The 56,677-nt window shown below is 62.0% G+C and carries 50 protein-coding genes, 1 tRNA gene, 9 pseudogenes and 1 other annotated feature (1 of these 61 cut by a window edge); of the genes and pseudogenes, 22 read left to right on the top strand and 38 right to left on the bottom strand.

Annotation, left to right across the window (positions count from 1 at the left end):
* Both GGD62_RS30720 and GGD62_RS30715 read left to right on the top strand, forming a co-directional pair.
* Positions 1–523: the end of a methyl-accepting chemotaxis protein gene (locus tag GGD62_RS30720; protein WP_183711894.1), read on the top strand. Its footprint begins 1,448 nt before the window's first position; only the last 523 of its 1,971 coding nucleotides appear in the window; its start codon lies off the left edge, out of view; its stop codon occupies positions 521–523.
* A 279-nt stretch (positions 524–802) separates the two neighbouring features.
* A complete protein-coding gene (locus GGD62_RS30715; protein WP_183711892.1) occupies positions 803–2,491 on the top strand; it encodes a methyl-accepting chemotaxis protein in 1,689 nt (562 codons plus the stop codon).
* A 3-nt stretch (positions 2,492–2,494) separates the two neighbouring features.
* On the opposite strand, the gene GGD62_RS30710 is transcribed toward GGD62_RS30715, so the two are convergent.
* From GGD62_RS30710 to GGD62_RS30685, 6 genes are all read right to left on the bottom strand, one after another.
* Entirely contained in the window at positions 2,495–5,197 is a 2,703-nt protein-coding gene (locus tag GGD62_RS30710; protein ID WP_183711891.1) for a DUF2339 domain-containing protein, read from the bottom strand.
* A gap of 50 nt (positions 5,198–5,247) precedes the next feature.
* Positions 5,248–6,216 carry an NrtR DNA-binding winged helix domain-containing protein gene (locus GGD62_RS30705; RefSeq protein WP_177237510.1) on the bottom strand — a complete coding sequence of 323 codons (969 nt, stop codon included), beginning with the start codon at positions 6,214–6,216 and terminating at the stop codon, positions 5,248–5,250.
* Between the two features lie 226 nt (positions 6,217–6,442).
* The gene (locus GGD62_RS30700) at positions 6,443–6,949 is read right to left on the bottom strand and encodes a tyrosine phosphatase family protein (protein ID WP_018323373.1); all 507 of its coding nucleotides are present in this window, start codon (positions 6,947–6,949) and stop codon (positions 6,443–6,445) included.
* 131 nt (positions 6,950–7,080) lie between these two features.
* Entirely contained in the window at positions 7,081–7,695 is a 615-nt protein-coding gene (locus GGD62_RS30695) for a YfbR-like 5'-deoxynucleotidase (protein ID WP_018323374.1), read from the bottom strand.
* On the bottom strand, positions 7,692–8,318 hold the full coding sequence (locus GGD62_RS30690; RefSeq protein ID WP_183711890.1) for a DNA-3-methyladenine glycosylase I: 627 nt from the start codon (positions 8,316–8,318) through the stop codon (positions 7,692–7,694). The genes GGD62_RS30695 and GGD62_RS30690 overlap by 4 nt, the downstream gene beginning before the upstream one ends.
* Positions 8,315–9,190, bottom strand: a complete 876-nt coding sequence (locus tag GGD62_RS30685) for a folate-binding protein YgfZ (RefSeq protein WP_018323376.1) — start codon at positions 9,188–9,190, stop codon at positions 8,315–8,317. Before GGD62_RS30685 ends, GGD62_RS30690 begins: the two co-directional genes overlap by 4 nt.
* 101 nt (positions 9,191–9,291) lie before the next feature.
* On the opposite strand from GGD62_RS30685, the gene GGD62_RS30680 reads away from it, so the two are divergent.
* The 5 genes from GGD62_RS30680 (at position 9,292) to GGD62_RS30660 (ending at position 13,557) form a co-directional block, all read left to right on the top strand.
* Positions 9,292–10,626 (top strand): dihydroorotase, encoded by a 1,335-nt coding sequence (locus tag GGD62_RS30680; RefSeq protein ID WP_183711889.1) that lies wholly within the window; start codon positions 9,292–9,294, stop codon positions 10,624–10,626.
* A 178-nt stretch (positions 10,627–10,804) separates the two neighbouring features.
* On the top strand, positions 10,805–11,671 hold the full coding sequence (locus tag GGD62_RS30675) for a sulfurtransferase (protein WP_183711888.1): 867 nt from the start codon (positions 10,805–10,807) through the stop codon (positions 11,669–11,671).
* A gap of 240 nt (positions 11,672–11,911) precedes the next feature.
* A complete protein-coding gene (locus tag GGD62_RS30670; protein ID WP_179735245.1) occupies positions 11,912–12,604 on the top strand; it encodes an RNA polymerase sigma factor in 693 nt (230 codons plus the stop codon).
* An 88-nt stretch (positions 12,605–12,692) separates the two neighbouring features.
* Complete coding sequence (locus GGD62_RS30665) at positions 12,693–13,226, top strand: DUF4142 domain-containing protein (RefSeq protein ID WP_183711887.1); 534 nt, start codon at positions 12,693–12,695, stop codon at positions 13,224–13,226.
* Positions 13,227–13,236: 10 nt separating this feature from the next.
* Positions 13,237–13,557 carry a cupredoxin family copper-binding protein gene (locus tag GGD62_RS30660; RefSeq protein WP_183711886.1) on the top strand — a complete coding sequence of 107 codons (321 nt, stop codon included), beginning with the start codon at positions 13,237–13,239 and terminating at the stop codon, positions 13,555–13,557.
* 192 nt (positions 13,558–13,749) lie between these two features.
* Here the strand turns inward: GGD62_RS30660 and GGD62_RS30655 are convergent, their stop codons facing one another.
* The 4 genes from GGD62_RS30655 to GGD62_RS30640 all read right to left on the bottom strand — a co-directional run bounded on the left by GGD62_RS30655 (position 13,750) and on the right by GGD62_RS30640 (position 15,884).
* Positions 13,750–14,016 (bottom strand): hypothetical protein, encoded by a 267-nt coding sequence (locus GGD62_RS30655; RefSeq protein WP_018323382.1) that lies wholly within the window; start codon positions 14,014–14,016, stop codon positions 13,750–13,752.
* 289 nt (positions 14,017–14,305) lie between these two features.
* On the bottom strand, positions 14,306–14,683 hold the full coding sequence (locus GGD62_RS30650; RefSeq protein ID WP_018323383.1) for a TIGR02301 family protein: 378 nt from the start codon (positions 14,681–14,683) through the stop codon (positions 14,306–14,308).
* 217 nt (positions 14,684–14,900) lie between these two features.
* A complete protein-coding gene (locus GGD62_RS30645; protein ID WP_179735251.1) occupies positions 14,901–15,335 on the bottom strand; it encodes an NUDIX hydrolase in 435 nt (144 codons plus the stop codon).
* Between the two features lie 48 nt (positions 15,336–15,383).
* Positions 15,384–15,884: a hypothetical protein gene (locus tag GGD62_RS30640; protein ID WP_018323385.1), complete on the bottom strand. Its 501-nt coding sequence runs from the start codon at positions 15,882–15,884 to the stop codon at positions 15,384–15,386.
* A gap of 63 nt (positions 15,885–15,947) precedes the next feature.
* Between GGD62_RS30640 and GGD62_RS30635 the strand changes: the two genes are divergently transcribed.
* Positions 15,948–16,712, top strand: a complete 765-nt coding sequence (locus tag GGD62_RS30635; RefSeq protein ID WP_183238650.1) for an SOS response-associated peptidase — start codon at positions 15,948–15,950, stop codon at positions 16,710–16,712.
* Positions 16,713–16,828: 116 nt separating this feature from the next.
* Here GGD62_RS30635 and GGD62_RS30630 read toward each other — a convergent pair whose 3' ends face one another.
* The 6 genes from GGD62_RS30630 to GGD62_RS30605 all read right to left on the bottom strand — a co-directional run bounded on the left by GGD62_RS30630 (position 16,829) and on the right by GGD62_RS30605 (position 22,836).
* Positions 16,829–18,022: a CaiB/BaiF CoA-transferase family protein gene (locus GGD62_RS30630; RefSeq protein WP_183711884.1), complete on the bottom strand. Its 1,194-nt coding sequence runs from the start codon at positions 18,020–18,022 to the stop codon at positions 16,829–16,831.
* 37 nt (positions 18,023–18,059) lie between these two features.
* Positions 18,060–18,989, bottom strand: a complete 930-nt coding sequence (locus tag GGD62_RS30625; protein WP_092262485.1) for a glycine reductase — start codon at positions 18,987–18,989, stop codon at positions 18,060–18,062.
* A gap of 284 nt (positions 18,990–19,273) precedes the next feature.
* Entirely contained in the window at positions 19,274–19,855 is a 582-nt protein-coding gene (locus GGD62_RS30620; RefSeq protein ID WP_018323389.1) for an NUDIX domain-containing protein, read from the bottom strand.
* Positions 19,856–19,926: 71 nt separating this feature from the next.
* A complete protein-coding gene (locus GGD62_RS30615) occupies positions 19,927–20,382 on the bottom strand; it encodes a GNAT family acetyltransferase (protein WP_183238653.1) in 456 nt (151 codons plus the stop codon).
* Positions 20,379–21,806, bottom strand: a complete 1,428-nt coding sequence (locus tag GGD62_RS30610) for an FAD-binding oxidoreductase (protein WP_183711882.1) — start codon at positions 21,804–21,806, stop codon at positions 20,379–20,381. Before GGD62_RS30610 ends, GGD62_RS30615 begins: the two co-directional genes overlap by 4 nt.
* Before the next feature lie 22 nt (positions 21,807–21,828).
* Positions 21,829–22,836 carry an L-threonylcarbamoyladenylate synthase gene (locus tag GGD62_RS30605; protein WP_183711880.1) on the bottom strand — a complete coding sequence of 336 codons (1,008 nt, stop codon included), beginning with the start codon at positions 22,834–22,836 and terminating at the stop codon, positions 21,829–21,831.
* 50 nt (positions 22,837–22,886) lie between these two features.
* On the opposite strand from GGD62_RS30605, the gene GGD62_RS30600 reads away from it, so the two are divergent.
* Positions 22,887–22,963, top strand: a tRNA-Pro gene (locus tag GGD62_RS30600).
* Between the two features lie 171 nt (positions 22,964–23,134).
* Here the strand turns inward: GGD62_RS30600 and GGD62_RS41750 are convergent.
* Positions 23,135–23,692 (bottom strand): annotated as a pseudogene (locus GGD62_RS41750) (site-specific integrase); the annotation flags it as partial.
* Positions 23,693–23,707: 15 nt separating this feature from the next.
* Here GGD62_RS41750 and GGD62_RS41745 point away from each other — a divergent pair.
* Positions 23,708–23,926 (top strand): hypothetical protein, encoded by a 219-nt coding sequence (locus GGD62_RS41745; protein WP_312014313.1) that lies wholly within the window; start codon positions 23,708–23,710, stop codon positions 23,924–23,926.
* A 485-nt stretch (positions 23,927–24,411) separates the two neighbouring features.
* On the opposite strand, the gene GGD62_RS30590 is transcribed toward GGD62_RS41745, so the two are convergent.
* The 3 genes and pseudogenes from GGD62_RS30590 to GGD62_RS30580 all read right to left on the bottom strand — a co-directional run bounded on the left by GGD62_RS30590 (position 24,412) and on the right by GGD62_RS30580 (position 29,084).
* Complete coding sequence (locus tag GGD62_RS30590) at positions 24,412–26,034, bottom strand: DUF927 domain-containing protein (protein ID WP_183711878.1); 1,623 nt, start codon at positions 26,032–26,034, stop codon at positions 24,412–24,414.
* A gap of 1,276 nt (positions 26,035–27,310) precedes the next feature.
* A pseudogene (locus GGD62_RS30585) lies at positions 27,311–28,183 on the bottom strand (IS110 family transposase); the annotation flags it as partial.
* A gap of 121 nt (positions 28,184–28,304) precedes the next feature.
* Positions 28,305–29,084: a hypothetical protein gene (locus tag GGD62_RS30580; protein WP_183711876.1), complete on the bottom strand. Its 780-nt coding sequence runs from the start codon at positions 29,082–29,084 to the stop codon at positions 28,305–28,307.
* Between the two features lie 113 nt (positions 29,085–29,197).
* On the opposite strand from GGD62_RS30580, the gene GGD62_RS30575 reads away from it, so the two are divergent.
* Positions 29,198–29,452, top strand: coding sequence for a PC4/YdbC family ssDNA-binding protein (locus GGD62_RS30575; RefSeq protein WP_183711874.1), 255 nt, complete (start codon positions 29,198–29,200; stop codon positions 29,450–29,452).
* Positions 29,453–29,641: 189 nt separating this feature from the next.
* Positions 29,642–30,641 (top strand): annotated as a pseudogene (locus tag GGD62_RS30570) (IS256 family transposase); the annotation flags it as partial.
* A gap of 311 nt (positions 30,642–30,952) precedes the next feature.
* Here GGD62_RS30570 and GGD62_RS30565 read toward each other — a convergent pair.
* A complete protein-coding gene (locus GGD62_RS30565; protein WP_183711982.1) occupies positions 30,953–32,170 on the bottom strand; it encodes an IS110 family transposase in 1,218 nt (405 codons plus the stop codon).
* Between the two features lie 268 nt (positions 32,171–32,438).
* Between GGD62_RS30565 and GGD62_RS30560 the strand changes: the two are divergent.
* Positions 32,439–32,678, top strand: a pseudogene (locus GGD62_RS30560) (transposase); the annotation flags it as partial.
* A gap of 576 nt (positions 32,679–33,254) precedes the next feature.
* Here the strand turns inward: GGD62_RS30560 and GGD62_RS30555 are convergent.
* The 8 genes from GGD62_RS30555 to GGD62_RS30525 form a co-directional block, all read right to left on the bottom strand.
* Positions 33,255–33,683 (bottom strand): hypothetical protein, encoded by a 429-nt coding sequence (locus tag GGD62_RS30555; RefSeq protein ID WP_183711872.1) that lies wholly within the window; start codon positions 33,681–33,683, stop codon positions 33,255–33,257.
* 422 nt (positions 33,684–34,105) lie between these two features.
* Positions 34,106–34,435 (bottom strand): DUF3768 domain-containing protein, encoded by a 330-nt coding sequence (locus GGD62_RS30550; protein ID WP_183232256.1) that lies wholly within the window; start codon positions 34,433–34,435, stop codon positions 34,106–34,108.
* A 95-nt stretch (positions 34,436–34,530) separates the two neighbouring features.
* Positions 34,531–35,397: a hypothetical protein gene (locus GGD62_RS30545; protein WP_183711870.1), complete on the bottom strand. Its 867-nt coding sequence runs from the start codon at positions 35,395–35,397 to the stop codon at positions 34,531–34,533.
* Between the two features lie 233 nt (positions 35,398–35,630).
* Positions 35,631–36,527, bottom strand: coding sequence for a hypothetical protein (locus GGD62_RS41130; protein WP_246800362.1), 897 nt, complete (start codon positions 36,525–36,527; stop codon positions 35,631–35,633).
* A gap of 128 nt (positions 36,528–36,655) precedes the next feature.
* A complete protein-coding gene (locus tag GGD62_RS30535; protein ID WP_183232268.1) occupies positions 36,656–37,231 on the bottom strand; it encodes a site-specific integrase in 576 nt (191 codons plus the stop codon).
* 601 nt (positions 37,232–37,832) lie between these two features.
* Positions 37,833–38,447, bottom strand: a complete 615-nt coding sequence (locus tag GGD62_RS41125; RefSeq protein ID WP_246800361.1) for a sensor histidine kinase — start codon at positions 38,445–38,447, stop codon at positions 37,833–37,835.
* Between the two features lie 10 nt (positions 38,448–38,457).
* Positions 38,458–39,003 (bottom strand): GAF domain-containing protein, encoded by a 546-nt coding sequence (locus GGD62_RS41120; RefSeq protein WP_246800360.1) that lies wholly within the window; start codon positions 39,001–39,003, stop codon positions 38,458–38,460.
* A 312-nt stretch (positions 39,004–39,315) separates the two neighbouring features.
* The gene (locus tag GGD62_RS30525) at positions 39,316–40,308 is read right to left on the bottom strand and encodes an AraC family transcriptional regulator (RefSeq protein WP_183711868.1); all 993 of its coding nucleotides are present in this window, start codon (positions 40,306–40,308) and stop codon (positions 39,316–39,318) included.
* A 757-nt stretch (positions 40,309–41,065) separates the two neighbouring features.
* Here GGD62_RS30525 and GGD62_RS30520 point away from each other — a divergent pair.
* The 4 genes and pseudogenes from GGD62_RS30520 to GGD62_RS30505 form a co-directional block, all read left to right on the top strand.
* Positions 41,066–42,241 carry an OpgC family protein gene (locus GGD62_RS30520; protein WP_183711867.1) on the top strand — a complete coding sequence of 392 codons (1,176 nt, stop codon included), beginning with the start codon at positions 41,066–41,068 and terminating at the stop codon, positions 42,239–42,241.
* 247 nt (positions 42,242–42,488) lie between these two features.
* Entirely contained in the window at positions 42,489–42,998 is a 510-nt protein-coding gene (locus GGD62_RS30515; RefSeq protein WP_183711866.1) for a hypothetical protein, read from the top strand.
* 301 nt (positions 42,999–43,299) lie between these two features.
* Positions 43,300–43,503, top strand: a complete 204-nt coding sequence (locus tag GGD62_RS30510; RefSeq protein WP_061877633.1) for a cold-shock protein — start codon at positions 43,300–43,302, stop codon at positions 43,501–43,503.
* Positions 43,504–43,742: 239 nt separating this feature from the next.
* Positions 43,743–44,024 (top strand): annotated as a pseudogene (locus tag GGD62_RS30505) (transposase); the annotation flags it as partial.
* A gap of 47 nt (positions 44,025–44,071) precedes the next feature.
* Here GGD62_RS30505 and GGD62_RS30500 read toward each other — a convergent pair.
* The 8 genes and pseudogenes from GGD62_RS30500 to GGD62_RS30460 all read right to left on the bottom strand — a co-directional run.
* Positions 44,072–44,411: pseudogene (locus GGD62_RS30500) on the bottom strand (transposase); the annotation flags it as partial.
* A 64-nt stretch (positions 44,412–44,475) separates the two neighbouring features.
* Positions 44,476–45,967: pseudogene (locus tag GGD62_RS41920) on the bottom strand (reverse transcriptase domain-containing protein).
* Between the two features lie 656 nt (positions 45,968–46,623).
* Positions 46,624–47,369, bottom strand: a pseudogene (locus GGD62_RS30485) (IS3 family transposase); the annotation flags it as partial.
* Positions 46,969–47,085 (bottom strand) — a sequence feature (AL1L pseudoknot). It overlaps the preceding pseudogene by 117 nt.
* A 376-nt stretch (positions 47,370–47,745) precedes the next feature.
* The gene (locus GGD62_RS30480) at positions 47,746–48,231 is read right to left on the bottom strand and encodes a hypothetical protein (RefSeq protein ID WP_183711865.1); all 486 of its coding nucleotides are present in this window, start codon (positions 48,229–48,231) and stop codon (positions 47,746–47,748) included.
* 28 nt (positions 48,232–48,259) lie between these two features.
* The gene (locus tag GGD62_RS41740; RefSeq protein ID WP_312014312.1) at positions 48,260–48,661 is read right to left on the bottom strand and encodes a hypothetical protein; all 402 of its coding nucleotides are present in this window, start codon (positions 48,659–48,661) and stop codon (positions 48,260–48,262) included.
* A gap of 893 nt (positions 48,662–49,554) precedes the next feature.
* Positions 49,555–50,008, bottom strand: a pseudogene (locus GGD62_RS30470) (IS5/IS1182 family transposase); the annotation flags it as partial.
* 65 nt (positions 50,009–50,073) lie between these two features.
* Positions 50,074–50,655, bottom strand: coding sequence for a VCBS repeat-containing protein (locus tag GGD62_RS40640; RefSeq protein WP_210317991.1), 582 nt, complete (start codon positions 50,653–50,655; stop codon positions 50,074–50,076).
* A gap of 648 nt (positions 50,656–51,303) precedes the next feature.
* Positions 51,304–51,735 (bottom strand): hypothetical protein, encoded by a 432-nt coding sequence (locus GGD62_RS30460; RefSeq protein ID WP_183711864.1) that lies wholly within the window; start codon positions 51,733–51,735, stop codon positions 51,304–51,306.
* Between the two features lie 28 nt (positions 51,736–51,763).
* Here GGD62_RS30460 and GGD62_RS30455 point away from each other — a divergent pair, with 28 nt between their 5' ends.
* A complete protein-coding gene (locus tag GGD62_RS30455) occupies positions 51,764–52,855 on the top strand; it encodes an IS5 family transposase (RefSeq protein WP_183711863.1) in 1,092 nt (363 codons plus the stop codon).
* A complete protein-coding gene (locus GGD62_RS30450; protein ID WP_183711861.1) occupies positions 52,855–53,199 on the top strand; it encodes a hypothetical protein in 345 nt (114 codons plus the stop codon). The genes GGD62_RS30455 and GGD62_RS30450 overlap by 1 nt, the downstream gene beginning before the upstream one ends.
* Before the next feature lie 674 nt (positions 53,200–53,873).
* On the opposite strand, the gene GGD62_RS30445 is transcribed toward GGD62_RS30450, so the two are convergent.
* Complete coding sequence (locus tag GGD62_RS30445) at positions 53,874–54,290, bottom strand: RICIN domain-containing protein (protein ID WP_183711858.1); 417 nt, start codon at positions 54,288–54,290, stop codon at positions 53,874–53,876.
* Positions 54,291–54,364: 74 nt separating this feature from the next.
* Between GGD62_RS30445 and tnpA the strand changes: the two genes are divergently transcribed.
* The 3 genes from tnpA to tnpC all read left to right on the top strand — a co-directional run.
* Positions 54,365–54,826, top strand: a complete 462-nt coding sequence (gene tnpA / locus GGD62_RS30440; protein ID WP_183711857.1) for an IS66-like element accessory protein TnpA — start codon at positions 54,365–54,367, stop codon at positions 54,824–54,826.
* Positions 54,823–55,176 carry an IS66 family insertion sequence element accessory protein TnpB gene (gene tnpB, locus GGD62_RS30435; protein WP_091956633.1) on the top strand — a complete coding sequence of 118 codons (354 nt, stop codon included), beginning with the start codon at positions 54,823–54,825 and terminating at the stop codon, positions 55,174–55,176. Before tnpA ends, tnpB begins: the two co-directional genes overlap by 4 nt.
* Before the next feature lie 50 nt (positions 55,177–55,226).
* Positions 55,227–56,677, top strand: a 1,451-nt coding sequence (gene tnpC, locus GGD62_RS30430; protein WP_246800357.1) for an IS66 family transposase, incomplete at its 3' end; no start/stop codon positions are given.

The following is a 56,677-nucleotide window of genomic DNA, read 5'->3' as shown; positions in this document are numbered from 1 at the left end:
GGCCGCTTCCCGCATCGGCGACGTGGTCGAGCTGATCAACACCATCGCCGCGCAGACCAACCTCCTGGCACTCAACGCGACGATCGAAGCGGCGCGGGCGGGCGAAGCCGGCAAGGGTTTTGCGGTGGTCGCGACCGAAGTGAAGGCGCTTGCCGAGCAGACCGCGAAAGCCACCGGCGAGATCGGTCAGCACATCGGTGCGATCCAGACTGCGACAGACGAATCCGTCGGCGCGATCAAGGAGATCGGTGACACCATCGCGAAGATGTCGGAGATCTCGTCGACCATTGCCGCTGCGGTGGAGGAACAGGGTGCCGCCACGCAGGAGATCTCCCGCAACATCCAGCACGCCGCGCAAGGCACTTCCTCAGTGTCGTCGAACATCGCCGACGTCCAGCGCGGCTCCGGCGAGACCGGGGCTGCCTCGGCGCAGGTGCATTCGGCCGCGCAGTCGCTGTCGCAGGAGAGCAACCGGCTGAAGAGCGAGGTCGCGCGCTTTCTGGACTCGGTACGGGCGGCCTGAGGCGGTCGTCCGGTGCATGTGGTGGTGCGTCGTGTTTCGCGTCGCAGCACGAGGTGTCCGTGCAGCAGCACGAGACGGTTGCGGAGAAAATAACGCCCGACGAGACCGACCCGTAGTTTTACGTAGGCTCCTGTTAACGCCTGCTTGCAATTATGGGGCGCAATCTTACGGGATAAGAACCAGCCAGCATTGTTGAACTGACCTTCGCCCGGCCGTCCGTCGTGACGCCTGTGGCGCGGGTGACGTGCGCGCTGCCAGGGTATCATCGGGATTTGTGTGATGTCGAAGTTGTCGATCGTTTTCAAGCTTCTGACCGTGCTGTCGGTCCTCGTTCTGTCGCTCGCCGGTGTCGGCGTGACGGCGATCGGCACCATGCAGAATATCAACGCTCACACGGTCGAGATTGCACAGAGCTGGCTGCCGAGCGTGCGAGCGCTCGGGTCCATGCGCGCCGACATCAACGAGCTGCGCGTCGCGCTCCGTTTGCACCTGATGCAGGACACCGCCGAAGGCAAGGAAGCCGCCGAGAAGCGGCTGGCCGGCTTGCGTGAGCGCATCGAGAAGACACGCAAGGTCTACGAGCCGCTGATCACGGTCGCCGAAGAGCGCGCGCTCTATGAGCAATGGAGCAAGGCGTGGGGCGAATATCTGAACGGCGTGCAGGAGACGATGGCGCTGTCGCGCAAGAGCGTCGGCCGCTTCCCGACCGACGCCAACGAGATGTTGCAGACCAAGGTCGCCAAGATGGCCCAGGCCGCCGATCCCCTGCTTCAGAAGGGGATCGAGCTCAATAACCAGGGCGCCGAGCTGGAGACCAAGCAGGCGGCCGACAGCTACGCCACGATCTTCCGCGTCCTGGTCGGCATCATCGTGCTGTCGGTCGTGATCGCGATCGGCGCCGCCTATTATCTCGTGCGCGACGTCTCTCGCGGCATCGCCTCGATCATTCGTCCGATGCAGTCGCTCGGCGAAGGAGACCTCTCGGCCGAAGTGCCGCATCGCGGCGAGAAGACCGAGATCGGCTCGATGGCGGATGCGCTCCAGATCTTCAAGGAAGCACTGGTTGCCAAGAAAGCCGCCGATGAGGCGGCCGCACGCGACGCCGAAGCCAAGATCGAACGTGGTCGCCGCGTCGATGCCATCACGCGCAATTTCGAGGCCATGATCGGCGAGGTCGTCGAGACCGTGTCTTCGGCCTCGACCGAGCTTGAGGCCTCCGCGGCCACGCTGAGCGGCACGGCGCAGCGCGGCCAGCAACTCGCAACCGTCGTTGCGGCAGCGTCCGAGGAAGCTTCCACCAACGTCCAGGCGGTGGCGTCCGCCTCGGAGGAGCTGTCGTCCTCGATCACCGAGATCAGCCGCCGCGTGCAGGATTCGGCGCGGATGGCCGCGGAAGCCGTCGAGCAGGCGGCGCGGACCAACGATCGCGTCAACGCGCTGTCGCAGGCGGCCTCCCGCATCGGCGACGTCGTCGAGCTCATCAACACCATCGCCGGCCAGACCAACCTCCTGGCGCTGAATGCGACCATCGAAGCGGCGCGCGCCGGCGAAGCCGGTCGCGGCTTTGCCGTCGTCGCCTCCGAGGTCAAGGCATTGGCCGAGCAGACCGCGAAAGCGACCGGCGAGATCGGGGCGCAGGTTGCAGGCATTCAGTCCGCGACGCAGGAATCCGTCAGCGCCATCCAGGAGATCGGCGGCACCATCGAGCGGTTGTCCGAGGTGTCCTCGGCCATCGCCGCCGCCGTCGAGGAGCAGGGCGCCGCGACGCAGGAGATTTCGCGCAACGTCCAGCAGGCCGCGCTCGGCACGCAGGAAGTCTCGTCCAACATCACCGACGTGCAGCGCGGCGCGATCGACACCGGCTCGGCCTCGGGCGAAGTGCTCTCGGCGGCGAAATCGCTGGCGACCGACAGCACCCGCCTGAAGGTCGAGGTCGCGCAGTTCCTGGAATCGGTCCGCGCGGCCTGATCTTTACGCGCTCGCCTGCGGGGCCGGCGGCGGTGCGACCTGCCGCCGGAACAGGATGCGCTGGTACAGCCAGCCGATCGCGACCAGCACGACGCCGAGGCACATGAACGACAGCGCGCGGTAGACGCCGGTCAGCGTCGACATGTCGATGACGAAGGCCTTCAGGATCGTCAGCGCGATGACGGCAGCCGAGGCCAGCCGTGCGCGCTCCGAGTTGACGAGAATGCCGACCCCCAGCAACGCCACGCCGAAGGCGAGCCAGCCGATCGAGTAGGTGTATTGTTCGGCGCCCGTCGTCGCGCCGGTGGAGAGGATCGGGCCGTGATAGAAGCGGCGGATCTCCAGCGTGACATAGGCGAGCGCGAACACCAGCGCGCCGCCCGCAATCGTGTTGGCGTAGACCTTGCCGCGCATCCCGACCACTGCGTAGGACAGCAGCAGCATCAGCACGGCCGGCAGCGCATAGCCGAGCAGCAGCAGGTTGAACACGGCGCCGCCGACGTCGATGCGCCAGATCAGCGGGTTCTCCAGGATCAGGAGGCCGAACACGCTGATGAGCCCGCCGATCGCCGTCAGCACCACCGCGCCGACATTGTGCACGATGCTGCGGCTGCGCAGCCGCAAGCGCTCCAGCCCGATCGCCATCGCCAGCGTGACGCAGACCTGTAGCGCGAATTCGAGCAGCGACGGCGGCGAGGTCATCCGGCCATTGGTCGCAAAGTGCCGGATCTCCATGAAGGCGAGCAGCGCGGTGAACAGGATCGCCGCAGTCTCGACCATGCGCAGCGGCGGATCGTCGGCGCGGCGGCGCAGGAAGATGCTCGCGGCCCAGAACGAGGCCGCCGGCAGGCCATAGCCCCAGAGCAGCCAGTTGAAGATCGGCGTGGTGCCGACGGCATCGCCGACGATGCGCGGATCGTAGCCGATGCGCGCGGTGACGATGCCGGCGAAGATGGCGGCGAGCCAGCGCAGGAACGGGATTGGCCGCTGCATCGAGATCCAGGCGGTGCCGAGCGACATCAGCGCCAGCGCAATTGTGAGCCAGCCCTTCTCCAGCGCGAAGGTCAACGCCAGCGCCAGCGCCCCGAGCGTGCCGGTCGCGAACAGGGCGGTGGAGACGGCGACGCCCGGCCGGGTTTCGCGCCGTGTAAGCGCTTCGGTCGCAGCACCAAAGGCGGCGGCGAGCAGCACCGCGAGGATCGCGAACGGGATCGAGCGGTCGAGATGGGCGATGCGGGCGTAGAGCGCGATGAGGATCGCGATCGGCGTGGCGACGGCTGCGGCCGACCATACCACGGGAATGATTGCAGAGTTGGAGCGGCCCTGCGCGAGGAAGCCCGCAACGCCGAAGCCGACGGCGAAGATCGCGGCCATCACCAGATGCAGCGTCACCGAGCTGTCGATCGCGGCCGGTCCAACACCTGCGATGGGGCCGCCCGGCAGCACCAGCATGTCGGGATTGGCGCGCACCGCCCATTCGGCGAACACGATGAAGACGGTCGCTGCGGCCGCACCGAGCGCGCCGGTCGCCGCCGGCGCACGCCAGGCGACGAGAAGCGTCGCGCCGACGAGAAGCGTGAACGCGATCAGCGCCAGATCCGCATGTGCGCTCGACAGCACGATCAGCATGGCGCCGAACAGGTAGGCGCCGAGCGAGCTCGATGAGACCGGCTCGATCTCGCCGTCCTCGATGCTGGGGCCGAACATGAAGCCGCAGACGACGAGCAGCGCGGCGAGCACGAAGCCTGCGATGACATGGAAGGCGTGCGGCGCGACCTGCAACTCTTCGGTATCCAGACCCGGGAAGATCCAGAGCACGGCAAAGGCGATCGTCGTGACCGCCAGCCAGCGCCACAGCCGGATGCGCGCGAGGCCGAAGCTCGCGGCGGTGACGATGGCGAGATAGATGTAGAGGGCCCAATAATCCGGCTTGCCGCTGGAGACGAGCAGCGGCGTCACGAAGGCGCCGACCACGCCGAGGCCGGCCAGCGCCGGCCCGTGCAGCAGCGCCGCGGCAAGCGTGCACATGGCCACGATGCCGAGCAACACGAAGGCGGTGGCGGGCACGAGGAAGCCGTAGAGCGCATAGGCGGCATAGATGGTCGCAAACGCCACCGCGGTACCTGCTGCGGTGAGGATCGCCGGGATATTGGCGATCGGCAGCGCCTGGATGTTGGAAATGCTTTCCTTGCGCCGCGACCACTCGCCGGCCCCGAGCAGCGCAGCTGCGAACATGCCGCCCAGGAACACGCGCACGCCGGGGCCGAGCAGACCAGCCTCGATCGAATAGCGCACCATGAAGAAGCCGCCGAGCGCCAGTGCCAGGCCGCCGATCCACACCACCCAGCGGGTGCCGAGCTGCTCCTCGAAGCCGGGCGCAGCTGTCGGCACTGGAGGTGGTGCGGCAGCCGCGGGGCTCGCTTCGAGCGGCGGCGGTGAAAGCTCTTCGGTGACGAGTGGCGGCGGCGCCGGTTCGGCTTCGGGCGCAAGCGGCGGCGGCTCGGCGGCCGTTGTTGCGGGCGCAGGCGCCGGCTCCTGCGCGGGCATGAGCGGCGGCGGCTGCACCTGCCGTTGCGCGTAGAACATCTCTTCGAGCGAATTCAGTCGCCGGCGCAGCTCGGCCGCCTGGCTGGAGGCCTTGATCGCGATCAGGAAGGCGGCGATCGCAATGATCCACGCAAAGACGTCAAACGGGCCGTCGAACATAAAGCCTCCAGGCGACCGGCGGGCAGGGGCCGGTCACATAGTATGTCGGGTCAACGCCGGGAGCGCACGCGCAAGCCCGGCGCGGGCCGCTCCTGGAGCACGTCGCGCCGGAAGCGATAGAGCGCCGCCGGCCGTCCGCCCGTCTGTGTCGACATCACCCCGGTCGGTTCGACCAAGGCTTCCATTTCGACCAGGCGGCGGAAATTCTGCTTGTGCAGGTGCCGGCCGGAGATTGCCTCGACCGTATGCTGCAGTTCGGTAAGTGTGAATTCGGGCGGCAAAAGTTCAAAGACGACAGGACGATACTTCAGTTTTGCACGCAGCCGCGCGATCGCCGTGGCGAGAATCCGGCGGTGATCGAACTGCATCGAGGTCCCGAGCGGGGGAAGCGTCTTGCGCGCTAATGCCGCAGGGCGGCCGTCGCGCCGCGCCTCCTCGACCAGCCCGGCCTCGTACAAGAGCTCGTAGCGGTCGAGCACCCGCTCCTCGTCCCAGGCCGCCCCGTCGAGGCCGAAATAGAACCGCACGCGATCCCTGCGCGGCAGCGCGCGCGTCGTCTCCGGCGTCTCCTCCGCGGCCCATTCGGTCAGCGCGGGAATGATGTCGCGGGCGATGATCGCCGGCGGCTCCTCGCGCCGGTCTTCCCACGGGAAGAAGCGATACCATGGCGCGAAGCTCGCCGCATTGGCTGCAAGCTCGCCGTCCACCGCGCGCGTCAATGCGAGATAGCCGATCGACACCATATGCGCGCCGGTGTCGCCAGCCTCGGCATGGCGGCCGCGATCGCCGAAGGTGTAGAGCTGCTCGACATAGCCGAGCCGCAAGCCCGCCTGTTCCTCGACCCAGGCGCGCAGGCCGATGTCGAAGGTGCGATGCGCGAGCGCGTCGAACGGGCCGAACGGCAGGCCGGCAAGCCCGTCATTGCCGCGCGCGGTGAGGATCAGCGGCTCATGCCCCTCGATCGCGACGATCGCCGCGGTCAGGCCGATCTCGATCGGCGTCAGCAGCGTCTCGCTCATGCGGCTGATATCGCGGGCGGTGAGAGAAAAATATGCCGATTGATTGAGCCGGCCTCTCTACGAACTCGCTGCACCTCTCCCGCTTGCGGGGGAGGTCGACGCGCTCCAAGAGCGCGGCGGGTGGGGGCTCTCTCCCCACGGGAGTCCTCGCTTGCGGATATACCCCCACCCCAACCCTCTCCCGCAAGCGGGAGACGGGGCGCACCTGCGATGTGGCGCGCAGCTGTCATTCGAGCTCGATCACGAAGGGGCGGCCCTCGACCATCATCGCGCCGGGGCCGATCTCGTCGAGCGCGCGCAGCATGCGGCCGTCGCGTCCCAGCGCACGATCGGCAAGGCCGACGATGCGCCGGTTCGGCGAGGCGATCGGCGAAGCCGAGCGGATCTTCCTGGCGATCTCGAGCTCGTCGCGGTTCGGATTGAGCGCGCACACCGCCGCAAACGCGCTCGCGGTGGAGCGGCTGATGCCGGCATAGCAATGCACCACCAGCGGCGCACTGCGGTCCCAGCCGCGGACGAAGTTCAGCACCTGATCGATATGGGTCTCGGACGGTGCGACGAAACCGTCCATCTCCTCGGTGATGTCGTCCATCGAGACCTTGAGATGGTTGGCGGGCAGCACGGACACCGGCCGTGCCACCTGCTCGACATTGGCCATCACAGTCAGCACGTGGCTGGCCCTGGTAAGGCGGACGGTTTCGGGAAGCGCGGCGAGGGAACAGACGTGGATCATGGGGGACCTTTTTGCCGCCGAGTATAGCCGGTGCCGTAGGGTGGGCAAAGCGGAGCGTGCCCACCACCTTTGTCGCAAACGCGAAAGGACGTGGGCACGGCGCAAGTGCACCTTTGCCCACCCTACGGCACCTACGCGAACACCGCGCCAAACCGCTCCAGAAACTGCTTCTCGGCCCGGGCCGCCGTCCACGGCGTCAGATAGTCGCGCCGGACGCTGTCGGAGAGGCCGGGATCCTTGCCGAACAGGCGCCGCGCCTCGCTTTCGCTGAAGCCGGCAAGCTCGGTCGCTTCCAGATAGGCCGCCCCGCGATCGGCGGCCTTGATCGCCAGCGTGACCTCCTCGGGCAGCACCGGCGGCAGGCCGAAGCGGACATGGATGGCGCCGAGCAGGCGTTTCTCCACCGCCTTGTAATGGCCGTCGAGCACCGCCTTGAACGGAGAGATCATGTCGCCGATGACATATTCGGGCGCATCATGCAGCAGCGCTGCGAGCCGCATGCGCTGGTCGACCCGCGGCATCTCGTGCCGCATCACGGTCTCCACCAGCAGCGTGTGCTGCGCGACCGAGAAGATGTGCGTGCCAACGGTCTGCCCGTTCCAGCGCGCGACGCGCGCCAGCCCATGCGCGATGTCGGCGATCTCGACGTCGAGCGGGGAGGGATCGAGCAGATCGAGCCGCCGTCCCGACAGCATGCGCTGCCAGGCGCGGGACGCCACGTCGCGTGCAGTCTTCTTCGCCGTCATTTGACCTTGAGGCGCGGCTTGCGCTGCGTCTTGCTGCAGTTGGCGTGACAGTGGCAGTCGACGAGGTGGTCGTTGACCATGCCGGTCGCCTGCATGAAGGCATAGACGATGGTCGGGCCGACGAATTTGAAGCCGCGCGAGGACAGATCCTTCGAGATTTGCACCGACAGTGGCGTCGAGGCCGGCACGCTCGCGGTGGTCTTGAAATGATTGACCTTGGGCCGTCCGTCCATGAAGTCCCACAGCAGTTTCGAGAAGCCGGGACCCTTCTCCATGATGTCGAGATACGATCTCGCGCTCGCGATCGTGCCGTCGATCTTGGCGCGGTTGCGCACGATGCCGGCATCGTTCATCAGCGCGTGCACCTTCTTGGCATTGTAGCGCGCGATCTTCTCCGGCTGGAAATCGTCGAAGGCTTTGCGGAAATTGTCGCGCTTGCGCAGGATCGTGATCCAGGACAGGCCGGCCTGGAAGCCGTCGAGGATCAGCTTTTCGTACAGTGCGCGGTCGTCATACTCCGGCACGCCCCATTCGGTGTCGTGATAGGCAACATAGAACGGGTCATCGCCCGGCCAGGGGCAGCGGGTCTTTCCGTCGGTATGCAGGCGGGGAGCGCGGCTCATGCGATGGGTTGCTTGGCTGGAATGCGAACGACGTCCGGTTCCGCAAGCTTCAAGACGAGGCCGCCTGCGGTGAGGGGCTGGCCGGCATCGAGCGCGTCTGCGACACGGTCGATGCGCACCAGCGCAATGCCCTTGCCGCCGGATGTCGAGCCGATGGTGCCGACCGGCTTGTCGCCGGCAAGAATGGTCGCGCCGGCCTCGGGCGAGGGACCATCGAGCAGCACCTTCACGCTGCGGGTACGCGCGGTGCCGCGATGCTGCATGCGCGAGACGACCTCCTGGCCGACATAGCAGCCCTTGTCGAAGTCGACGCCGGCAAGACGGTCCATGTTGGTCTCGTGCGGAAACGCATCGCTGTACATGAAATCAAGCCCGCCCCGCGGCACGCCGAGCGCGATGCGGTGCGCCTCGTATTCGGCGGCGTCGACTAGCTCGGCCCCGATGAGGTCGGAGAGTTTCTGTTTGAGATCCTCAGGGATCAGGATGCGGGTGCCGAGCGCTTCGTTGCGAGGATCAGCGAAGGCGAGGTCCGGCTGCGCCGCAGGCTGGCCGTCCCAGGCGGCGAGCACGCCGAGATCAAGGTTTTCCACCGTGACCTTGGCGCGCAGCTTGTAGAATTTCAGCTTGGTGGCGAAGCTCTCGGCCAGCGCTTTGGGGCAGTCGATCAGGAACCCGCCGCCGTGACCCGCGGGGACTTCCGTGATCAGGAAATCCACGATGATCTTGCCCTGCGGCGTCAGCAGCGCGCCGAATCGCCCCAGCCCCGGCTTCAGCCTGTCGAGGTCGGTCGTGACCAGGCCGTTGAGGAAGTTGCGCGCATCCTCGCCCGCGACCTTGACCACGCCCCGGTCGGGAAGAAACGCTGATTTCATGCGAAAATCTCTTGCGACATGTTGCTCCGGAACGTAAGCCCGCGAGGCATAAACGACAAGACCTCGAGCCCTGCGCTTGGGGATGAGAAGGGCCTTCAGCCATGACCCAGCGTTTCGATGTGATCCTCAAAGGCGGCACCGTCGTCAACCAGGACGGCGAGAATGTTCGCGATATCGGCATCACCGGCGGCCGCATCGCCGAGCTGGGGCCATTGTCGCAGGCCTCGGCCGCGGAGGTCATCGACTGCAAGGGCCTGCACATCCTGCCCGGCGTGATGGACACGCAGGTGCATTTCCGCGAGCCCGGGCTGGAGCAGAAGGAAGACCTCGAGACCGGTTCGCGCAGCGCCGTGATGGGCGGCGTCACCGCCGTGTTCGAGATGCCGAACACCTCTCCATTGACCGTGACTGAAGCCACCTTCACCGACAAGGTGAAGCGCGCCCATCACCGCATGCATTGCGATTTCGCCTTCTTCATCGGCGGCACCCGCGAGAACGTGCAGGACCTGCCGGTGCTCGAACGCGCGCCTGGCTGTGCCGGCGTCAAGGTGTTCATCGGCTCCTCGACCGGCGCGCTGCTGGTGGAGGACGACGAAAGCCTGCGCCGCATCTTCCAGGTGATCCGCCGCCGCGCGGCCTTCCATGCCGAGGACGAATACCGCCTCAACGACCGCAAATCGCTGCGCATCGAGGGCGACCCGCGCTCGCATCCGGTGTGGCGCGATGAGACCGCGGCGCTGATGGCAACGCAGCGCCTGGTCAAGCTCGCGCACGAGACCGGAAAGCGCATCCACGTGCTGCATATCTCGACCAAGGAAGAGATCGAGTTCTTGCGCGACCACAAGGACGTCGCCTCCTGCGAGGCGACGCCGCACCACCTCACGCTGGCTGCGCCGGAATGCTACGAGCGGCTCGGCACGCTCGCGCAGATGAACCCGCCCGTGCGCGGCGCCGATCACCGCGCCGGCATCTGGCGCGGCATCGAGCAGGGCATCATCGACGTGCTCGGCTCCGACCACGCCCCGCATACGCTGGAGGAGAAGCAGAAGACCTATCCGGCTTCGCCCTCCGGCATGACCGGCGTGCAGACGCTGGTCCCCCTGATGCTCGATCACGTCAATGCGGGCCGGCTTTCTCTGGCGCGCTTCGTCGATCTCACCAGCGCCGGCCCCGCGCGCCTCTACAACATGGCCTGCAAGGGCCGCATCGCCGCCGGCTACGACGCCGATTTCACGGTCGTCGATCTGAAGCGCAGCGAGACCATCACCAACAAATGGGTGGCGTCGAAAGCTGGCTGGACCCCCTATGACGGGTTGCGCGTCACCGGTTGGCCCGTCGGCACCTTCGTCCGCGGCCGCCGCGTGATGTGGCAGGGCGAGCTGGTCACGCCCGCGCAGGGCGAGCCGGTGCGGTTTCTGGAGACGCTGAAGCAGTAGCTTGCCGCGCTCGTTGTGATCCGTCATCCTGAGGTGCGCGCCATGCAATGCTCTCGCATTGCATGGCAAGCCTCGAAGGATGAGCGGCCCCGCTAGTGGCCGTGCCCTTCGAGGCCTCCGCTACGCTCCGGCACCTCGGGGTGATGGGGATAGTATGCGTATGATGGGAGACTATCCAATGAGCCAAAGTGCCCTCATCGCCACCGAACAACTTGCCGCCATCCTCGGCGATCCCAACCTGCGCCTCTACGATTGCACGACCTACAACGAGCCGGTGCCGCCGGGCAGTGACGTACCGTATCGCGCAGTCCCCGGCGACAAGACCTTTGCCGCCGGCCATATTCCGGGCGCCGATTTCCTCGACCTGCAAGGCGAGTTCGCCGACACCTCCGCGCGCCCCCTCTTCATGATGCCTGCTGTCGGCCAGTTGGAGGCCGCCTTCGGCCGCCATGGCCTCGATGCGAGCAAGACCACCGTGCTCTACAGCATCGGCACGATGATGTGGTCGACGCGGTTCTGGTGGATGCTGCGTTCACTCGGCGTCGATGCGCTCGTGCTCGACGGCGGCTTCGACAAATGGAAAGAGGAGGGACGTCCGGTCGAGACGGGCGCACCGAAAGGCTATCCGGCCACGACCTTCAAGGCCACGCCGCGCGCGGGCTTCTTCGTCGACAAGAATGTCGTGAAGGCACGGATCGGTGATCCCTCGACGGTAATCGTCAACGCTCTCTTGCCGCAATTTCACCAAGGCCTGGAGCCGAGCCGCTACGGCCGGCCGGGCCGCGTGCCGAGCAGTATCAACGTTCCCGCCCCATCGCTCGTCAATGCCGACAAGACGCTGACGAGTCTTGCGGATGCGGAAGCAAAGTTCGTCGCCCAGGGCGTCACGCGCGACAAGACCGTGATCTGTTATTGCGGCGGCGGCATCTCGGCGACAATCAACCTCTTGCTGCTGACGCAGCTCGGCTACGACAAGCTGACGCTCTACGACGGCTCGATGGGCGAATGGGCACGGGACCCTTCGCTCCCGATCGAGACGGATTAGGTGGGCGGCTCTTACCCTCCCCTGGAGGGGGAGGGTCGCTTCACGTCGAGCGAAGCGAGAGGTGAAGCGGGGTGGGGTGATCTCTCCACTCGGGCACCGGCTCTGAGGAGAGACTGTCACCCCACCCGCTCGCGCTGCGCGCGATCGACCCTCCCCCTCCAGGGGAGGGTAAGAAAGTCAGGAACCTTTTTCCTTGGTTTGCATCCAATGTCCGGAACCAATGGAGATAAGGTGCCCGCCATGCCAGGGACCGCAGCCGGCCTGTCCGCCGGCCTCAGGACGTCGGAAGTCGAGCTGATCGAGCGCGCGCGGCGCCGTGACGAGGCTGCGCTCCGCGAGATCATGCAGGCCAACAATCGCAGGCTCTATCGCCTCGCGCGCGGGATATTGCGCAGCGACAGCGAGGCCGAGGACGTGGTGCAGGAAACCTATGTCCGCGCCTTCACGCATCTCGATGGCTTTCTGGGTGAAGCCGCGCTGTCGACCTGGTTGTCGCGCATTGCGATCAACGAGGCGCTCGGGCGCTTGCGCAGTCGGAAGCCGCAGGTCGAGCTGGGATCGGTGCCGGAGGCAACGCTGGAAGCACAGATCATCCAGTTTCCCCTTTCGTCCGCCGCAACCGATCCGGAAAAATCCATGGCCCAACGCGAGATCCAGCGCGTCGTCGAACACGCGGTCGATGAATTGCCCGATGCCTTCCGCATGGTCTTCATCGCGAGGGTGATGGAGGCCATGAGCATGGAGGAGACGGCCGAGCTGCTCGGCATCAGGCCCGAGACCGTCAAGACGCGGTTGCACCGTGCGCGCACCCTGCTGCGCGAGAACGTGGAGAAGAAGATCGGCCCCGTCGTGATGGACGCGTTTCCGTTCGCCGGACAGCGCTGCGAGTGCCTGACGGAGGCGGTGCTCAGGCGCCTTGGCATCGGCTCATGATTTTTCGGGAACGTTCGCGTAAGACACCCATCCAATCCCTGTGAAGCAACGCGCCGGCCAACGTCCGGCACCACAGGAGCATCGAGCCATGTTCACCCGACGGAGCGCGGCGATCGCCGCGGCAATTCTGTTGTCGAGTCCCGCGCTGCTGCAAAGCGCCGGCGCAGCCGACAAGCCCACCGATCCGCAGATCGCCCACATCGCCTACACCGCCGGCGTGCTCGACATCAACGCCGCCAAGCAGGCGCAGAAGAAGGCGAAGAGCAAGGACGTCAAGGCGTTTGCCGAGGATATGCTGCGCGACCACGAGGCCGTCAACAAGCAGGCGCTCGCGCTGGTCAAGAAGCTGAGCGTCACGCCGGAGGATAACGACACCAGCAAGGCGCTGTCGAAGCAGGCGAGCGACAAGCTGGCCGAGCTCGACAAGCTGGACGGCGCCGCCTTCGACAAGGCCTACGTCGCCAACGAGGTCGCCTACCACAAGGCGGTCAACGGCGCGCTGGAGATCCAGCTGATCCCGTCCGCGAACAATGCCGAGCTGAAGAGCCTGCTACAGACGGGCCTGAAGATCTTCCAGGGACACCAGCAGCACGCCGAGCACGTCGCGGCCGAGCTGAAATAGGGGAGTGGCAATGAGGCCGGAGCGACTGGCTTCGATCGCCATAGCACTTGTCCTTGCGGCGACGGTCGCGCCGGCACACGCCGCGACGATCGAGATCACGATGGACAATCTCGTGATTGCTCCGGCCGAGGTATCGGCGAAGATCGGCGATACCATTACCTGGATCAACAAGGACGTCTTCGCCCACACCGCCACGGCGAAGAACGGCGACTTTGACGTGACGCTGCCGCCGAACAAGTCGGCGACATCGGTTCTGAAGAAGGCGGGAGTGATCGACTATTACTGCCGCTATCATCCCAACATGAAAGCGACGCTCAAGGTCGAGCCGTGAGGGGAGGGAGCAGGTTCCTGATCGCCGCGGGAACATCTCCCGGCCGCCGCGAGACTAATGCTTGTCCGCGGCAAGCGGCTTCCGTGCGATAAACGCGGCAGACTTCGCGAAGGCTTTCGCCAAATCCGTTCGCAAAGTCATTCATCCGTTGACTGGCCCCGCCCGCGTGGCGGGGTCATTTTCGCGGAAAGCTCACTGCCTCGCGAGCGTGACCGAGAACTCGCCGTTGCGGATGCGACCCGGAAAACCCTCGACGAACTTTGCGACCGCGTCCTCGCCATAGGTGCCGACGAGCTCGGCGAAGGCCGCAAACAGGCTCGCCTGCGCCAGGCAGTCGCCGTCGACGCCCTCATGGCGCGCTTCGGCCCAGGCCTCGTTGAGATAGCTCAGTGCGGCCTGCTTCTGCTCGTGATCGGGCAGCGGCGCGCGGTCGGGGGCGTAGGAAATCGGCTGGCTCATGAAACTCGATCGGGGCTGGGGCGCGATCCACGGCGATGCGCTGTGCGAGAAGGTGTAGCACGCGCATTAACGACCGCTAGGCCACATCTTTAAGAACGGTTAACGGCTGTGAACAAAGTCGATGACAGGGTTCCACCGGCTGCCCAACCCTCATGGTGAGGAGGCGCGTCAGCGCCGTCTCGAACCATGGAAGGTCCCGCTGCCGCAGCTGGGCCTTCCATCCTTCGAGACGCGCGTTCCGCGCTCCTCAGGATGAGGAGTTACGGCTGAGAGTGCGGTTGGCGAGAGCTCAGTTTGCGTAGCGCGCCGTCAGATCGCGCGAGATCTTCGAGCCTTCTTCGATATAGCGGCGGATCGCCACCGTCGCCGCCGGCGTGCAGCTCCGATAGGTCTGCTGAAAGCCGTTATAGCCGCGGTTGAAGCCGGCGATCATGCGGGTGCGGCGCTCCCCGGAGGGGGTTTCGGCATCGATCAGCGCCTGCATCTCGTTGCGCCATTTGTTGCCCTCGTTGGACCCGCAGATGCCGCGCAGATAGTGCAGCCCGCCGAGGATCTCCGCCAGCCGCTGCAAATCGCCGTCAAACGGCGCCGCCCCGTCCTGGGCCCTCGCGGGTCCGGAGGCGCAGGCGAGAATCAGGGCAAAAATGGCCAGAAATCGCGTGGACATCGGCGGGGTGTATGCCTCTTCGAGGCTGTTGACGCAAGGCGACGCGAGGGCGGTACGCTCCCTCTCGCTTGCGGGGGAGGGCTGGGGAGGGCTGGGGAGGGGGTGTCGCCGCGGGCGAGAACCCCCCAAGAGGAGAAAGGCCCCACCCGCCGCGCTCTTGCAAGCGCGTCGACCTCCCCCGCAAGCGGGAGAGGTGCAGCGGAGCCCGGAGCTGGCTTCAGGTTATTACGAGCCGCGCGGCGGACTGGATGACCTCGTCCAGCCCCCCGGTCAGCTTGAGGTCGCCGAGGCCCGCCAGAGCGTCGGGGGCGATCCAGCGGTAGTCGTCGAGCTCGTCGTTCAGGATCGGCTCCCGGGCCACCCAGCGGGCGGCAAACGACATGATCAGATAATGGCCGGCACCGGGCGCGGCGGGCAGCACCTCGCGCCAGCCGGCGAGGCCGACGATCGCGATGTCGAGCCCGGTCTCCTCGTCGACCTCGCGGCTCAGGGCTTGATGCAGCGATTCGCCGAATTCGACCCGGCCGCCCGGGAGCGAATAGAAGCCCTTGGCGGGCGAGCGGGCGCGGCGGGTCAGCAGCACCTTGCCGTCGCGGAAAATCGCGGCGCTGACGGCGAGCTGGGGATGGGTGGGCTGGACGACCGAAGCCATTTTCTTGAAGGACCTGGTTCTTGAAGGCCTAATTCTAAAGGACCTGGCTCAGTTCGCCATGATGGTGTCGACGTCGGCTTCCGCCCCGCCATTGATGATGCCGCCGCAGGCGGCGATCAGCGGCTTGACCCAGAGCGTGGCCTGCTCGGCGAGGCGGACGCGGGTCGTGTCCTTCTCGACCTCGCGCATGGCCGAGCCGACCGCGGTCAGGATCGAGGTCATGGTATCGGTGATGTGGTCGAACTGGGCGCGCACGTTGGGGTTGGCTTTCTCATAGGCCTCGATAGCCAGATCCCGCGCCTTGAAATTCGACGCCGTGAAATGCTCGGCATAGGACAGCGGCGACCAGGTCAAAAAATCTTCCGCGCATTCCGGCATGTCCGGAACCATTTCCAGCAGCATCACGGCTTCATTGAAATGGTTGAGATAGTCGGTGGCAAGCCCGGTCCGCGGGTTGATATTGGCCACGCGCAGCCGTTCGGCCCAGTCGGCGGCCTCGGGGCCCGTCTGTGCATGCGTCCGCGCGGGTTGGGAGGCCGTTGAGCTCATCTGCCGCAGTGTTAACGTTCGGGGTTAAAAGGACCTGAACGGACCCTATATAGACACCCTGGGATGTGTGGACGCTTCGTCATAACTTCGGCCCCCGCGGCTTTGCGGCAACTGTTCGGCTATGTCGAGCAGCCCAACTTCCCGCCCCGGTACAATGTCGCCCCGACACAACCGATTCCGGTCGTGTTGATGGAGAATGGCGCGCGCCATTTCCGCCTGATGCGCTGGGGATTGCTGCCGGGCTGGGTCAAGGACCCCAAGGGCTTTACGCTCCTGATCAATGCCCGCTCCGAGACGGTGCTGGAGAAGCCCGCCTTCAAACGCGCGATTCGCCGGCGCCGCGGCCTGATCCCGGCCGATGGCTATTACGAATGGAAGGTGGAGGACGGCCGCAAGCAGCCCTTTTTCATCCACCGCGCCGACGGTGCGCCGCTCGGCTTTGCCGCATTGTTCGAGACCTGGGCCGGGCCGAACGGCGAGGAGCTCGACACGGTCGCGATCGTCACGGCCGCGGCGGGCGAGGATCTCGCCGCGCTGCATGACCGCGTGCCCGTCACCATCAGCGAGCGCGATTTCGAGCGCTGGCTCGACATCAGGGGCGACGAGGTCGATGCCATCCTGCCGCTGATGACCGCGCCGCGCATCGGCGAGTTTGCCTGGCATCCGGTCTCCACCCGCGTCAACCGCGTCGCTAATGACGACGATCAGTTGCTGCTGCCGATCAGCGCGGAGGAAATGGCGGCGGAAGCCGAGGCGGCGAAGCCGAAGAAGGCAGCGCGGAAGGCGGCGGCCGGGCCGGCCGATGACGGGCAGGGGTCGTTGTTCTAGCTCTGCCGCCGTAGGGTGGGCAAAGCGAAGCGTGCCCACGATCACTCACCGAAGGAAACGGATGGATTGGTGGGCACGGCGCGTTGCGCCTTTGCCCACCCTACGGCAGCGGAGTTCTAAACAATCTCCCTTGCCCGCAGCCCCGCGATCTCCGCCGCATCAAACCCCAGCTCGTCCAGCACGGCATCGGTATCCGCGCCGAGCTCCGGAGCCATCCGGTCCAGCCTGCCGCCGCCATGGGCGAGCTTGAAGCCGCTGCCGGCAAAGCGCAGGCGGCCGTATTGCGTGTCCAGCTGCTGGATCGCGCCGCGCGCCTTGATCTGCGGATGGTCGATCACCTCCTCGACCTTCCAGATGCTGGCGCAGGGCGCGCCGGCGTCTTCCAGGATCGTCTCCCATTCGCGCGCCGGCTTGGCCGCGAGCGCCGCTTCGATGATGGCCCGCAGCGCCGGCTCGTTCTCGTTGCGCGAAAACCAGTCGGCAAAGCGCGGGTCGCTCAGCGTGTCCTCGCGGCCGAGCGCGCTCATCAGCGCGCGGTACTGCTTCTCGTTGTTGACGGCGAGCAGGATGTGGCCGTCGCCGCACTTGAACAAGTTCGCCGTGGTCCTGCGGCTCACGGCCTGGTTGCCCGAGAGTGTCTGGCGATGGCCGGCGACCGACCAGTCCGCGATCTGTCCCGACAGAAACGCCATCGTCGCCTCCAGCATGGAGACATCAATGAGCTGGCCCTTGCCGGTGCGGTCGCGCTGATACAGCGCGCTCGACACGCCGAACGCGGCCGTGGCGCCCGACAGCACGTCGCACACCGCAAAGCCCGCGCGCGTCGGTCCCGTCTCGGGATGGCCGGTGATGGCCATGATGCCTGACAGCGCCTGCATCTTGCCGTCATAGCCGGGCCGCAGGCGATCCGGGCCGGTCTGGCCGAAGCCGGAGACCGCGCAATAGATCAGTTTTGGATTGATCGCCGACAGTGCCTCGTAGCCGATGCCGAGCTTGTCCATCACGCCCGGACGGAAATTCTCCATGACGACATCGACCGATGCCGCGAGCTTCTTCACGATCGCGATCGCCTCCGGCTTCTGCAGATCGAGCGTCAGGCTGCGCTTGTTGCCGTTGACGGCCTGGAACGCCGGCGCGAGGCCGCGGTCGGCCCATTCGCGGCTGAGCGGGGTGCGGCGCATGTCCTCGCCCTCGCGCCGCTCGACCTTGATGACATCGGCGCCCAGCAGCGCGAGCTGATAGCTCGCATAGGGGCCGGCCAGCACTTGCGTGAAATCCAAAATCTTCACGCCCTCGAACGGTCGCGTCACGTCGCTCTCCCCATCTTGTCTTCGTTATTGGAGGACGTCAGGCGGCGCGGTTGCCGCGCGCGATCTCCTTCTGCTTGTCGAATTCGGCGCGGCGGCGGGCCAGCTCTTCCGGCGACAGCTGCGCGACGTTGTTGTAGTCGAGCTTCCAGGAGGCGTCCTCGCTCCAGCGCAGCGGCGACTGCATCGTCGTCTGCGGGCCGCTCGCGCTCTCCAGCAGCTTGAGCGCCAGTTCCAGCGTCTGCGCCTGCGAGGCGACGTCGTGTGGCTTGCCGGCGGAATTGCCGAGCGGGAAGTCGGAGAACAGGAAGCGCGGCACGGCGGCGTGCTCGATGATGTCCTTGGCGCAGCCCATCACCACGGTCGGAATGCCGTTGGCCTCGAGATGCCGCGCCACCAGCGCCGTGGTCTGGTGGCAGACCGGGCAGTTCGGCACCAGCACCGCGACGTCAACCTTGTCCGCAAGGCAGCGCGCCAGGATGTCCGGCGCGTCGGTGTCGAGCGTGACGCGATGGCTGCGGTTGGTCGGCGCGCCGAAGAACCGCGGGGCGACCTCGCCGATGCGGCCGGCGGCGGACGCCTTCAACAGCTGCGGCAGCGGAAACCAGGTGCCGTTGTCGGTCGCCGAGGTGTGCTTGCGATCGTAGCCGATATGCGAGATGCGCAGATCGTGCTCTTTCGATGTGTCGCCGTCATAGACCTGGTAGAACTTTGCGCTGCCGTTGTACGCCGCGCCCGGTCCCTGGTCGCCCTTGGCGGGATCATACGGCGCAGCGGTCGTGATGATGGTCACGCGCGACTTGGCCAGCGGCTTCTTCAGCGGCTGGAACGGCGCCTCGGTGTAATGCGCCCAGCGATACGCGGTGGTGTAGCCAATCGCCGCGTAATAATCGCGGGTGCGCTGCATGTAGGGGACGGGGGAGTCGTAATCGGGCGCAAAGCCGAATTCGTCGTCGCGCGGCGCGGACATGGCGCGTCTCCTGGTTCTTGGTTGGCGACAGATTAGAGATAGTTTTGGGGTTGCTCAACGGGGGGAGGGGAGATGCAGGCCTGAATTGCAGATGACGATGGTGCGGCACGCGCGGTGCCACTTACCCTCCCCTGGAGGGGGAGGTCGGCTCACATTGAGCGCGGCGAAATGTGAGACGGGGTGGGGTGACGGTCTCACCACATCCAACAGTGCCCGAGTGCAGAGATCATCCCACCCCGCTCGCGCTTCGCGCGATCGACCCTCCCCCTCCAGGGGAGGGTAAGTCACCTGAACACGTGCAGTGCCACATATTGCAGCAGCATGATCGCCTTGGCGTCGATGATGCGGCCGTCGGCGATCATCGCCAGCGCCTCGTCGATCGAGAGCTCCAGCACCTCGATGTCCTCGCCCTCGTGCTCGAGGCCGCCGCCGTCGCTGACGCGCATCTCAGGCTCGTACTCGGCGACGAAGAAATGCAGTTTTTCGGTGATGGCGCCGGGGCTCATGAAGGCCTCGAACACCTTGTGGACGTGGTGCAGGCGATAGCCGGTCTCTTCCTCGGCCTCGGCGCGGATGCGCAGCTCGGGCTCGGCGTTGTCGAGCACGCCGGCGGCGGCCTCGATCAGGAGATCGTCGTAGCCGCGGATGAAGGCCGGCAGGCGGAACTGGCGCACCAGGATCACGGTGCGCCCGGCGCGATTATACGGCAGCACGGCGGCGGCGTTGTCGCGCTCATAGGTCTCGCGGTGCTGCGTCTGCCACTCGCCACTGGCGCGCCGATACTCGAACGTGGTGTTCTTCAGCGTGGTCCAGCCGTCCGAGAGCACGCGGACGTCCTTGATGCGGACGCGGTCGGAAATGGTCATGAAGCCTCTCTGTTTTTCACCTCGCCTCGCAAGCGGGGCGAGGGGGCGCAGCAGCGTTCGCGGGTTGCATCTCAGTTGCTTGGCGTGGTCGCGCGGCCGTCGAGCCACTTCTGGAACATCACGGATGTCGATAGCTCGAAGCCCAGCGAGCCGTAGAACGCATTGGCCTGCGCGTTCTCGCGGCGGACGAGGAGCTGCAGCTTCGAAATTCCCGCCGCGCGCAGCCAGTCCTCGGCCGCGGCCATGATGACGCGGCCATGGCCGCGCTTGCGGCCGTCGGGGTCGACCGCGACGTAATAGACCCAGCCGCGATGGCCGTCATGGCCGACCATGACGGTCGCCACGATCGCGCCAGCGTCGCGCCCGATCAGCACGGTCGAGTTATCGCGCCGCCGCGCCAGCGCGATGTCGGCATGCGGATCGTTCCAGGGCCGCGTCAGGCCGCAGCGCTGCCACAGCGCCACGACCGGCTCGACGTCGGCATCCACGATCGCAGCGATCGCGAGCGGGGCAGGGGACGCGCTCACAGCACCTTCCCCGGATTCATGATGCCGAGCGGATCGAGCATCGCCTTGATCGCACGCATCAGCTCGATCGCGGTCTGGTCCTTGACGTCGGGCAGCTCGTCGCGCTTGAGCACGCCGATGCCGTGCTCGGCCGAGATCGATCCGCCCATGCGCAGCACGATTTCGAACACGACGGCGTTCATGTCGTGCCAGCGAGCCAGAAAATCCGCGGTGTCGGCGCCGATCGGCTGGCTGACATTGTAATGCAGATTGCCGTCGCCGAGATGGCCGAACGGCACCGGACGCGCGCCCGGGATCAGCTTCACCACGGCAGCATTCGCTTCCTCGATGAAATCGGGCACGGCGGCGATCGGCACCGAGATGTCGTGCTTGATCGAGCCGCCCTCCGGCTTCTGTGCCGACGACATCTCCTCGCGCAGCTTCCAGAAGCCGTTGCGTTGGGTAAGGTTGGCCGCGATCACGGCGTCGTCGACGATCTCCTCTTCCATGGCGCGGGCGAGGATCGTCTCCAGCGGCGTGCGGGCGTCGTCGCCGGGGGACGACAATTCCATCAGCACGTACCAGGGATGCTTCTCTGCGAGCGGATCGCGCACGTCGATGCCGTGTCGCACCGAGAAATCGACAGCCATCTCCGACAATAGTTCAAAACTCGTCAGCGCATTTGCGGCCTCGCTCTGCGCGATGGTCAGCAGCTTCAGCGCCGCCGCCGGCGATTTCAGCCCGACATAGGCGGTCTCGACCGCCCGCGGCTTCGGAAACAGCTTGAGGGTCGCCGCCGTGATGATGCCAAGCGTGCCTTCGGCGCCGATGAAGAGATTGTGCAGATTGTAGCCGGTGTTGTCCTTTTTCAGCTTCGACAGCACGTTGAGCACGCGCCCGTCGGCGAGCACGACCTCGAGCCCCAGCGCCATCTCGCGCGCCACGCCATAGGCGAGCGCGGCGGTGCCGCCGGCATTGGTCGAGAGATTGCCGCCGATGGTGCAGCTTCCTTCCGCGCCGAGCGAGAGCGGAAACAGCCGGTCCACCTCAGTCGCCTTCGCTTGCGCGATCTGCAGCACCACGCCGGCCTCGCAGGTCATGGTATTGGAGGCGGTGTCGACCTCGCGGATCTTGTCCAGGCGTCGCAGCGACACCACGACCTCGCCATTGTGCGGGGTCTGGCCACCGACCAGCCCGGTATTGCCGCCCTGCGGCACCAGCGCGATTTTGTGCGCGGAGGCAAGCTTGCAGATTTCGGAGACCTCCGCCGTCGAGCCCGGACGCAACACCAGCGGCGAGCGGCCGTGAAACAGATTGCGCTCCTCGGTGACGTAAGGCTCGATGTCGTTCGCATCGGTGATCGCATGGCGCTCGCCGACGATCTTGCGGAATTGTTCGATCAACTCGGGCGCAAGTGGAGGGATCGCAGGCTTGTTGATATTCATTGTCTCGTCTCTACTTCCACTCTTATCGCACCACCGCAGCCCGGCGCAGCCGGTCGTTGATCGCTTCGCCAAGTCCTTCCTCGGGAATCGCCATCACCGCAATCCCCCGCGGGCTCTTCGCGTCGAGGCTGCGAAGATAGCCGAACAGATTGGCGGCGGCTTCATCGAGATCACCGGTGGGCGACAGATTCATGACGGCGACGGCCGCATCGACGCCGGGCAGGCGCTCAGAGCCGAACGCCAGTAGCGATTCTCCGGGCGCAACGTCCTGCGCGCGAAGCCGCACATGGGCGCGCGGCGCGTAATGCGAGGCCAGCATGCCCGGCGCCAGCGGCTGGCTGTCGTTGCTCTCGGCCTCCACAGGCGGCCGCGCCAGGGGCGCGCCCAGCACCGCCTCGATCCGCTCGCGCGACAGCCCGCCGGGCCGCAGCAGCATCGGCGCATCGAAGCAGCCGACGATGGTCGATTCCACGCCGACCATAACGGGCCCGCCATCGACGATCAGGTCGATCCGCCCTGCAAGGTCGCTCTCGACATGGGCCGCCAGCGTCGGCGAGACATGGCCGGAGATGTTGGCGGACGGCGCCACCACGGCGCCGCCGAAGGCGCGGAGGATCGCTTCCGCCACCGGGTGCGCGGGAATGCGAATCGCAACGGTGTCGAGGCCCGCAGTGGCGAGATCGGCCACCGGGCAGCCCTCCGTCTTCGGTACCACCAGCGTCAGAGGTCCCGGCCAGAACGCTTCCGCGAGCTTCAGGGCGCGCGCGTCGAACCGGCCGATCCGCCGCGCGGCCGCAATGTCCGCGACATGGGCGATCAGCGGATTGAAGGCCGGCCGCCCCTTGGCGGCGTAGAGATGGGCGATCGCGGCGGCATTGGCCGCATCCGCCCCGAGCCCGTAGACGGTCTCGGTCGGAAACGCGACCAGCCCGCCGGCGGCCAGCCTGCGGGCCGCAGCCTCGGCGCCGGCCGCGCCGGCCGGTAAAATCAGCGTTTCAAGACCCGTTTTCACAGGGACAAAATTCCTCATGCCGGCCGCTTGCGGTGCGCCAAACCCGACGCTATAAGCCGCCTTCTTGTCGGAGTGTGGCTCAGCCCGGTAGAGCACTGCGTTCGGGACGCAGGGGTCGCAGGTTCGAATCCTGCCACTCCGACCAGAAATCATTAGGTTTTTCCTTCTGATCGTTGGTCCTTCCCGAGTCAACCACCGTTTCAACCACCGAAACATACCGGGCCTTTTGGCCGATGGCCGTGGCCGCCCCCTGCAGAAAATCGGGGTGGTGGTGGCCGTAGGTGTCCTGCAGGACCTCGGGCGACATGCCCAGGAACCCTGCCGCCTCCCAGATTGGCACGCCACGCTGCATCAGCCATGTCGCAGCGGTATGGCGCAGGGTGTGGGGTGTTACCTTTCCCGGGAGGCCGGCGAGCCCTACGGCGGTCTTAAAGCCCTTTTTCACAGAGGCGACCGGCTTGCCGTTGAACTCCACGAAGCACTCCGCGATCAGCCTACGGTTCCACCAGCGCCGAAGGTGGGCGAGCAGCCGAGGCGGGATGGGGGCTGGCGTCTGCCGCTTCTTGGTCGTGCGCTTGCCAATGGCCTTACGATAAAAAATGCCGCGCTCCAGATCCACATACGAGCGCCCAGTTATCGCATAGGGCGACGCCGATGCGATCGCGCCGGCCCGAGTGCCAGTGTACAGGCCGATCAATATGAAACGGGCGATATGGCGTAACGGTCGGCGGTTCGTAGTTACGGGGGCACCTTTTGATGATCCCGAGTGAATCGTCTGCTTCTCACGATCCCGCCAACAGTGCCAAAGCAACGCTGCGGCCTCCTTACGCGTCAGCCACCGGTCGCGGGCCTCACCTTTGGGCGGTAACGACACGCGCACGAGGCCGCGGTGAAAGCCCTCCTTCGCATGGTGGTTGATCGCAGCGCGCAGTGTCTCAAGGTCGCGGCGGGCTCCTCCGTGGCCACCGCGGTGCTTGGCGTATCCCGCACAAGTTTGGGCGTTGACCTGCGCCAGCATCTTGCCGCCCCAATACTCGTTGAGACGCTCGATCCTGGGTTCAATCTCGTGTTGCTCGCCGGGCTCGCCAATGTCGGTCAGGTAAATTGAGAGTACATCGGCGCAGTCGATGTCCTCTATGTCTCGTCTGCTTCGTTCGGGTTGGTACTTGCGCGCGATGTAGTCCGCGAGTGCCTGCTCCGCTTCTCGAGGCGGCTTTGTTCCAGACGCGTTCGCAACGCATCCCGTGGCGATATGGCGGTCACCGTCTTTGATGATCCAGACCGATTGAGCGACGAGCTTTCCGCCACGGTACCTAGGCTTCCGCTTGTACAGCCGTGCTCCCTTGCTTGGACGCGGCATAGTTCTCTCATCCTTTCGATGTGTCGAAGTGTTGTGAAATCTTTTCCCGCGATCCTCTCGATCACCAATCGCCCGCGAGCGCCTTCGCGACGCAATCCGGAAGCTGTCATCGATCCGTCGGGGAACGCTATTGTAGCAGCAGTGGACAGTCTGATCGGGGCATCTCGGTCGATATTGCCCCGATCAGGAAGAGTCCTCTTCGTCATTTGGCAACTAAGCCGAAGACGTAGCCTTCAAACCTCTGCCGGAAGTGAAAAAGTGTACGACCGCCTACGCTTGCCGTCCGGCCACTCGAATTGATATTTCGGCTCGCCGGATGACGAGCTTGTGTCGATGAGCTTCGATCTGACAAGCCGGTCAAGTATGCCACGCCGGTCAGCTTCTGTTTTGAACAAAGAGTTGAATGCGTCGACTCTCACAACAAATTTCTTCTGACCTAGCCTTGGCACACGATAACCTGGCTCGACGTCGTAGTCATCGATGTCACCTGAGCGCTTTAGCTTATCGACGAATGCAGCCAGAGTGGCTTGAGCCGTGACCTGGTCGCGTTCGGGATCAGGCAGCAAAGTCTTGGCGTCGCCGAAGACGTTTCCGATCGCGGCAAAAAGCTCCTCCCGTTTCCAGGGAACAAGCTTAAACTTGATGGCAAGGCGACCGGCTGCATAGATCAGGCCAAATTTTCGGGCGACGTCTCTTGTGATGCGTTCGTCTTTACGCCTGGTCACCCGCCTTACGAAGCGATCACGATGCCTGCGCGCAAGCTTTGGCACGTCAACAGAACCGTCGCATAACTTATCCACGTAAGCGTTGAAAACGGCCCCGTGGTTTGCCGCGCATGCTCTCACCATGCCTTCAAATTGTTTTTCTTGCCATGAGGCGTCGATATATTCGCCCGACGCTTGCGCGAGATCGAAGATGTGAGTTTTTCCCTGCGACAGCAACGGAACATCGATCATTCTAATCGTCTCGCCCGTCTGTCGCGCCTTGTGGGTGCTACGAGACAGCTCCGTAATCGTCTTTTCCATGGACGTAATCAAGATCACGCGCCACTGGTTGCAAGATAGCTTCGCCGAGGTATGGCGAATTTTCTCGGTACCGCCGGCGATGCCGTACGTCATTCCCCGTATCCGTTCGTACTTTGCGGTATCGGAGCCTTTCATCGTCTCGAAGTCGTCAATTCCCATTGTGCAATCGTTGAACAGTGGAAGTCGTTGTTCGAGTCCGGCCTCGGAAACGTTCCACGTCATCATTTCGCCGACCGATCCCACGCCCACTACAGACGAGCCGACCAGCGTAATAACAGACTTGCCTGTTCGTGATGGCGCCGAAAAGCACACTGAAAACGAGTCCTCGGTGAGCATCCTTAAAAGAGGCCCTGCAAAGGCAGCGCTAATGGAAAATACCCAACTGGAAGACGACATAGCTTGTGCGCCAACAGAGTCCTTCCAGCTTGCGGCGCTTCCGCCGATCTTTGTCGCTCCGTGCGCGTCAGCCCTCATCGCTTGCTTGGGCGGCTCCAAATCGTCTGACGTGTGTCCAATAATGTTCGATTGAGTCGCGAAAGTCGTACAGGTGCTGTCTAGCCAGCCGCATTGAGCGACCCGTCGGATTAGACGAGGGCTGTCCCTTTCGACCGCCCTCATGATAAAGTCTCTGCATTGTTGGCCTTGCGACGGAAGCACTGCTCCGATTTTCAGTAATTGCCTCTTTAGGGATTTGAACTCCGAGATGTCTTCTCGCGGTACTTCGATAGTTTCTTTCGTTCCCTTAACCGTGCGGATCCGTAGTCTGACGTAAGAGGCGTTCTCCGCGTCGTCGTGAACGGTCGCGATATTCTTGATGAATGGCGTCGGCATTTGGTCTCTCCTGTGTGCAAAGCGTGCATCCTCGCGTGCACGGCATGCACACGTGTTTTTCGGCTCTGCGGCTATGTTGATCTAAAGAAAGTGCAGTTCAGTCAGTTTTCAGAGATCGAGTCGTTTTCAGGGATCGAGTCAGTTTCGAGAAATCGAGGAAGAGCTCGACTTCAGTCAGTTTTCAGAGAATGAAGAGATGCAGTCAGAGTTCGACTTCAAATCCCTGCCTGGTCCGGGTCACACCAAATAGGACTAGGCGCCCTTCCAATCCCAGAGAATGAAGGTATTCGTATAGTTCCACGCGCTCTGCCGCTCTCAAGCGATCGGGCTGAGTGTTTTTGCAAGGACGAATTTGGCCGCGAGCGAACCGTTCCGTTGTTGTAGAGATGCGGCGTACAAAGTCCGTCTTCAAAGCGTACCCGAGGGCTTTAATGTTGCCGTCCCATGGAGCGATCCGGACTGGTCGAGGCACGAGTGGGCGAGGTTGAAATGCTTTGCGAGTGAGCCGTTCCCAGCGTGGTCGGTTTGCGTTGTGGATCAAAAGCCAGATTTGGGGCGTCCACCGGCTATAGTCTTGCGTGAGTGGAAACTCGTTAAAGCTGAAATCTATGGCGCCGATAGCCATCCCCGCATGGCCTTCGCGCAAGGCGCGGAGAGCGTGCTGTTTGAACCGCAAAAGCGACAAGGTGTGAAGCTGGCCTCGCCGCCGAGAGGTCCGTCCGATCATCGAAGCAACGTCGTATTCGTGATGAGGTACGAGCAAGTCCGTCGCTTTAGCGGCAAAGACACGCTGGAGAGCACGGCCGCATTCTGGGCAACATCCGGAAAGACAACGTTTGTTTGGTGCACACTCCGCTAGCAAAGAGCCCACGATCACGCTTCCATGCTTTTTGAGTAGCCGGGTCCGCTTAATGCGTTCGATCTTGGTTTGGGCTGAAGTGGGCAGGTGCTCCCACTTGGGTTGGCCGTCGCCAAACCAACGTTCGTTAGCGAGGCTGCTAACAAGCCATTCGCTCCGGGCAGAAATTGGTGACTTCATTGCGTGCTCTCCATTCCGAATGCGCGCAACGTATTGCGGTCGACCGGCCTGCGAAATACCCTATTAAAGCTTAAGACTAGGCCAAACTTAGTTTGGCCTAGTTAGTAGGAAGCGGACTCATCTGTGGACGCCCCGCAAGATGCAAGCGGTTTTTGAAGAAGGTCGGCACGTAGTCGGATGCTGCCATCTGTCCGGCCTCTGATGCAGCGATGGAGCTGCGGGCCTGTATGGGAGTTCGCGTGTTCGCGACAACAGAACGTTGGCGGCTTCATACAACACCGTGCGCACCGTCTCGTCGCCAGCCAGCGTGATTCCGCCCGTGACGTCCTTTTCTCCTGATTGGTATTTCTTTGGCGTAAGCCCGAACAGCGCGCCTGCTGCCTTCGATTTTACGATGCGATGAGGGTCATCAATCGCCGATTTGTAGGTAACAGCCACCAGGGGATCAACGCCCCGCACTGTCATGAGCCGGCGACAACCGCATCGTCACGCACAATTGCCAGCACAGCCTTGTGTAGCCTTCCGTACTCTGCCTTCAAGGCCGATCGTACCGAAAGCATCGCTGTAGCAATGCGCTCCAATGTCGCCTGACCCGCAACTAACTCTCGGATCCGCGCTTCGAAGGTTTTTCGCGTCACAGGGCCAACCTTCGGCCCAAAATCACGCAGTATCCCGCGGATACTCAACTCCACGTCGATCAGCCGCCCCAGCAGCTGTTTGCGTGCGCTCATGAGGGCCCGGATCTCCTGCGCATCGACCGACTTTGCGTGTACCGGCCGGAACCATCCCATCCGGATCAACTGAGCGATCCCGCGCGCATCCTTGCGATCAGTCTTCACCGTCATCGCAGACAATGCGGCCTTCACATGCCGCGTTTCGAGCAGAACCGGTCTCGAACCCTGCTCTTTTCAGCCCCGCATGCAGCCATTGCGACAGCGGCCCAGCCTCCAGCCCGATCCGCTTCACTGCAAAGCCAAGCGTCTCGAAAAATTCAACCAAGGCGTCCGGTTCGCTCGCGACCTTCGCTTCCTTCAGGATTTTACCTTGGGCATCCACAACGCATACGCTCGACAGTTCCAATGACACGTCAATTCCGGCATAGTTCCCCACGGCTGTCCTCTGTCTCCAGATGCTCGGGGCCGACTCAGGTCGTGACCTCGTTTCATCATCTATCGGGGGACAGCCACCATCATGACCCCTTGCTCGGAGCAGGGCCCATTACGGCATCCAGCTAAAAGTTGACTTTCGGTGCTCGGTAGCGGGCAAGGATTTCAAGTTCACGATCGTCAAAGGGGCTGAGATCCGACTCTACTGACAAAAGCCCTTTGGGAAACTTGACGTTAAAGCGAGGCCTGCTCGCAGGATCAACTCTCGATAACAAACACTCTTGAACAAATTTGCTTACGCCGAAATATTGGATCAAGCGCTTCGGGTTACGGAGTATTTTTTCTATGCGTTTAAAGGCCCCCGATTCGTCCGGAAGCATACTATAAATTTCATCAGGAATCGCCGCGCAAGCCCATAGAAAGGGTGCCGTACTCGCGCACCCTTTCCAAGCGACCTTTAGTGTGGCGATGGACCGAGCTGCTTTTTCTCCATCCGGGTCATCAGGGTCGTCGGCGCCGCCCTTGTTTATAAAGAAGAGAGCTTTGTTAAGGCTTGGCTTCTTATCCGCTGGGCAGCGCAAAAAGAAATCGGCAACGCCTATTACTGCGGTCGACCGTGTTAAGGACGAAGTTGAAATGTCCCCGACGGGGCTCCTTAAAGGCGAAGCTAGCAAAGCCACGCTTAGATTTTCAATTGTTGCTAAAGGATTACGCTTGCCGCCCGAGTGGATAAAGCACGCGGCTGCCGCAACGACCCGAGCATGTCGCAGAACATCTTGGTCGGTAGGATAATGAAGCCACGTGGCAAAAGTCATAAGCGCAATATGCCTTTCGAAGGCAAACACTTCTTTTCGCAGACCGGTAAGAAGCGCGATTAGGTCTGTGATGTTTATGTTTGCCGTCATAAGGAGCTTCCGATGACAAGAACTATCAATTCTCCGCCAAGAATCCAATCTTGTAAATGTCTCCTGACCTCCAAGCGTGTTGCGGTTGGGAAGAAAATATTCAGGAGAAGGCAATGAGTAAGAACGACAACGGCAAGTTCGACCGCGATCCAGGCACGGTTGTTTACAGCTGGGGCCGAAAAAGCGGGGAGCGCGTATTCGTCAGCAGGAGCAAAGCTTACGGAAATCGAATCCACATCAGGGAATGGTTGCTCAACGACAAGGGAGCGTACTATCCGACGCGGGCTGGAATAACGCTCTCTCTATCAGAGGTCAGGAAGCTCCGGCGAGCCCTGGAGAAAGCTTGCGAAATGTACGAGCTCGATTAGCCATTTCGGAGTGCAGAAAGGGGTAGGCAATGGGTCGTGTCCCCGGGAGTGGTGTAGCTCGGTAGAGCAAAGCCGCCCGGACGCGCGCTCCCAAATAGCGCCGTAGCGGGCGGGCGGCTTTGCGGTGGTCACCGGCAGTTCTCCGGTAGGATCGGGTTGCGACACGCCAACGCAACCGAGGAACCACCGATGACCGACGACATGATGAACCTGCGCACGCTAGTAGAGAAGACCCCCGATGCTGATCTGTTGCGCGAGATGATCGGCTTTGCGGCCCAGCGCCTGATGGAGCTGGAAGTGGAAGGCCAGACCGGGGCCGCCTTCGGCGAGAAGAACCCCGAGCGTCTGGCGCAGCGCAACGGCTACCGCGACCGGACCTGGGAGACCCGCGCCGGCACAGTCGAACTGCGCATTCCCAAGCTGCGCAAGGGCTCCTACTTCCCCGGCTTTCTGGAGCCGCGCCGGATGGCCGAGAAGGCGCTGACCGCCGTGGTGCAGGAAGCCTATGTGCAGGGCGTCTCGACCCGCTCCGTCGACGATCTGGTGCAGGCGATGGGCATGAGCGGCATCTCCAAAAGCCAGGTGAGCCGGCTGTGCGCGGAGATCGATGACAAGGTGAAGGCGTTCCTCGCTCGCCCGATCGAGGGCGACTGGCCCTACCTGTGGATCGATGCCACCTACGTGAAGGTGCGCCAGCAGGGCCGCATCGTGTCGGTCGCAGTGATCGTCGCGGTCGGCGTCAACAGCGACGGCCGGCGCGAGGTTCTCGGCATGGACATCGGTCCCTCGGAGGCCGAGACATTCTGGACGGCGTTCCTGCGCAAGCTCGCCCGCCGCGGCCTGCGCGGCGTCAAGCTGGTCGTCTCCGACGCCCACGAGGGCATCAAGGCCACTGTCGCCAAGGTGCTCAACGCCTCTTGGCAGCGTTGCCGCGTGCACTTCATGCGCAATGCGCTGGCCCATGCCGGCAAGAGCGGCCGCCGCGTGGTCTCCGCATTCATCGCCACCGCGTTTGCCCAGGACGATGCCGAGGCCGCTAAAATGCAGTGGCGCAAGGTCTCCGACCAGCTCCGTCCCAAGCTGCCCAAGCTTGCCGGCTTCCTCGACGAGGCCGAGACCGATGCTGGCCTACATGACGTTCCCGCCGCAGCATCGGACCAAGCTGCATTCCACGGATGAGATGGACAAGTGGTTTTTTGTGACCGCCGCGATGGCGATTGCGGAAATCGCGTGCGTCCATTCTTTTGTTCGGCCGTCGCGGGCCATTCTTCCGTCCCGGCCACCAATCTCGCAGCCTCCGCGCGCAGGGTCGGTCAAGGCTGGCCGCGTTTGCGGCCACCGCGAGGCTTGGCCTTGACCGGCCCGAGCACGGCGGCATGCTGGCGTGGAACGGGACTGCATTCCTGGCTGGCACTTGCCGTCAGCGGCGGTTATGGTTCTTGGGCGCGGGCGACCTCGTGGCGAAGCGTGATGCGTCGGCTGCAAGCGTCACCGGACTGCCTATTTTGTCCTGCCGAGCTGAGGCGCCCGCGCGCCGGATTTTGGCTGCCGCGGTTTCCATTGCGACACCCATCGTTCGTAGCTTCGCTCCGCCTGCGCAGCGATCAACATCTCGCGGTTGCGTAGTGCCTTGATGTTGTAGGCATAGGCTGGTCCACGTCGGCTACCTTTCTGTTGCGGATGTCCGGCTTGAAGTTGCATCGCGCGGGTCTTGTTGGCGACCAGCGCCGGGCGTGCCCACAGGTAATCCTCGCCCTTCGTCAGCAAATGCCAGCAGAGCACCGTGAGCTTGCGAGCCACGGCCACCGCGGCGACCTGATGGCCACGCCGGGCGCGGATCCGCACGAAAAACGCATGCAGTGGACCGGGCGCCTTGGCCGCGGCCCAGGCCGCCTCCACCAGCATGGCGCGCGCGTGACTACGGCCGATCTTGCTGATGCGACCGTGATGGGCGGCTCCCAGTCCTGACTGCCGCACCCGCGGGTTCAGCCCGAAATAGCTCACCAGCTTCTGCGGGCTGTCGAACCGGCTGATATCGCCGATCGCCGCCACGATGCCGGCGGCGACCGCCAGATTGACGCCAGTGATCGTCATCAATCTGTTGACCGCGAGATCGTCGATGGCATCCTGCGCGATCTCGCGGTCGAGCAGAGCCAGGTCTTCCGCCAGCCGGTCAAGCTCACGGACGTGCCGATCGATGGCCGCGCGCTCATCGTCCGGCAGTTGTTGGGCGGCCAACCAAGCCCGGCCGCGGGCGTTGAAAAGATCGGCATGCGGGCACTTCGGGATCAGGTGGGCGTGCAGGATCGAATGCACCTCGTTCTTGAGCCGCGTGCGATGCCGCACGACCTGGTAGCGCCGCGCCACCAGCCGACGCTTGCGTTCGGTCTCTGCGTCAGGCGTCCAGATCTGCGGCAGGTACCCGGCCGCCTGCAGACTGGCGAGCGTTCCGGCATCGATCTTGTCGGTCTTAACGTGAGCCTGGGCGATCGCCTTTACCTGCAGCGGATTGGCGATAATCACCCGTGCCACGAAGGGCGCCAGAACTCGCGACACCGCCATGCTGTTGGCGGTCGCTTCGACCACCACCTCATGGCTGGGCAGCAGGGTCTTGCCAAATCCCTCTACCGCAGTCCGCGTCATATCGATGCGGCCCGTGTGTCGGAGCCTGCCGTCCTCCCAAAACACCACCTCGCCGAAAGTTCGGTGGACGTCAATGCCAATCACCCGTCGCATTCGCACCTCCTGCCAGATACATGACCATGACGGGAGCTGCGGGCGACACGACAACTACGGATTCGCGCTCTCGGCGCAACCGGGCGAGTCGCAGAGGCGGCCAGCTACTAACTCGAGCTCTCGGCTCATCGAATACATCGGCCTGCCCGCACTTCGTGCTCCCGGTGCCTCTGTCCCGATGGTCGCACCATACGCCACGATGTAGAACACCGCAGCGGGAACGTAGGCACCGAGACACCTCATACCGGTTACCAATCCGATCGAACGCCTCAACGGCGAGATCAAGCGGCGCACCGAGGTGGTCGGCATCTTCCCCAACGAGGATGCCATCGTCCGTCTCATCGGAGCGATCCTGCTCGAACAGAACGACGAATGGGCCGTCCAGCGCGCCCGCTACATGACGCTGGAAACCATCGCGCCGTTGAGCGATGATCCGACCGTCAGCCTCTCCAGGCAATCGCCAGCTGATCGACCCTGCCTAGCCGGCTAACGCGGTGACACACCGCCAGCTACACCACCCCACGGGGCACGATCTAGGCAATGCAGGAAGGGGCGAGATCAGCCTCCTTCCGAGTCGGCTTGCTTACAAAGCAAGAAGCAGTACTGTAATAGGATCAGTAAATCGCACTTGTGCGCAATGCCCATCCGATTGTGGAGGTAACCTTGGCAAAGTCTGGGAAGCGTAAAGCTGGCAGCACGAGCATACGCGCCCGGCAGGGCGACAGAGGGCGACTGGCCAAGTTAGAGGGCCGGATCTTAGCTCTGGAAGCGCGGCTGGTTGAGGTCCAGGACATATTGGTGAAAACGGCCAACCACTACGAAGAAAGGCTTTCAGGGCGGGATCGGGCCATCGCCGAACTCAAGCAGCAAGTTCGATATGCGTCAAAAAATGCAGCTAGAGCTGTTGCGCTCATAAATGGAAACGAAGCCGATAGTGGCCCATTAAGGTCCCCCCTTGGAGCCATGAGTGATCTTCATCCAACGCCTATCGATCATCGCCCATTGAAGGGCGGAAGATAGCCGCGTACTCGCGAAAGTGCGTAGCTTATCGAATACCGGTACTTAGCTATCGCGTAATACGACGTCTGGTTTTGCTAGCCAAGTCTGCACATCCAGCGATCCCATTGTTGGCTCGAATGAAGCGGGACAATTCCTGAGGATCGATGTCTTCCGCTAACACGTGGGCCAAAGCTCTCGTCCAGCGACTCCGCATGCGCAAATCGGGCTGCAGGCAGGTGGCTTCGATAATCACCCTGAGCGGATGCCAGTCCGCACGCACCGGCGTCATCAGCAGACTGGGCGCGGTCTCAAGCAGGTGAGGTAATAGATCGTTGCCCTCAAAATACCTGTAGGCATGTAAGACGGCCCGCAGATACCTGTAATCGGCAAACCGGCGGTCGCTCTCTGACGCCTTTTCCGCTGCTTTCCTTACCTTCCGAATCTGGGCAACGACCTTCTGGGCGGACAGTCCCGACGACGCTACTGACGATTTCATGAGCACCTCCTAAATTGACGATGCTCAAAATTAGTATCGCAAGCGACCTTTCAGGCGATGTTCGAGGCGAAAATATCTCAAACTTCGAGAGGTTTTTCGAGCTCGCGTTTTCCGAGATTTGTTGAGCGAGTTTGTCAGCGAGAGTGCCCACCGATGGCGGGCATACAGTCAGAGACCATATGCCCGCTGAGGCGATTGGGCGAACCGCAGAAAGCGACGGCCGTCTCGGGCGCAAAAAGCACGTTACTCAAGAGCAACTGGCGTTCGGGGCCGAGCTACCTACGTCCGCGCGATGAAAAGCTGAACGCGGAATCCAAGCCTGCTGGTTATGGCTAGGATTGCTGATGCTCCTCTGTTCTGCGACCAGCTTCTCGCTGACGAGGGTCAGTGAAAAACTAGGAGCGAACAGCGCGCGCCCCTTTTCAATACTCTTCGGCAAGCATCAACGTGATCACTCGCGTCGTGACTGCTGGATCAGCAGGATTTGGTGAGTGACCGGTCATTGATGAGTCGTAATAGTCGATCTTGAAGATGACCTGAGCTCCCTCAAAATCGAACATGCCAAAGTCGTGCTCTTCGTGAGGATCGTTGGCATGGCAAAAGTCGTCGAAAACCGAGATGGTGCGGACTAAGCGCCTGACTGCGTCTGATCCAAGCGCAGCGATGCCGGCGGTCATGACGGCGTTGCCGCCGAGCAAATGTTGACGTAGCTCGTCGTTAAGCGCACGTATCCGATCCGTGTCCAAGGACATGGTTGCTCCTGTTGATGATGGATGATGGAAGGGGCGGGAGGTAATTGGAACGGCGCGAGTTCGGCTCGCGCCATTCTAGCTTGCAGCGCGTAGCTTTACTTGCTGCCGCGGCTTAGGAGTGCGACCGCGCGATAGTTCCGGTAGAATTTGGGTAGCTTTGGATAGTCGCGATAGCGGAGGGTCAACAGGCCATCCTTGCGGTCGACAACAATCGCCTCGGCCCAACCGTATTCCGGAGATTCCTGGGCGATGACGAGATGCCCGGTCTCGATGATTTCCCAGCTTTCGGGAGATCCCTTCTGAGGAGGCAGAGGGCCGCCGAGCTTGTCTCGCGGTACTGCGGCCGCGTCGTCTGAAATGCCCACGACGACTTCACTGTACAGGGCTTGGCGGATCTCAGGGACAGAGGCGGAGCCGGTGGTTGGGAGTTTTCCAGCCGGGAGAGCACCCGCCAAGCTGATTGAGTCGGCCGATTTCAGCTCGTACAGATTGAGCGCCGTCTCCTTCGATAATTTGATGAGTTCCTCTTCGTTGGTTGTGCGGTATCGCGCGCCGCGTGGCTTTTGGTTTTCATCGAAGCCGAGGAGGATAAAGACCTTGGACCGGGACTTTGCTGCCTCCATCGCCTTCGCTGGAGGGGCCTTTGTTGCCGCGGCGGCACTCGATCTCGCCGGAAGAACGGCGGCCGCGAGCTCGTCGTACAAGCTGCGTTTGATGTAGGGCAGAAGCGCTCTGCCTTGGTCGTGAACGCGTCCGACCGGAATTTTCGCAACGATCTCGACAAGACTTGGGCGATCGACGTTGCAAACAGCGAGCTTGAGTGAGCGCGCGGCCTTTTTGGCCGCCGCCGCCTGGTGCTCCGGAAACCGGCCGGCCTTCGGCTTGCCGGTCGCGTCGATCCCGTAAACGATGATTGCCGAGGCGGGGAGTGTCTTTTGGTTCGTAAGATTGGGCTTGGCCATTTTGCCCTCCTGAAAAGCCGAAGGGGCCCGATTTGGGCCCCTTTCTGAAACGGCGTTGTCGCTGGTCCTGCGGGATGGGCCCGGCAATGGCGGTCTTGTCATTGGACGCTCCTTTGCTGATGACGAGAAGAGTGTTCAAACCATCTCGTCGTAAGTATAGTAAAGCGTGCCGCCAAAAGCGCAATGATTTCAATACTTTAATCGCCGAGAAACTGCGCAAAAATAGAAGATGATTACTGTAATTTTAGCGCCTTTTTGGCGCAATTACTGTGAACAATACACGACGACAGATCGCATGACTTGCGATCATCAATATTGTTGCCGTTGCAGACGTTCAAACCGTCAGCTGCGCAGTAATGCCAAAGAGCGTGCTGAACAAAGCGCGGAAAATCCGCCGGAAAATCAGGATCAAACTGGTGCGCGTCGATCTGTGCCGAGACGCGCCGCAAGACCTCGGCGCAGCCGCCGGCTGCATAGCAACGGGGACCGTACGGATGAACCATGCCAAGTTGCGCCAAAATCCCGGTTCGGACCAGAAAGTTGTGAACCAGCCGATCCACGACGATCATGGCACTCCCCACTGCATACCAATCAGGACGGGCCTCGCGATCCGCCATCAAAACGGATGAAAGCGTCATCGTCAGAACCTTGTCCGAAACTCCAAAAACATGACGGGTCGGACCGACTAACGCCTCTTGAGCGGACCCATAGCCCAGTTCGCCCGCCGCCGAGAGCTGGTCATCGATCCACCCAAAAAGATCGGAATCGGCGACATCTCTGACAAACAGAAAGAAGCTGAACGCGGTCTGGTTGAGGTGACCATTTCTCAGCGGAGCCTTGGGAACGGGGCACCGGCGGATATAGCGGGGGTGGCTGCACGTGCGCCGAGTCTTGTCGTAGCGGCAGCTCTCGTAGGTCCAATAACTGTCTAACAGGGGGCAAGCGGGATCACGCACCATTTGGCTGATCTCATGCCAGGTGATGCCGCCATGGGCGTGAAGATAAGACGCGGCCACCCTGTCCGAAATCCCCTGGAAGCTGAAGGTCTCCACCATCCAGTCAAATAGCGGCGGTGTCCTTCGAGCGCGCACGATCTGATGGAGGTCCGGATCTGGTGAGCTGACGCTCATCTGAGGCGCCAAAGAGGGCAGGCCAGTGCCATTGCGGCAAATGGCGCCGATCAAGCTGGCCGCGGATCTGACCGCCGCTCCGGTCGGACGGCGGAGTTGCGCTGGCGCTGCCAATGATCGGGACTTCGCTAAATCAAAGATACCAGCCTCCTCTGGGCGTCGCTGTCGCCATCAATATACCGCTCGGTCGTTTGGATCGAACGGTGGCCGGCCAGGAGCTGGACATCCCTTAGGGAGCCGCCGGCCTTGTGAACGAGCCGTGCGGCTCGCGTAATGAAGGTTCGTCGTCCGGAATGAGAGGAGCAGCCGCTGAGGCCAATCGCTTGAAACGCGCGATTGAACCAGACCACGATGCTGAGTGGCGTCATCGGTCCGCCGCGTTCAGATCGCGCGATTGGGCCGTTTCCCGGAGATAGCTTTCGTAACGCGATGAGTGCCTGTCGCAGATCCTGTTGGACCGGGATTCGGCGGCCGTGTCGCCTTTTTGCGACGCTATCCCGTACCTCGATTGTCGCGCCGATCTCGCCTTCGGCGCCTTCAACCATATCCCATGTCAGCTTGGCAATCTCGGCGGCGCGCAAGCCTGCCTTCAGCGACAAGAGGACGATAACGCGATTTCTATCCGGGTGCCGGGTCGTGCCGGCGAAGAAGAGCAAGTCTCGCGCCGCTTGATCAGAAAGGATCTTGGCTTGCTTGCCTGCCATCTCGATCAAACCGAATGCTCGATTCTAGCCGTTCGGCTGATCGCTGCAACACAATAAATGCTTATCAGTTCGTCGAGCGACGAGCTTTCGGAAGAGATCAGCGCATCCGGATGAGAGGTGCTCGGCGACTGATGAGGCTTTGAGAGCTTGCTTATGAGTGCGATCTGGATAGCTCGCGAACTTCCAAGGCAAGATCAGCTATCGCCCGTGAGGGGCTACGCACTCGGCATCCAGATGCGCACGGCCAGTACTTTGTCGCGGCCACTACGTCACCTGGCGAGTGAGGAGGTTGGATCTGAAACCAATCTCATCGAAGATGACGTTAAGGAGCAGCGAGCATGGCTGCGCAAAATGGAACGACGTACGTGGAATTCGATAGTCGAACTGTATTTCCCCCTAAGCAACCTACGATAGGATCTTCTTCGAATTCGGCTAGTAGACACGGAGGTCAAGCTAGGCTTCAAGAAATGAGAGGCCCGCTAGGTAGGGCGCGGACTCATTTATGCGCCCCCACAACCGGATTGACGCGAGTTGAACGAATGCAAGGTAGTGGGCGGCGAGCCTGCCGTAGCCACGCCGACGGCGTTGCTTGATCCCATGTTCACGTCATCAACGGAAACGTGAGCGTCGTTGTTGTGCCCGTGTCGGCACTTTGCTGCTGGACGTCGCCACCGATTTGTTTGGCAAGCGATGCGATCAACTTAAGACCCGATCCATGCTCGTTCGATTTCTGGATGCCACACCCATTGTCGGATACAGTTAGACGGGCCTCGCCGTAGCCGACGCCGCCTACCAAGTGCACCTTGATCCTGCCGCCGTTCCGGTCGAATGCATGTTTAATGCTGTTCATTGCAATCTCATTTAGGATGAGACCGACCGGCAATGCTCGGTCGATGCTCAGTTCGAGCTCGTCGCACTCGACATCGATTTCGACTCCTTCAACCTGCTGACGGATCGCGCTGCAAAGTGCGCGTATGTAAGATGATAGGTTTACATTATGGCCTTCGTGTCGAGGGGCGAGTTGATCATGCGCCAGCGAGATGGCGTTGATACGGCTAGCGACATGATCCAGCTCGCGATGAGCCTCTGTGCTCTGATGCCGGCGCTTTTGGAGGGAGATAGAAGATAAAACGAGCTGAAAGTTATTCTTGACGCGATGTTGCATTTCCCGAAGTAGCACTTCTCGCCTTTGAGCTTCGGCAGCAGCAGCGATCAAACGCGCTTCTTCATCCGGCCGCGCATAGTGGCGAAGTACGGCTCCCTATCAGCGCGGCAGCGGCGGTCAGAAAATCGGTCGTGTCCTCGGTGAACTCTCTCGCCTTGGTGCTGTCCACTTCGAGCACACCCCAGGCTGCACCATCTATAAGCACAGGAACGTTGGTCAACGAGATGATGCCATGCTCCTTCAGAAGATCCGAATGAATGTATTCTTGTTGTTCACCGAGATTTTGGACGGTGACGGGTTCTGCCGTCTGAAACGAGCGCCCGGGTGGAGAGCGTAGGTCGGCCGATAATGTCGCGGTCCCTACGACCCCATCCTTCCATCCCACACCTGCGACTAGGAGGAGATCTGAGGAGTGCGGACGATATTGGAGAATCTTTACGTGGTGTATCTCTACTGCGCGCGCGACTTGAACGACCGCTTGATTTAGAAAGCGATGCAGATCGACCTTTTCACCCCCGAGTCGCCCGATATCGACCAGAATGCGGATGTGGCGCCGGAGCCTATCCAGCGAGCCACCTTCGTTCATTCCGGGCGCCAGTTCTTTCATTTACTTCCAATGCCACGCACTCCGAAAAGTGCCAGGGACAGTTGCTGAAGCCAATCTCTTATCGGTCCAGTTCGCTTATTGCGCTGCCGCACGAATTTGGCCGCTATAGCGGACAAGGCCTACGTCGCAGCTACGGCCCATTGACGGTAAACAGCCTAGCTCTCCCCAAGTCGAAGCCGAGTTCGCTTAGCTGGCTCGCAGCCGCACTTGAGCGCCCTTGCCGTCATTACTGCTCTAGTTCTCTGAGGATGCGGTCTCGATGCTACAGGTGCTGCATTTGCATTCGCTAGCAAGATGTCGCGCACGCGCCGATCAGGGGCACGTGGCTCGGCCGGGATCCCCGCTGGCGTAACGAACCCCACGCGGCGAATCGCCGAAGCGAGCTCGGAACAGGCGATTGAAATGCGAAATATCCGAGAAGCCTACCTCCAGCGCGATATCGGAAATTAGCTGCGCGCTGACGCGCGCCTCGGTTAACAGTGTGAACGCAAGTTGGAGACGTAGCTCATTCACATGCCCGGTGAACGATGATCCTGATGACGCCATCAGGCGCTGCAGATAGCGAGGTGAAATGCCTTGGCGATGAGCGACCTCCTCGACGCTAAGCCCGGGCTTCTGAAAGTGTGCCGCGATGTAGTCGAGTACGGCGCTGTGGCGCGCGGCCACGATCGCACTCGCATCGCTCTCGCCCAAGGGGGCGCACTCGCTGACCGCGAGCGCAACAAGATCACAGGTGTGAGCTACGACCGCATCACGCAGCTTGGGGCGGGCCAGAGGCTCCTCCTTAAATGCTGACTTCAGATAGGCCATGAGGAGGCGGAGTGCTTCATTTCGCTGAGGAATCGGCCGTATTGCGAGGCTCTCGATGTCGGTCACGCGCTGCGCAAGTGCCTCGCGGGGTACCGCCAGACCAAATAGTATTCCCTCGATATAGGTGACAGTCGCGGGCTCCGAATGCAGAATCGAGGTTGCGTCGCCGGCGCAAAGCTCGATGTCCCGGCCGCGCTGCGACAAACGACTTTTGCCGGGTAAGGAGACGATCAGGCCGATCGAGTCATCGCCGTCAGCAACGCTCGTCCGCAAGCGCTCGAAGCGCATGGGCGAGCCTTTCAGTGCGAGCGTGCGTAGACCCCGGAGCGCTTGCAATGTTGCGTCGGCTTGAAACGGCACGTCCGTCAGAGGTTCAATATCGACATGAACTATTCCCCGCACAAACCTCTCGCGCCATAGTGGAAGTCGCATCCGCTCCGGATGCTCGCGCGTCGAGAATCGATGCGATACGAAATTGGCAGCGTCCATAGACATGAGGATCTCCAGCCTTGATAAGCCACAATGTCAAATTGCGGCAGGCCAGCCGCCGGTATCCGTATTTTGCAATTCGCGCACCGACCATCTCCTCAGGTACGCAAGATTCCAAGAAGCTACTTCATTTGTCTGCTAGTCTCATTTACCTGTGGTTGATGCTGATGTGAACTGGCTCACGTGGCGGCCAGAAAATTACGGCAATGTTTGATTGCAAATGTAGCGAGCCAATCTCTCCTTTAAGAGGAAATGATTGCAATAGTTCTATTTCAAATTGCTGCCGTCGGATCCAGTTTGAACATCCCTGGCTGCAAGACTTTATCGCACTGCTCATCGCAGGCGGAAGTTCTGCAGAACAACACTGTCCTCTAATCCGGTCTCCTATCGTGCCTTGATCGCCGCATCACCTTAAGGTTCGTCGGAGCCAATGACTTCCCGGCACCGTTCCTTTTTAGCTGGCGGATGAAATGGTCGAAATCTGTCACATGGGAAGTCAACATGGTGATCAGGAGAGGTTCGATCATGTCCATTATACTCGACATGCTTTACCGCGAGTACTGCCGGGCCCGCCTCACCGAAATGCGAAAGCAACTTTTAATACAGGGCGTTGGCGAAAAAATACCGGAAGCCCCTTGGGAAGACGATGACCCTCCCGACCCTGGCGCTCGAAGGACTAGCTGGGCGACGAACGAGCCCTCATCATCCATCGGATAGCTGGAGCGCGTTATCGACCCTATGAGGCGCGGACGCGGGCCAACAGATGGACGATCGGACTCAAACCTCGAAGCGATTGTTCGGCGAGACTCCGCCGGAGTTCAGAGCGGCCGGCCGCGATCTGCGTATCGACGTCTGTCGCGGGATCGCGTTATGGTGGATCTTTCTCGATCATGTCCCCAATAACATCGGGAGCTGGCTGACACCGCGCAACTACGGTTTCTGCGACGCCGCCGAGATCTTCATGTTCCTCTCGGGCGTGACCTGTGCCTTGGCCTACGGCAAGGCGCGTGAGCGCGAAGGCTGGAGCGGCATGATCGGCCGTTCGCTGCGCCGGGGATGGGACATCTACGCGGCGTTTTTACTGCTTACCCTTGCTTGCGCTATCCTGGTCTATCTTACGGGCAGCGATGATCTCGCCGACGGGAGCAATACGCGAATTCTGCTCGAACGTCCGGGTGCGACCCTCGCGCACGCCGCAATCCTGCAATACCGGCCTGTCAACACTGACGTCCTGCCGGTTTTTGTGATTTTTCACGTCCTGTTCGCGCCGCTGCTGTGGCTGCTGCTGCGAGCGCCGAACGTCACGCTTGGAGTGTCCTTGTCGCTGTACGCGCTAGTGCACGTCCTTGATTGGAGAGTTCCCGCCTGGCCCAATGGCGTCTGGTTCTTCAATCCGCTGGCTTGGCAATTTCTGATCGTGCTGGGCGCATGGTGCGTCATTGAGGGAGAGAAATTCCGGCCGTGGGTGATGGCGCGCTTGACGCTTGTTCTGGCCGTTCTCTATCTAGTGTTCGGCCTGGTCCTTGCACAGAATTGGAGGATCGAGCCGCTGGTCTCGCAAACTTTGATGGACCTGCTATTTCCACTGGACAAATCAAATCTCAGTCCGATACGGCTGCTGCATTTTGTCGCTCTTGCAATTGTGGCGCTACGATTCATTCCGCGGAATTGGGAGGGGCTATCGACGCCGGTGCTGAGCTGCGCGAAGTACTGTGGCGAGAATTCGCTGCCGATCTATTGTCTCGGCGTCCTTCTGGCGCTCGCCAGCCAACTTGCGCTGCTCGACCTCTCGGAGGGCCTTGCGATGCAGATCGTGGTTAGTGTTGCCGGAGTGCTGATGATGATCGGCATCGCGCGGTTACTGAACGCGATGGGCATCCAGCGCGAGCGGAAGTCAGCGGGGACGCAATCGATCGGGCAAGTTCCGCCGGTTCGCTAAACTGGTAAATTGCGGGTGGAGCACGGAGAGCAGCTCTTGGCCTTTCGATGGCATCCACGATCTGTCAAACTCGCTCCATGTCGAGAGCGGACAAGCTCCACATCATTGGACCAACCTAACGCTCAACCATCCTTTCTTTTCAGGGCAGTGCGAACTGAGAAACTCGATAAACTGGTGCATATTGCCGTTCCAGCCGCCTTCCGCAGCAAAGGCCCGACCTTCCTTCGAGAAGGCGAGGCCTGCAGGCGTGGTCACCTCGCTGGAAGCGTCAACCGCGGGCCATTCGACGTCCTCGACGGCTGGCAGTATCGGGGTCGAATACAAGACGGGCGACGAAACCCGTTCGCTGGTGGGGTTTGCCAGAATTATCACCGGGCCGGCGTGGCAGGACACGCCCGCGCAGCGGTTGGTCCGCTCGTGGTATAACGACCCGGCCATCCTCAGCTATAATCAGTTCACGGCTTCGCGGTCGACCACGTCCGCAAGTTTTACAGAGGTGAACAGCGAGATTCGAATCGAGGCGTTGGTCTGGAGCGGCGAAATCTGGGACGTCATGGAAGGCGTTGCCGGCTTCAGCAACAGCACGGTAAGCACCAACAGTTTTTCCGCCATCGGAATCGACAGCACGAGGACACCCGAGCCAAACGGCGTGCTCTTGACCTTGTTGGGGACTGGTGTTGGCGGAATGTCGGTCGGCGCTTCTGCGCGCAGCATAAAAACCGGGCTTTCGGAGGGTATCACTGGGCGACGGGGATAGGCAAAACGGACGGTGGTACGGCATCATGGTCAAGCAGCGGCGACGGCAATCGCACCGCGCTCTCGGCGCGCGCGCAGCGTCTAAGATCTTGACCGAGCAATCATTCGCTAGCGGACGCACCTTACTCGGGTAGTAAGCGGGCGGATCGGCGCCATCTGCTCGAAATCGCCCGAGTCGACGCGCTTGCCTGCAGACTAGACGACCACGCCCCCCGGCTATAGCTTGTTGAAGCCATGGGCGTTGGCGCGCCACTAGGAGCGACCGCGCACCCTAGCTTTGATTTGAAAACGGAGAACTGAAAGTGGCTATTGGTACTGTGAAATGGTTCAACCCGACAAAGGGCTACGGGTTCATTCAACCGGATTCGGGCGGCAATGACGTCTTTGTCCACATCTCCGCGGTTGAGAAGGCTGGTTTTACTTCGCTCGCAGAGGGCGCAAAAGTCAGCTTCGACATCGTGAAAAATCGCGGAAAAGACTCAGCGGAAAATCTGCGGATCGGGTGACGCACCCAGCATTCGATCCAACGGATTCGCGGCGTCCAATGTCCGACGTCGCCCGTGCGTCGCTGCATAAAGCCCTAGCTCGACAGAATGCCGCCGCTTCAGGTAGGTGCCAGGCAGACTTTTCGCCCATACAACTTGAGGCCCGTGGGCTACACTCCCCCACGGGAAGCGCGGTCAGCTTCTTTCGCCGCTGAGGCTGGCCCGAGGTTAGCGGCGCGCGGCAGACGCGCGTTCCCACACTCGTCGAAGCCCGCATGCTCGTTGAAAGCTTTCAGGCCATGGTGCGCAAGAAGCTCGTCGCAGATCTCGATCCATGGATCGCCACCGCCAGCTTGAGCCTGATCGCCTCTTTTGCGAGTGGCGTCATCAGGGACAAAGCCGCCGTCCGTGCTGCCATCACCGAGCCTTGGTCCAATGGCCAGACAGAACGGCAGATCACGAAACTAAAGCTCGTAAAGCGCCAGATGTATGGACGGGCGAAGATCGACCTCCTGCAAGCCCGGCTGATAGGTGCCATCTAGTTGCGACAAACCGTCATCGAAGTTGCGTCAGAGCCCTTATTCCATGCCGAAACACAGTCATAGGCGTGGAGATAAACTTCTTCGTATTTGACCGTTCGCCAGAGCCGCTAGACAAACACGTTGTCGCAAGGCGCCCTTGCCGTCCATACTGATGGCGATCTTCGCGTCCAGCAGCACATCGGTGAACTCGAGGCTGGTTAACTGGCTGCCCTGGTCCGTGTTGAAAATCTCGGGCCTGCCGTGCTTCGCCAGCGCCTCCTGGACCGCTTCGACGCAGAAGGCCGCCTCCATTGTGATCGAGACGCGATGGGCCAGGACCCGTCGGCTGAACACATCGACGACCGCCGCGAGATAGACGAAGCCACGCCGCATCGGAAGTGGAGTAAGAAGCGCGAGCGCGCTTCTCCTCCCCGAACCGTACGTGCACCTTTCAGCGCATACGGCTCTCTATTCAAGCTTGGCCCATGGCCATAGCAACATCCTGATAGTGCGAGGTGACAGTGCTGCGGGCTTCTTTTCGGAGATGTAGGGATTTTCCTCCGGATTGCGCCATCGGAACTGCGCCTTCGGACTTGAGACAAGCCGGTAAAGTGCTTTTCCGTGGGGCCCCGCGTTCATTTCGACCAAACACGAGCCAGGTTTTCGCCTTGCCCGGTTCCGGGGGGCGGTACCATTTCCGCATCAAAGGTTTGATGCGAGACCGGTATTTGTGCCCCAGCCAGTGCGCCATTTTCCAGAATACGACATGGTCGATGCGCCGGAATGCGTGCGCGGTGAAGTCGGTGCACTTATGGAACGCTGCCCATTCCGCCAGTTGACGGTTCAGGCCAGCGATCATGTCGACCGTGCTGACACTATGATTGCCGGAAAGGGCTTCAGTGAGCCTGCGAACAAACCCCTTCGCCTTTTCCTTGGGTATCGTTGTGACGACGGACATGCGCCCGTGCGACCCTCGCTTGCGAATGATCCTGTGCCCCAGAAAGACGAAGCCGTCATTGACGTGAGTGATAGGGGTTTTCTCCATATTCAGCGTCAATTTCAGCTTGCTTTGCAGAAAGGCGCGGCATTCTTCGCGGATTTCCTCTGCTTGAGCTTTGGTCCCTTTTACGCCAACATCATGCTCCACGAGTTTGATGCGTGGCTGGAGGCGAAATACCTGAGCGACAAGGCTCGCAAGGACCGCTGGGCATGGAACTTCGGTATCAAGCTTGGCCGCCCGATCACGGTTCGAGAGAACCGGCAATGGAAGCCGGCGGTTGCTTATTGCCGATACGCTGACGACTTTGTCGTACACCCTCGCTGGAGGCTGTAAACAGGTCACGGTCAATGTGACCTGCCTTCAGGAACCGCCAGAGAAGATCAACAAACTGCCCGTCCTGCATTCGTCGCCGCACACATCTGATAAGCAGCCGGTGATGGACCGTGTCGAAGTAGCTTGCCAGATCACCTTCGATGATCCAGCGGCCCCTCGTCATGTCGGCTCCATCCTGGAGCTGTATCTTCACGGTGCGGACGGCATGGTGCACGCTCCGTTCAGGCCGGAAGCCATAGGATAGGCGATGGAAGTCGCTTTCCCAGATTGGCTCCATGGCCATGAGCATGGCTCGTTGGACGATGCGATCCGTCAGAGTCGGAATACCCAGTGGGCGTAGCTTGCCATTGGTTTTCGGGATATAGATTCGCTTCACCGGCTGGGGGCGATAACTCTCGTCCAGCAGGCTTTTCCGCAGGTCATCCAGATGCTGATCCAATCTGACCTGCAATCGTTGCTTATCTATTCCGTCGATGCCCGGTGTTCGTGCGCCACTTGACGCCAGAACAATCCGAGCGGCCTCGGCAAGCCATTCCCGGTTGGCAATCAGCCGAAGGAGGCGATCGAACCTTCGGTTCGGATCGCTCTCGGCCCATGTCGCGAGCTTGTGCTGCATTTCACTGATTATCAAAGGTCTTCACCTCATTCGGTCAGGTAGTTTGCACTCCAAGCAGTTCGAACTGTTCCCCTTCGCCATGTGGCAGGCTTTCCCTGCCGCGGACTACTACGGAAACTCCGCCAGCATGGTGGACATCAGGGTCAACTCCCTTGCGACGCAAAGCATCGTGGGTATTCCATCATGCCTTCCCTCGTTCATATGCTGGACGTCATCGTATTGGTGAGGCTGCCGGTCGCAGTCTTTTCCCTTGCTTTCCGCAAGTCGATGCCGATGCCATGGTCTGGCTGCGTTCTACCCATGACCCCTCGCGAGCGTCCTTACATCTGGGCTCGCGTTCGGATGCCGGCCGTCATATCCGTCCGGCGACATCATCAGCATTCCACCTGTTAAGCCGTGTAGGCGGAGGCGACATTTCAGCCCTCAGATGCGGGTGAACCGGTTCGTGTTCCTCAACCTTCCAATACTTCAGCCTCGGGGACCATCTCGGCTTAACGGCTTCGCCTCAATCCCCTTTAACTGCGGGCTACGTCACCCTGCCAGTTGACGACAGGTCACCGCCGCTTGGGCTCATGTCCCCTCACAGCAGGGAACAAGTCATTTTTTTTCAGTCCTCCTTTCTCTTTTGCATTCCAGTCATACGCTTCCCCAACTGAGGGGCGAGGCGCACCATAGGTGAAGTCGGAGAGCCAGAGAGCGTTCGGCCTTGGCGCCTTGAACTGGCGGTTGACGTGATCCAGCGGGCATGGCGCGGCCTTGTCGCTGATCGTGGTCTTGACCGGTTTGCCGCGGATCACCCCTTGCAAACCCATATCCCGCATCAGGCGCGATACTGTGCAACGGGCAACATCAAAGCCTTCCCGCTTGAGCTTGCGCCAGACCTTGCGCGCGCCGTAGACGGAGAAGTTCTGATCGAACACCCGCCGAACCTCGATCTTCAGGGTGGCATCCTGCCTGGCGCGTGCCGACAGCCTGGCCGGATCGCGCCGCTTGGCCACATGGGCGTGGTAGGTCGAGGGGGCGATCGGCAAGACCTTGCAGATCGGCTCGACCCCATGCGTCCCACGGTGATCGTCGATGAAGGCGATCATGGCTTGGACCGGCGGTCGAGCTCCGCCATCGCAAAATAAGCGCTTGCCTTGCGCAGGATCTCGTTGGCCTGCCGAAGCTCACGGTTCTCCCGCTCGAGCGCCTTCAGCTTCTCGGCCATGTCGGTCGGGACGCCGGCCCGCTGCCCGCTGTCGACCTCGGCCTTCTTGACCCAGTCATGCAGCGTCTGCGGCGTGCAGCCGATCTTGGCCGCAATCGAGGTCACCGCCGCCCAGCGCGAGGGGTGCTCGCCGGCGTGATCCAGAACCATCCGAACCGCACGGGCCCGGACCTCGGGGGAAAACTTATTCGTCGTCTTGCTTGTCATGGCTCCATCCTCTCAGGAGTTGGAGCCTCCGGCAAACCCGGGGCGGTTCACTGCGAACATTGCTTAGTGGGTTTGGCGCTTCTGGGATGAACCTGGAGAACCAAATTGCCCTCGCCGTATGATGGTAACGAATTACGCTCGGGAGCGTTTGTGAGGTTGACGGATGTCAGCCTAAACTGGGGACTGGCTTCTGAGCTGGTGTGCGCCTACCCGATTCCGCTTCCGATGGTACAGCTCAACGTGATCGGGCTCGCTGGCATGCCTGCGCGTGCCGCGAATAGCAAATGCGAGCATCCGTCCGAGGACACCGCTACCAGCCGCGTTCCGGAGGGAAAAGTGCTTCGGGAGTCGGGCGGATGCTCAGTTGTGAGTACCGTCATATCGTGGTCGGATCGAAATCGCGAGGTGTCCATTCCTCTCCGGGCTCTAGGTCAGCTAGGTCAACTACATGGCCCGTGCCTTCAACCGTCCACCCTCCCATCTTGGCTGCCCCCTCGTAGGTTGCCATGCGTCGAGAGATAACCACTTCATCCGTCGCGATGTTGTAGAGCTTCACTTTGTAAACGGTGGTCCTGGCCATCTCTATTTCCATTTGCTCTTGATCTGCGTCGTGGGCATCTCCGGCCAGATGGATCAGCACTAAGTTGCCCCGCCTGGGCAGTCCCGCAAGCCGGTCGAGGATGTGCTGCGGGGCTCCTTCTTTGATTTCTACGCCGTATGCGTAAACCAGCCCATCGTCGTTGGCGATCTCATTTATCGTATACTCAATCTCGTTTAGTTCGTCGGGCGTGAGGTCAAGGGCCGCGGCAATCGCCTCGGCTTCCTCGCGGTCGCACTCATCGTCAAGCTGCCCGCTGCTCATTGCGCACCCCTGATCCAAATGCCGTTTCCTAAAGATCAACTTCGTCTGCATCGACTGCCAGCATATGCTTCAACGCCTTTACATAATGAGTGAGCGGTGAGATTCGATCGAGTATCCTGGGCGGCGCTCGCGACTTGGGCATTTGGCAAAGCTCGGTATTCTCAGCGAGTGGGAATAAGTTCACGTCTCGAAGGTAATTCAGCATACTGTTGCACGCATTCTCGGCCTCGGCGAAGCTTTGGAGCGGCCAGCCGAGAATCCTGATCGAGCCACGGCTCTGGTCAAGCGGACGCCACGAGGCGACGTAGCCCGACCTTCCGCGGAAGCCACGACCGGTCGGGCTCTGGAAGCTGATCACGAACGAATAGCCGCCGCTGCTCGCACTCCATATTTCCAGGTCTTCGGAAGCGCGATGGAATTGCAGAGGCATCAGGCTCCGTTCGCCTGGTCAACCCGAGGACGAAATGCTTCGGTCGAACGACGTGACGGGTCAATACACGGCAGCTCTCGTCGGAAAATTGCCTTTCCTCGTCAAGCCATGGCATAGATCTGGAATTCCTAGCAGCTCGGCTTAACCGGTCTAGCCAAGGTTTGTAGCGCCAAGAGGGGCATGCCGCGCCTACTAGGATTGGCGGTTGCCCAAACAATTAGCTGCGCCAGGGACACGACCTCGTGCGAAGCAAATGAGCTTCAAAAATGCACTTAACTTCGCGAGTTGTAACAGCAAGCGCGTGCTCACCTACCAGGACTAGTTGTTGATTACGGAGAAGGAGGCATGCCAACTGCTAACGAAGCCGACGCTGGTCAAAGCGTCGGCTTGCCAAAGGCAGGGGGCGTTCGCAAATAGTAGAGGAGAGATATCATGGATCGCTCTCTCGCCGCTATCGCACTAACGTGTTTGGGGATCGCCCTTTCCAGTGTTGCCGTCGCACAGACGGCTAGACAGGATAACAACACCCTTCCAGGGCAGGAGCGCGCTCTCAGTGTTGCGCCCGGCTCAGTGCAGCCGACCAGAGGAGTCGTGTTTTTAACAGCGGCAATCAACTCAGACGGCAGCATAGCGGGCTGCTTCGGTTGCAACACCGCGAACACCAAAAGGTTAGGGGCTAGCATATATCAGATCGATTTCGGGCACAACGTACAAGCAATCAAGGGTTGGAGTCGGTGGGTTCAGGCGGACACCTTGACGATCGGTGCGGAAAACGCTTGGTGTAACACTGCTGATCGGGCCGGCAACGACAATGCAGTTTGGGTGAACTGCCAGACTAGCAGTGCGCCGGTTGATGCATCCTTTTTCTTGTTCGTCGCAGGGTAAAGCGACCGAGCCGCACGACGCTTCATCTCGCGCCGGATGGAAGCCGTGACGCGGCGGACCAGCCCCGAGATCCAGACCCTGAACCGATGCGGGTGGTTGTGGCCGCGGTACCCTTTGTCGACATGGATGCGGTGAGCCTCCACGCCAGTGAGCTTCTCCATGTCGGCGACCACGGGGCCGAGCGTGTGCCCGTCGAAGGGATTGCCGTGCAGTGCCTTGGCATGGAGCACGAACTGTCCACCCTTCGGGCAGGTCACGGGGGTGGCGATACTTGCCTTTGCATCCGAACTCGTAAGGCGCGCGGGCTTTGGCCTTGCCGATGCACTCGACCTCCGCGGCATGTGACGCATAAACCTTTGGACCGCGCTGATGCTGATACTGGCTGCGCACCCGCTGCGCCAGATCGAGCAGCGGGCCGAAGCGAGCTCCCAGCACCGCATCGCCACCAATCTTGCGGTGGATCATCATGATGGGTCAGTTAGGCGCAGGCCGCCTTGTGAGACGGCCGGCCTCTTGTGCATTCCGTATCAGGCCGCGAGTGGATCGCTCAGGAGAACGCCGCCCAGGGATGCCCAGCCGGACCACGGTCCGGAGTGCGGCTTGTCCTGCCAGATGTGCCACAGCGCGTTGTCGGTCCCGCGCGCAAACGCTTCCAGCCGGCCGTCGCTATTGGCGATCGCGGCGGGATCGCTGGTGATCTGGCCGCCAAGCGAGGCCCAACTGGACCACGGACCGGCATGCGGCTCCTCCTGCCAGGTGTGCCACAGCGCATGGTCGGTACCACGGGCGAACACTTCGAGACGGCCATCGGAATTGTCGACCACGGCCGGATCGCTGGTGATGGTGCCGCCGAGCGAGGCCCAGCCTGACCACGGACCGGCGTGCGGCTTCTCCTGCCAGATGTGCCACAGCGCGTTGTCGGTGCCACGGGCGAACACTTCGAGCCGGCCATCGGAGTTGATGAACACCTCGGGGTCGCTGGTGATCTGGCCGCCAAGCGAGGTCCAGGCTGACCACGGACCGGCGTGCGGCTTGTCCTGCCAGATGTGCCAGAGCGCGTTGTCGGGCCCGCGCGCAAAAACCTCGAGCCGGCCGTCGGAATTGATCACGCCCGCCGGATCGCTGGAGATCTTGCCGCCAAGCGAGGCCCAACCGGACCACGGACCGGCATGCGGCTCCTCCTGCCAGATGTGCCAAACGCATCGTCGGTACCACGGGCGAACACTTCGAGACGACCATCGGAATTGTCGACCACGGCCGGATCGCTGGTGATGGTGCCGCCGAGCGAGGCCCAGCTGACCACGGTCCGGCATGCGGCTTGTCCTGCCAAATGTGCCAGAGTGCGTTATCGGTTCCACGCGCAAAGACCTCCAGCCGACCATCGGAGTTATCGACACTGGAGGGCGAGCTGGTGAGAACGCCGCCAAGCGATGCCCAACTCGACCATGGACCTGAATTCGGCTTTTCCTGCCAGATGTGCCAGAGTGCCCTGTCGATTCCGAGACTGAACACCTCCAATCGTCCATCGGAATTCTCTGTCACCGATACCGAGTGGGTAAGCGCCGCTGCTGCATTTGTCACGACAACCTCCAATTGTATGTTTGCAATGAGGAAGAGATCTACCTCACGCAATTTAAAGTAGCATTCTTATTCTGATGCCCACAAGACGGTCTCGCGCGAAAGTGATCTGCGGGCTCAAGTTCCCTGCATTCTCATTCGCGTTTACTGCAGTGAACGAAGCAACACTTTGGTTGCGCTCACACGTCGTCTCTCTCGCCGTTTGCGGTCCTCCAATCTGTGTTTGATTCGCGCCACCGCTCTGCAATGAGTTCGTCGATAAAAATCGGAAACGTCGACACGTGTATTGCTTGATTTGACCAAGTGATGTTTAGCGGCGCGCTGAATCGCGCGTATTCTTCGGCAGCTTGTTTGGTGAGGCCGTTCGAAAGGCAACAGAAAAAGATCGTGATTTCAAACGGCGTTTCTTTCGCGATCGAGCTCGCATTATAGCGGTGGATCGCAATGCCTACCTCTTTGATGAACTCTTGAACTCTTTGATTCGCTTCTTTCGGAACATCATTAAGGTGCTCCAATAGATGCCTTATTCGAGGCAGGTCGGCCAGGTACGTACTATCACCTAACAGGCTGTTGAAAAAGGCGCTCGCCGCCGACCTGCGACCGTGATTCATTGGCTCCGACGGGATTCGGAGATGGTGCGTGCGCGGCGGCGACAATCGAACGGGCGAGCTGTTTAGCTACGTTGATCTGGAGGCGCGGGTGCGGCGTGATCATCCGCTGCGAGCGATCCGGACACTTGTGAACGAGGCGCTGGCGGCGCTGGAGCGGGAGTTTGCCGCGCTCTATTCGCCGATTGGGCGGCCGTCGATCCCGCCGGAGAAGCTGCTGCGGGCAATGTTGCTGCAGGCGTTTTATTCGATCCGCTCCGAGCGGCTTCTGATGGAGCGGCTGGAATACGACCTGCTGTTCCGCTGGTTCGTCGGCATCGGCGTCGACGACGCCGCCTGGGACCATTCGGTGTTCTCCAAGAACCGCGACCGGCTGCTGGAAGGCGACATCGCGGCCAAGTTCCTGGCGGCGGTGCTGGCACAGCCCAAGGTGAAGAAGCTGCTATCGAGCGATCACTTCTCGGTCGATGGCACGCTGATCGAGGCCTGGGCCTCGATGAAGAGTGTCAAGCCGAAGGACGGCTCAGGCGAGCCGCCGGCCCCAGGCGGCGGGCGCAATGCCGATGCGGACTTCCATGGCCAGAAGCGCTCGAATGACACCCATGCTTCGACCACCGATCCGGACGCCAGGCTGTACCGCAAGGGCAAAGGCAAGGAGGCGAAGCTGTGCTTCATCGGGCACGGGCTGATGGAGAACCGCCACGGCCTGCTGGTCGACGCCTGCCTCACGCTGGCGGACGGGCATGCCGAGCGGGTGGCCGCGCTGCACATGATCGAGCCTCGTGCCGACCGACCGACAGCGATCACGCTTGGCGCCGACAAAGCCTACGATGCAGAAGACTTCGTCAACGAGCTGCGCTCCATGAACGTGACGCCGCATGTTGCACAGAACACCAACGGCCGTAGCTCTGCGATCGACGGGCGAACGACCCGGCACGGCGGCTATGCCGTCAGCCAGCGCATCCGCAAGCGGATCGAGGAGGCATTCGGCTGGATCAAGACGGTCGCCGGGCAAGAGAAGACCAGCTTCCGTGGCCGTGATCGTGTCGCATGGGCCTTTACCTTCGCTGCCGCCGCCTACAATCTGGTGCGGCTGCCCAAGCTGATCGCGGAGACCGGCTGATGGCCAAGGTGCCCGGCTTCGCCAAGGCCTTTGTCGGCCGCTGGCGCATCGTCGAGATGGACGTCTGGGATAGCGACTTCCTCGATCTTGTCGAAGAGGCGCATCTCACCTTCCAGGGCAAGTGCGATGGCGAAATCGCCTTCGGGGCTCTCAAGGGCTTCCTGGACGTGCGCTACGGCACCCGCGACGGATCGGCCTGCGCCGAGTTCTCATGGGAAGGGCACGACGAGAATGACCCCGTCTGCGGTCGCGGATGGGTTATGATCGGCACTGCTGGCAGGCTCGTCGGCCACTTCTACATCCACAATGGCGACGATTCAGCCTTCGTTTGCGAACGCGGTTGAGTTCTTCAACAGCCTGCTAAAAGCCCTGAGTTCAGACCAGCCGTGAAATCGTAGCTCTTGAACTGAAATATCGTTGCGGTCTTTTCCTCAAGGATCCAGTAATCTACACCGAAATCACCGCGACCATCGGACCATGTCCCGATCCCGGCTCATAAGCGAGGAGAGGAGCCCATCGATCCCACCCGAAGCGCGGTTGCCGTCGCCGCGCTGGAGGCGGCCGTGTCCGATATTTGAGTTCTTCAATGGTACCAAACAGATGTTGGTGTCTCTATTCCAACGTTCTTAGGAAATGGGGTCCGAAGGAGTGGAAACTGCTACGGGCCGACATCTTGGAGCAGCACGAGCACAATCAAGATGCGGTACTGGCTTCGCTTTTCACAGGCGCGACCGTCACGGCGCCGCACGATTACCCGCCGGTTGGCAGCCAGTGTTGTGGAGCGGCTTTCTGGGCAAAATTCCGGCCTATGCGTCGATCGGCGGCGCCGTCGGCCCGCGCTTCCAGGGAGACGCAAACAGTCTGGCAACGTGGGGTCGCCCGAGCAGGTCGGTGCCCGGGCGACGCCGCTTCATTTTGGCTACTTTGCCTCGGCCCTTGGCGCGTCACTTGTAGCGAACTGTCAATGTGCGCAGCGAGCGCCGCGGCACGCACAGCCACCTCCTCGGTTCCGACAAATTTACGCGTTCGCCGCTGATTCCAGAGTAACTTTCAGGTCGGCTAGGGCTACAAGTTGCCACTGCTGATTGTCTCCGCCGTGTTTCGGAAACAGCTGAATTGTGTTGCCTTCTTTCTTCACACCCCCATGGTTGTCGATGCAGAACCGCTCGTTTAGGGCAGCGAGAATAAGACCTGTGTTGCCGGAAAACTCCCAATGTTGAGTGGCGTCTGAAGCGTTGTAGAACTTTAGCAAAAGCGGAATCTCCTGTGCAATTTTGCCGTCCTTTGGTGCGATTGCAAGTTGCCCTCCCAAGTTCAACCTGATGGCGCCATTGTCAAAGTTGATGTCCCAAAGGATATATTTAAGACTGGAGGTCACCTTGCGGCGATAACGTACAGAGTCTTTCGCACTTTCAGGATTGACGGTAACCGGCATGAGGCCCCCACCTAGCCACCCCTCGGCTTGCGCGCGATACAGCCTGGCATGAGCTGATCGGTGGAGGTGGAACGATGGCAAATGCCATGCTTGATGCCAGGCAGGAAGATGGCTCCTATCGTCGCGTCGAGGTGATCACTGGGGAGCGCCGACGGCGTCGGTGGACGGGCGAGGAGAAGGCCCGGATCGTGGCGGAGAGCTTTGGGGAGGGTGCGAACATCTCCGAGGTTGCGCGGCGCAATGGCGTTTCGCGCGGGCTGCTTACGGTGTGGCGACGCCAAGTTGCGGCGGCGGTGGTGGGCAAGGGGCCGAACTTCGTGCCAATCCAAATTGGTGCTGAGAGCGGTAGAGGGACAGCCGGCGAGCCCGAGCGTATTTCGTGGCTACAGACGAAGCCTTTGGAGATCGCCGCGCCGGCGGCCAAGGTTTGCGGGGTTGTCGAGATCGAGGTGAACGGGGCGCGCATCCGGGTCGAGCCGGGCGTGGAGCTGGCGACGCTGTCGACCGTGCTGGCGGCGCTTCGGGGCATCCGGTGATTGCGCTACGCCCTGACCTCAAGGTGGTGCTGGCGACACAGCCGGTCGATTTCCGCAAGTCGGTGCATACGCTGTCGGCACTGGTGAGCGAAGCGCTGCGTGCGAACCCGTATTGTGGTGACGTCTTCGTGTTCCGCAGCAAACGCATGGACAGAGTGAAGCTTCTGGCGTGGGACGGCAGCGGCATGGTGCTGGTGACGAAGTGGTTGCACCAGGGGCACTTCACCTGGCCGCCGATCCGCGACGGCGTGGTGCATCTCAGTGCGACGCAGCTCGCGATGCTCCTCGACGGACTCGAGTGGACGCGCGTCTCACCCAAGCCTGTGAAGCAGCCGGCCGTTGTCGGCTGAGAGAAGAGGATTTCGCTGGAGCCTGTGGCGCGCGGATGTATGGTCCGTTCATGGCGATTCGCCCGGACGTTCTCCCGACTGATCCAGCCGCTCTAACCGAGATGGTGCTCGCGCTCGACGCCGAGAACGAGAAGCTGCGTGTTGCGATGCAGACCCTCAAGGAGATGATCTTCGGGAAGCGCTCGGAACGGCTTGCCACGCTCGTGGTCGAGCAACTTGCGCTTGAGCTTGACGATCTTGAGACCAGGGTCACGCCGCCTGCAGCTGCCAACGACGATGCGCCTGCGGCGAAGCCATCCGATAAGCCGCGCAAGAAGGCGCGCCGCAACATCGGCGCGTTGCCCAAGCATCTGCCGCGCTGTGAGCAGGTCCTGGAGCCGGAGGTGACGGCCTGCCCGTGCTGCCAGGGCCAGCTTCACAAGATCGGCGAGGACGTCAGCGAGGTGTTGGACGTGGTCCCGGCGCTCCTGCGCGTGCTGCGCACGATCCGTCCCAAATACGGCTGCCGCGGCTGCACTGATGGCGTGGTCCAGGCGAGAGTGCTGCCGCGCCTGATTGAAGGCGGCATGGCGTCGACGGCCCTCGTGACCCACGTGGTGGTCTCGAAGTTCGCCTGGTATTTGCCGCTGTACCGGCAGGTTCAGATCCTTGCCGGCCAGGGCATCCATCTTGACCGCGCGACACTCGCCGGTTGGGTCAAACGTGCCGCCTGGTGGCTCAGGAGCCTTTATGAGCTGCAGCTGCGGATGATTCAGGCCGCGCCGCGCGTGTTCTGCGACGAGACGCCGATGCCGGTGCTCGATCCCGGACGACATCGCCCCCGCATCTGCCAGTTCTGGGCGCATGCTATGGATGACCGGCCATGGGGTGGCCCCTCGCCGCCAGCGGTTGCCTACGTATTCGCCGACGGCCGCGGCACCGAGGAGATCGCCGGACAGTTGACGGGCTTTTCCGGCATTCTGCAGGTGGACGGTTATGCCGCCTACAAGGCGCTGGCCCGCCGTCATGGCGGCGCGATCCAGCTCGCCTTTTGTCTCGCCCATGCCCGACGCAAATTCGTCGAGGTGTACAAGTCCACGCAGTCGCCATTCGCGCGCGAGGTGATTGAACGGCTGCAGGCGGTCTATGCGATCGAGGCAGAGATCCGCGGCAGTAGCGCGGAGCAGCGGCTGGCCGCCCGCCGCTCCAGGAGCGCACCGTTGATGGCGGCGCTCAATGCGCGACTGACCGAGATGGTCGGTCAGCTGTTCTCCCAATCGAAGCTGACAGAGGCGATCAACTATGCGCTCAATCACTGGAACGGACTGACGCTGTTTCTCCGCGACGGCCGCGTCGAGGTCGATTCCAACACGGTCGAGCGTTCTATGCGCCCGATTGCCATGGGAAGACGCAACTCCTTGTTCAGCGGCAGCGACGAGGGTGCTTCATACTACCCATCTGCCTATCTCCCTAGAATTCAAGGCATTTCTGGTTGGCGTCGCAAGACGGCGGACTGCGGCGC

It is taken from the genome of Bradyrhizobium sp. ERR14 (assembly GCF_014198235.1).
GTDB lineage: Bacteria > Pseudomonadota > Alphaproteobacteria > Rhizobiales > Xanthobacteraceae > Bradyrhizobium.
Note: the sequence above shows the minus strand (reverse complement) of the source record. Positions and strands in the feature narration are given on the sequence as shown.

Bases quoted from the DNA above. Each gene is read 5' to 3' on its own strand.
- GGD62_RS30715 (WP_183711892.1), top strand. From the start codon at position 803: ATGTCGAAGTTGTCGATCGTTTTCAAGCTTCTGACCGTGCTGTCGGTC.
- GGD62_RS30525 (WP_183711868.1), bottom strand. From the start codon at position 40,308: ATGTCTATGGACGCTGCCAATTTCGTATCGCATCGATTCTCGACGCGC.
- GGD62_RS41130 (WP_246800362.1), bottom strand. From the start codon at position 36,527: ATGAGCGTCAGCTCACCAGATCCGGACCTCCATCAGATCGTGCGCGCT.
- GGD62_RS30665 (WP_183711887.1), top strand. From the start codon at position 12,693: ATGTTCACCCGACGGAGCGCGGCGATCGCCGCGGCAATTCTGTTGTCG.
- GGD62_RS30685 (WP_018323376.1), bottom strand. From the start codon at position 9,190: ATGAAATCAGCGTTTCTTCCCGACCGGGGCGTGGTCAAGGTCGCGGGC.
- GGD62_RS30520 (WP_183711867.1), top strand. From the start codon at position 41,066: ATGGACGATCGGACTCAAACCTCGAAGCGATTGTTCGGCGAGACTCCG.
- GGD62_RS30700 (WP_018323373.1), bottom strand. From the start codon at position 6,949: ATGATCCACGTCTGTTCCCTCGCCGCGCTTCCCGAAACCGTCCGCCTT.
- GGD62_RS30710 (WP_183711891.1), bottom strand. From the start codon at position 5,197: ATGTTCGACGGCCCGTTTGACGTCTTTGCGTGGATCATTGCGATCGCC.
- GGD62_RS30590 (WP_183711878.1), bottom strand. From the start codon at position 26,034: ATGCCGACGCCATTCATCAAGAATATCGCGACCGTTCACGACGACGCG.
- GGD62_RS30605 (WP_183711880.1), bottom strand. From the start codon at position 22,836: ATGAGGAATTTTGTCCCTGTGAAAACGGGTCTTGAAACGCTGATTTTA.
- GGD62_RS30640 (WP_018323385.1), bottom strand. From the start codon at position 15,884: ATGAGCTCAACGGCCTCCCAACCCGCGCGGACGCATGCACAGACGGGC.
- GGD62_RS30555 (WP_183711872.1), bottom strand. From the start codon at position 33,683: ATGAAATCGTCAGTAGCGTCGTCGGGACTGTCCGCCCAGAAGGTCGTT.
- GGD62_RS30625 (WP_092262485.1), bottom strand. From the start codon at position 18,989: ATGTCCGCGCCGCGCGACGACGAATTCGGCTTTGCGCCCGATTACGAC.
- GGD62_RS30450 (WP_183711861.1), top strand. From the start codon at position 52,855: ATGGCCAAGGTGCCCGGCTTCGCCAAGGCCTTTGTCGGCCGCTGGCGC.
- GGD62_RS30695 (WP_018323374.1), bottom strand. From the start codon at position 7,695: ATGACGGCGAAGAAGACTGCACGCGACGTGGCGTCCCGCGCCTGGCAG.
- GGD62_RS30545 (WP_183711870.1), bottom strand. From the start codon at position 35,397: ATGGCCAAGCCCAATCTTACGAACCAAAAGACACTCCCCGCCTCGGCA.
- GGD62_RS30680 (WP_183711889.1), top strand. From the start codon at position 9,292: ATGACCCAGCGTTTCGATGTGATCCTCAAAGGCGGCACCGTCGTCAAC.
- GGD62_RS30705 (WP_177237510.1), bottom strand. From the start codon at position 6,216: ATGAGCGAGACGCTGCTGACGCCGATCGAGATCGGCCTGACCGCGGCG.
- GGD62_RS30655 (WP_018323382.1), bottom strand. From the start codon at position 14,016: ATGAGCCAGCCGATTTCCTACGCCCCCGACCGCGCGCCGCTGCCCGAT.
- GGD62_RS30580 (WP_183711876.1), bottom strand. From the start codon at position 29,084: ATGACGGCAAACATAAACATCACAGACCTAATCGCGCTTCTTACCGGT.
- GGD62_RS30480 (WP_183711865.1), bottom strand. From the start codon at position 48,231: ATGAGCAGCGGGCAGCTTGACGATGAGTGCGACCGCGAGGAAGCCGAG.
- GGD62_RS30550 (WP_183232256.1), bottom strand. From the start codon at position 34,435: ATGTCCTTGGACACGGATCGGATACGTGCGCTTAACGACGAGCTACGT.
- GGD62_RS41740 (WP_312014312.1), bottom strand. From the start codon at position 48,661: ATGCCTCTGCAATTCCATCGCGCTTCCGAAGACCTGGAAATATGGAGT.
- GGD62_RS30675 (WP_183711888.1), top strand. From the start codon at position 10,805: ATGAGCCAAAGTGCCCTCATCGCCACCGAACAACTTGCCGCCATCCTC.
- GGD62_RS30690 (WP_183711890.1), bottom strand. From the start codon at position 8,318: ATGAGCCGCGCTCCCCGCCTGCATACCGACGGAAAGACCCGCTGCCCC.
- GGD62_RS30620 (WP_018323389.1), bottom strand. From the start codon at position 19,855: ATGACCATTTCCGACCGCGTCCGCATCAAGGACGTCCGCGTGCTCTCG.
- GGD62_RS30660 (WP_183711886.1), top strand. From the start codon at position 13,237: ATGAGGCCGGAGCGACTGGCTTCGATCGCCATAGCACTTGTCCTTGCG.
- GGD62_RS41120 (WP_246800360.1), bottom strand. From the start codon at position 39,003: ATGAAAGAACTGGCGCCCGGAATGAACGAAGGTGGCTCGCTGGATAGG.
- GGD62_RS30645 (WP_179735251.1), bottom strand. From the start codon at position 15,335: ATGGCTTCGGTCGTCCAGCCCACCCATCCCCAGCTCGCCGTCAGCGCC.
- GGD62_RS30650 (WP_018323383.1), bottom strand. From the start codon at position 14,683: ATGTCCACGCGATTTCTGGCCATTTTTGCCCTGATTCTCGCCTGCGCC.
- GGD62_RS30610 (WP_183711882.1), bottom strand. From the start codon at position 21,806: ATGAATATCAACAAGCCTGCGATCCCTCCACTTGCGCCCGAGTTGATC.
- GGD62_RS30535 (WP_183232268.1), bottom strand. From the start codon at position 37,231: ATGGCAGGCAAGCAAGCCAAGATCCTTTCTGATCAAGCGGCGCGAGAC.
- tnpA (WP_183711857.1), top strand. From the start codon at position 54,365: ATGGCAAATGCCATGCTTGATGCCAGGCAGGAAGATGGCTCCTATCGT.
- GGD62_RS30670 (WP_179735245.1), top strand. From the start codon at position 11,912: ATGCCAGGGACCGCAGCCGGCCTGTCCGCCGGCCTCAGGACGTCGGAA.
- GGD62_RS30575 (WP_183711874.1), top strand. From the start codon at position 29,198: ATGAGTAAGAACGACAACGGCAAGTTCGACCGCGATCCAGGCACGGTT.
- GGD62_RS30460 (WP_183711864.1), bottom strand. From the start codon at position 51,735: ATGAATCACGGTCGCAGGTCGGCGGCGAGCGCCTTTTTCAACAGCCTG.
- GGD62_RS30445 (WP_183711858.1), bottom strand. From the start codon at position 54,290: ATGCCGGTTACCGTCAATCCTGAAAGTGCGAAAGACTCTGTACGTTAT.
- GGD62_RS30635 (WP_183238650.1), top strand. From the start codon at position 15,948: ATGTGTGGACGCTTCGTCATAACTTCGGCCCCCGCGGCTTTGCGGCAA.